This window comes from Micromonospora endolithica (assembly GCF_003626595.1).
In the GTDB taxonomy this organism is placed as follows: domain Bacteria; phylum Actinomycetota; class Actinomycetes; order Mycobacteriales; family Micromonosporaceae; genus Micromonospora; species Micromonospora endolithica.
In genome coordinates this window covers 1-57,671 of sequence record NZ_RBAK01000015.1, presented here as the reverse complement: position 1 = coordinate 57,671, position 57,671 = coordinate 1, and the positions used below count along the sequence as shown (strand labels likewise).

The window sequence follows — 57,671 nt, the reverse complement described above, 5'->3', positions numbered from 1 at the left end:
GGTCGTCGAACTCGAAGAGCTTCACCGTCCCGTCGTAGGCGTCGACGGTGGCCTTGACCGAATTGCGGATGTAGTTGACGTTCTCCCGGGCCAGCTGGAAGGTGCCCTGGTTGGTCAGCTCGTCGGTGGTCTCGGTCTGCAGGTTGATCCGCTCGGCGTACGGGTAGGTCGCGGCGGTGGTGTAGCCGTCCACGATCCACTGCACCCGGCCCCCGACGACCGCCGGATAGGGGTCGCCGTCCACGGTCAGGAACGGCGCGACCTTCTCCACCCGCTCGCGCGGATTACGCACGTACAGCAGCTTCGAGTTCTCGTTGATCGCGCCGGAGAGCAGGAAGTTCGACTCCTGCTGCTTGATCGCGTAGAGCAGCCGGCGGCCGAACGAGCCGATCTCGACGCCGCCCGAGCCGGTGTAGGTGTAGTACGACTCGGCGCCGTTCTCGCCCTCACCCACCGGGCGGTCGAACTCGGACGGGTTCTCCGCCGCGTCGGCCTTGCCGACGATCGCGTAGTCGTCGGCCTCCATCCGCTCGCCGTAGTAGATGCGCGGCTGGCTGGCCGGGATCTGCTCGGTCGGCGAGGCGCACGCCTCCTGCGACTTCTCGCCACCGAGGTACCCGGAGACGAAGAACGGCTGGCCACCGCAGACCACCTGGTTGGCCGGGGCCGCCACCAGCCCGTAGCCGTGGGTGTAGACGGTGTGCCGGTTGATCCAGTTGCTCTGCTGGGCGGTCAGCTCGCCGTAGTTGATCTCCCGGACGCCGACCACGTAGTCCTGGGTCTTGTCGGCCACGGTGTAGCGGTCGATGTCCAGTTTGGGACCGAAGTCGTAGAAGCCCCGGACCTGCTGGAGCTGGGTGTACGTCTCGGAGACCAGCTGCGGGTCGAGCAGCCGGGCGTTCGGCACCACGCTGGTGTCGGTGGCCAGGGTCGCCGGTGGGGTGAGGTTGCTCGCCGCGTACGGCGCCGTGTCGGCGATGGTCAGCCCGAAGGCGGACCGGGTCGCGTCGATGCTGCGCTGGATGTAGGGCGCCTCCTTGTCCCGGGCGCTGGGCTTGACCTCGAAGTTCTGCACCGCCCACGGGTAGATGCCGCCGATGGCGACCGCGGACACGCCGAGCAGGGCCAGCGAGATGCCCGGCCAGACCAGGTTCCGCATCCACGCGTTGGAGAACACGATGATCGCGATGGCCACCACGATCGAGATGTACGCCAGGATCTCCTTGGCCGGCAGCAGCGCGTTGACCTGCGAGTAGCCGGCGCCGTAGGTGTTCGCGGTGTCGTTGAACTCCAGCAGCATCGCGCGCCGGTCCAGCACGTACGCGACGGCCTTGAGCAGGACGAAGACGGCGACCAGCGAGCTGAGGTGGGCGCGGGCGGCGTTGGTCATCCGGTCCCCGACGCCCTGGAGCCGGACACCGCCGAAGAGGTAGTGCACGGCGAGCGAGCCGATCACGGCCAGCACGATGGCGGTGAAGCCGACGCCCAGCAGATAGCGCAGGAACGGCAGCTGGAAGACGTAGAAGCCGACGTCGATCCCGAACTCCGGGTCGTCGACACCGAAGTCGCCACCGTTGCGGAACAGCAGCCACTGGCTCCACCGGCCCTGTGCGGAGAGCCCGGCGAAGAGACCGACCACGGTGGCGACCAGCGCGATCCAGGCGCCCAGCCGGGGGCCCAGGAGCATCCGGTACCGCTCCAGGGTGGCCTGCTCCGGCGAGTGCGGGCGCATCCGGGGCCGCAGCCGGTGGGCCAACCAGAGGTTGCCGCCGACGATCACCGCCATGCCCAGGCCGATCGCGAGGAACAGCAGCAGTCGGGTGACGAGCACGCCGGTGAACACCTCGGTGTAACGGACCTCGTCGAACCACAGCCAGTCCGTCCAGGCCTGCACACCCCATCCGAGCAGGGTGAGGAGGACGAACACCCCGACCAGGACAGCGATCGTGACGCGTCCGCGCCGGCTCATCCTGGGCAGGGGGCTGCTGCTACGCATGACCACTGTTGGCTCCGCACGCTCGATATGATCGGCTCCGACCAGGCACCCAGAGTACGGGGTGTTCCTGAGTGCCTCGGTGCACGGTCACCCCGCGGTCAGCAGCGGGGGGCCTGGCGACCGTCGCGCAGCGCCTCCAGCGCGCTCAGCGCGTCGTCCAGGGTGGCCACCCGGAGCAACGGCAGGCCGGACTGCGGGTTCCGGACGGCCTCGGCGCAGTTGTCCGCCGGCACCAGGAAGGCGGTCGCCCCGGCGCGCTTCGCACCGACCAGCTTCTGGGCGATGCCGCCGATCGGGCCGACCTGGCCGGTGTCGTCGATGGTCCCGGTGCCGGCGATGACCTTCCCGCCGGTCAGGTCGGCCGGCGTGAGCTTGTCGACGATGCCGAGCGCGAACATCAGCCCGGCGCTGGGCCCGCCGATGTCCTCCAGGTCGATGCTCAGGGTGAACGGGTGCGGCTGCTGCTGGTCGATCTCGACCCCGATCCGGGGCCGGCCGTCCTGCTCGCGGCTGGTGATCCGGGCGGTGGACGCCGTGCCCGACCGGGTGTAGCCGACGGTGAAGGTGGTGCCGGCGGGCTTCTCCCGGATCAGCTCGGTGAGGCGGGCGGCCGCCGGCAGCGGTTGCCCGTCCACCGCGGTGATCACGTCACCGGGCCGCAGCACGCCGGACGCCGGCCCGTCGGCGACCACCGTCTTGACCACCACCTGCACCGGGAAGCCCAGCGCGGCGAGGGCGGCGGTCTCCGCGCTGGTCTGGGACACCTTGAAGTCCTCGGCGTTGCGCTCCTCGATCTGCTCCTGGCTCTCCCCCGGCGGATACACCAGCTCCCGGGGCACGACGGCCTCGTCGTCGGCGAACCAGGCCTGGATCGCCGCCCGCAGCTTCACCTCAGGCTGCACCCCCACCGTGGTCAGCCGCAGCTGCCCGGCCGAGGTGGAGGTCTCCCGGCCGGACACCTGGATGACCTCCTTGCCGGCATCGGTGCCCAGGGTGTTGACGGTCGGGCCGGGGCCGAGCACCACGTAGGGGATGGGTGCGGCGAGCACGCCGATGCTGAGCAGGGCGGTGAGCAGAGCACCGAGCAGGACGGTCAGGCCGCGACGTCTCATGCGGCAGAGCGTACCGACCGGGGTGGGGGCCTCCGGCGGACGAACCGGCGACTTCGCCGTGAGCGGAACGCCGGCGGCGGCTACCTGGGGCGCGGCGCGCGTACCGTAGACGTCGTGCCTGATATTCCGTTCGGTTTCGCGCTTCCGGGTGGGCAACCACCAGATCCCAACGATCCCGCGCAGATGCAGCAGTTCATGTCGCAGTTGCAGCATCTGCTCTCCGCGCCGGGCAGCGGGCCGGTCAACTGGGACCTGGCCCGCCAGGTGGCCGCCAGCCAGCTCGCCGCCTCGGGCGACCCGGCGGTCTCACCGTTCGAGCGCAACGCGGTGGCGGAGGCGTTGCGGCTCGCCGACCTGTGGCTGGAGCCGGCCTCGGCCCTGCCCTCGGGCATCCAGACCTCGGTGGCCTGGAACCGCAACGAGTGGATCTATCGGACCCTGGACGTGTGGCGCAAGCTGTGCGACCCGGTGGCCAGCCGGATGGTCGGCGCGATGGGTGACCTGGTGCCGCCGGAGGCGCGCGCCCAGCTCGGCCCGATGCAGTCGATGGTCGCCACGCTGGGCGGCGCCCTCTTCGGCGGTCAGCTCGGCCAGGCGCTCGGCTCGCTCGCCGCGGAGGTGCTCTCGGCCGGTGACATCGGGCTGCCGCTCGGCCCGGCCGGCACGGCCGCGCTGATCCCGGCCAACATCCGGGAGTACGGCAACGGCCTGGAGCTGCCGGAGGACGAGGTCCGCCTCTACGTTGCCCTGCGCGAGGCCGCCCACCAGCGGCTCTTCCAGCACGTGCCGTGGCTGCGCGGGCACGTGCTCAGCGCGGTCGAGATGTACGCCTCCGGCATCCGGGTCAACCGGGAGGCGATCGAGGAGGCGATGGGCCGGGTCGACCCGACCGACCCGGAGTCGATGCAGGCCATCGCCCTGGAGGGGATCTTCACTCCGGAGGACACGCCGGCCCAGAAGGCGTCGCTGGCCCGGCTGGAGACGGCGCTGGCGCTGGTCGAGGGGTGGGTCTGCCACGTGGTGGACAGCGCCGCCGGTGGCCGGCTGCCCAACGTCGTACGCCTCGGCGAGGCGTTCCGCCGTCGCCGCGCGGCCGGCGGCCCCGCCGAGCAGACCTTCGCGGCCCTGGTCGGCCTGGAGCTGCGACCTCGCCGGCTGCGTGAGGCCGCCGCCCTCTGGGCGGCGCTGACCGAGCACCGGGGCATCGCCGGGCGGGACGACCTGTGGGGTCACCCGGACCTGCTCCCCTCGGACGACGACTTCGCCGACCCGGTGGCGTTCGCCCGGTCCGAGGTCGATCTCGGCGAGCTGGAGACCTTCGACTTCACCGCGCCCGGTGGGCCCGAGGAGAAGGCCCCGGGCACGCCGGACGACGAGGGCGACGAGAAGCGCTCCTGACCGTCTCCCGGTGCGGCGGGCCGGCATCCGGTCCGCCGCACCGGACGGTCACCGGCCGGCCGCCGGCCGGGTCCGGTCCGCATGGTCGACACGACGTCGGCGAAGTCGCGGTGTCCCCACGACTCTTCCGCCCGACGTCGGCGAAGTCGAGTGGATCATGACTGCGCCCGGTGAGCCGAACCGGAGAGCAGGGCCCGGGTCGCCTCCCACCCCTGAACCGCCGGGTCCAGCCAGGCCAGGTCGGCCGGTCCGCGCAGCCGACGCCACGCCGGGGTGACCGCCAGGTCGCCGGGGCTCGGCGCGGCGGCGCGGAGGGCGGCGGGCCGCGCGGTGCCCAGATCGACCGGCGGCAGCCACGCCGGTACCGGCAGCCGCACCGCGATCCCCAGCAACCCTGACCCGTCCCCCTCGACCGGTGCGACCGCCACCGGCCGGGTGGTGAGCGGGCGGAGCAGCTTGCCGATGGTCAGGCCCGGCACGTCCGGGGCGTCACCGGCGATGACGGCGACCTGGTCGTACACCTGCCGGGCGCCCGCCGTAGGTTCGGCGGCGGCCCCGGTTCCGGCGTCCGCCGCCCGGACCGTCGGGCGGTCGGGCGCGTGCGGCGCGTCGAAGAGAGCCAGGACGGCACTGGGGGTCGCCTCGGCGACCTCGTACACGGTCGTTCCCGGCCAGACCACCGCGTCGGCCAGCCACCGGTCGCCCGGGAGGACCGCCACCGCGGTCTCCACCTGCTGGAGGGTGGCGAGCAGGTCGACGACGTCCTCGGCGAGCGCGGTCCGCCAGGCCCGCAGGTCGACACCGGGCGGCGACCACGCCACCGGAGCGAGCAACGCCACCACCACACGTCCGCCCATCCCCCGACCCTAGCCGGTAAGGAAGGGCCCCCTATTAACGCCTGGCGTGGTAAAAGGGCCCCTTCTTAACGCCTGCCCTGCCCCGCAGCGGGAGGGGCAGGCGGCGGCCGACGGCGTGGGCGGGAGGGCGGCGTGGGCGGGAGGGCGGCGTGGGCGGCCGGAGGGCGGCGTGGGCGGCCGGAGGGCGGCGTGGGCGGCCGGAGGGCGGCGTGGGCGGGCGTGGTCAGTCGGTGAGCGAGGTGCCGGAGACGGCGGCCACGCCCTCCAGATAGCCGCGGGCGCGCTCGGACCGGGGGTAACGGGCGACCAGGGCCCAGAAGCGGGTGTTGTGGCTCGGCACGATCAGGTGCGCCAGCTCGTGCAGCAGGACATAGTCGATCACCCAGTCCGGCATGTCCTGCACCCGGTGCGAGATGCGGATCGTCCGGTCCGCCGGGGTGCACGATCCCCACCGACCGTTCTGGTTGCCGACCCACCGGACGCTCGCCGGGACGGCCTCGGTGCCGTAGTCGGACAGGTAGAGCTTGATCAGCCGGCCGGCGCGGTCGAGCAGTTCGGCGTCGGACCGGGCGAGACGGCCCTCCCGGGCGGCGAGCCGGGCGAGCATCCGGTCGACCCACTCGCTCTCCTCGGTCTGGGAGAACTGGTCCGGGATGAGGACGACGACGCGCTCACCGTCACGGTAGGCGGACACCGTCCGTCGCCGGCGCTGGCTGCGCCGTACCTCGACGACCGGCTTGCGCGCCGCTGCCATCAGCGGACCGCGCAGCCTCGGGAAGCTGTCACGAGGGAAAGCTAATGCGTACTGACCAGGGGTCCGCAAGAGTCAACACGATGACACGCGCCCGGAAAATACTGATTGGTCGCCAGGAGTCCCGAAAATTTCTTGACTGATCATGGCGCAACGTGCTCGTCACAGCGAGTGCCGGCGGCCGCGGGCCGGGACCGACGTCGGTGACCACGGTAGGTGATCACCCCGGCTTCCGTCATTCGGGGCCCCGATCGGCCCCTCGACCGGCATTTGGTCGGCGTGTCCCCGCCAAACTGACTTATTCGGCCTAATTCGGCGTGCACACTCTCGACGTCGACTTGCTCACAGTGGCGATGCACAGCTGACATGGAACCGCCCGCACCTGGGTAGGGTCCGCGGACCAGCGGTCATGAAGGTGACCGCGACGAAAGACCGAGCGCCGGCGCCCTCCGTGGCCCGCCGCCGGGAGCACCGCCGGTACGCGTTCGCCGGCGGACGAGACGAGGAGGGCACCGTGGCCGACCAGGCCCAGACCTACAACGGTTACTGCGTGAAGTGCAAGGAGAAGCGGGACTTCGAGGGGCACGTCGAGGTCTCGAAGACCGGCATGAACATGGCGAAGGGCAAGTGTCCGGTGTGCGGCACAACAGTGAACCGCATCCTGGGCAAGGCGAAGGTCTGACCCGGACGGGTCATGCGGAAGGGGCGGCCGGTCGGCCGCCCCTTCCGCCGTCTTCAGCGCGTGACCGGTGAACTGTCCGTTGCGCGACAGGGTTACCGAGGGGTTGTGGATAACCCGGAAAGTCCTGTGGACAACCCTGGGTAGAGACCAGGCCACCTGTGGACAACGATCGACGGACAGCAGGGATTCGGTCACTGTTCGTTGTCATGACCCCGTCGTCACTCCCCCGCCCCGCCCTGCTGCCCGGCCTCAGCCGGCTGTGGCGCGACCGCCACACGCTCCAGCTCGGTGTCGAGCCCGGCCGGGCCGTCCTGCTGGAGATCGCCAACCCCCGCGCGGCACGGCTGCTCGACCTGCTGGACGGCACCCGCAGTGAACGTCGCGTCATCGAGCACGCCGTCCAGGCCGACGTTCGGCCGGACGAGGCCCGGGAGCTGCTGGCGGCGCTCCGCGCCGCCGGCCTGGTCGTACCGGCGCACACCCTGCTGCCACGCGACCTGACCGAGCCGACCCGGGCCCGGCTCACCGCGGAGGCCGGGGCCCTGGCGCTGGCGGCCGCGCGACTGCCCGGCACGCCCGCGCAGGTGCTGCGCCGTCGGCGCGCCGCCCGGGTCGTGGTCGGCGGCTCCGGGCAGCTCGGCGCGGTGGTCGCCCTGGCACTGGCCCAGGCGGGCGTCGGGCAGGTGCACCCCGACCTGACCGGCCCGGTCCGGCCGGCGGACCTGGTGGGCACCGGCATCCCCGCCGCCGACCTCGGACGCCCGGTCGGGCCCGCGGTACGGGACGCGATCGGGCGGGCCGCCCCCGGCACCGGTACCGGCCCGCCGCGCCGGGGCCGGGTCGACCTGGTGGTGCAACTCGGTACGGCCCGACCGGCCGCCCTGGTCGCGGCGGGTCACGCCCAGCGTCGCCAACCGCACCTGCTGATCACCCTGCGCGGCGGGGTCCCGGTGATCGGCCCGTTGGTCCGCCCGCCCGTCGGTCCGTGCCTGCACTGCCTCGACCTGCACCGCACCGACCGCGACCCGGACTGGCCGGCCCTCGCCGCCCAGCTCGCCACCGACGCGCCCAACCAGGCGTGTGCCACCGCCACGCTCCTGGCCGCCGGGGCGTACGCGACCGGCGAGGCGCTGACCCAGCTGGACGGGGGCAACCCGGAGACCCTCGGCTGCACCGTCGAGGTCGGCGGCGTGGGCCGGCTGGGTCGCCGGCTCTGGTCGCCGCACCCCTCCTGCGCCTGCTCACGCACCCGACGCCGGCAACCGGACGGGGCGCGCGGTACGGGACGGTGACCCCCAGCACGGCCGCACGGCAGCAGCGGACCCGTCGCGTCGGTAACAATGGCCGAGTGACCGACATCCCGCGCCGGGCCGTGTCCCGGACCGCCAAGCTCGCCGCACTGCCGCTCGGCTTCGCCGGTCGGACCGTCCTCGGCATGGGTAAGCGCGTCACCGGGCTCGCCTCCGACGTGATCTCCGCGGAGATCCAACAGCGCACCGCCGAGCAGCTCTTCAGCGTGTTGGGCCAGCTCAAGGGCGGCGCCATGAAGTTCGGGCAGGCGCTGTCGGTCTTCGAGGCGGCGCTGCCGGAGGAGATCGCCGCGCCCTACCGGCAGGCCCTGACCAAGCTCCAGGAGGCGGCGCCGCCGCTGCCGGCGGCCACCGTGCACAAGGTGCTCGCCGAGCAGCTCGGCCCGGACTGGCGGGACCGGTTCGTCGAGTTCGACGACACCCCGGCCGCCGCGGCCAGCATCGGCCAGGTGCACCGGGCCCGCTGGCGGGACGAGGGTTACGGGCCGTCGGGCGCGCCGAACAGCCGGGACGTGGCGGTGAAGATCCAGTACCCGGGTGCCGGGGACGCCCTGCTCGCCGATCTCAAGCAGCTCTCCCGGCTGGGCGGGATGTTCCGGGCGATCCAGCCCGGGCTGGACGTCAAGCCGCTGCTGGCCGAGTTGCGCGAGCGGATCACCGAGGAACTGGACTACGAGCTGGAGGCGGAGTCGCAGCGGGCCTTCGCCACCGCGTACGCCGACGACCCGGAGATCTTCATCCCCGCGGTGGTCTCCGGGTCACCCCGGGTCCTGGTCACCGAGTGGGTCGAGGGAACGCCCCTGGCGGACATCATCCGGGCCGGCACCGAGGAGCAGCGCGACGAGGCGGGGCGGTTGATGGCGACGCTGCACCTGTCCGCGCCTCCGCGCGCCGGCCTGCTGCACGCCGACCCGCACCCGGGCAACTTCCGGCTGCTCCCGGACGGGCGGCTCGGCGTGATCGACTTCGGCGCGGTGGCCCGGATGCCGGAGGGCACGCCGGAGCCGATCGGCCGGCTCGCCGGTCTCGCCCTGCGGGGGGAGGCCGACGCGGTGGTGGCCGGCCTGCGGGAGGAGGGCTTCGTCAGCCCGACCGAGCCGATCGACGCCGAGGCGCTGCTGGAGTACCTCCAGCCGATGCTGGCCCCGGTCGCCGAGGAGGAGTTCCGGTTCAGCCGGGCCTGGCTGCGGGCCGAGGCGACCCGGCTGGCCAGCCCGAAGTCACCGGCCTTCCAGTTGAGCCGGCAGCTCAATCTGCCCCCGTCGTACCTGCTCGTGCACCGGGTGACGCTCGGTTCCATCGGGGTGCTGTGCCAGTTGGAGGCGAAGGCTCCGTACCGGGGCATCCTGGAGCGCTGGCTGCCCGGGTTCGCGCCGGTGGCCTGAGGCGCCGGCACCCTGGGCGTTAAGCGGGGACCCCTCCTCTACACCAGGCGTTAACCGGGGGCCCTTCCTTACCCACCAAGGGGCGGGTGACCATCTGGTCACCCGCCCCTTGTTCTCGGAGTGGTACTACAGCGCCCCCAGCTCGCGTGCGGACCGGTTGCGGCCGGCCATGGCGACGGAACGGGCGGAACGGGTTGCCTCAGTGCTCGTGGTGGTGCGACCGGCCTGAGGCCGGAGCATTCGGGCCCGGGACAACGCTTCGTGGAGTAGTTGCAGGTCGGTGCCGTTGGGCAGGTGCAGCATGGTGGTCAACTTTCGTTCTCGGCCGGCGTTGACCGGCGGGGGGTTGGAACGGATCGGGTAGGTCAGGCCGCCAGCCGGACCGTGTCGCGCGTGGACAGCCCACTGGCCGCCAGGCGCGCCTCGGCCTCGACCCGGAGTGCGGCGTCCCGGGCGAGGTCCTCCTTGCGCGGACGGCCACGGGGCCGCTTGCGCGGGACGACCGCGCCACGCTCGAAGATCTCGCCACCCCAGACGCCCCAGGGCTCGGCCCGCTCTACCGCACCGGCCAGGCACTCGACGCGCAGCGGGCAGTCCCCGCAGAGCGACTTGGCCAGTTCCAGCTCGGTGGGCGAGTCGGAGAACCACAGGTCGGGGTCGAACTTCCGGCAGGGCAGGTTCGCCTCCACCTCGACGCTCACGTCGAGTGGGGCCAACGCCAGACTCATCGCCCGGTCACCTCTCTCTCACTTCGATCTCGTGGATCGCTTTCCGACGTACTCGGGGCAAAAAACTGAGGCCGCGGATCCCGGTATGCGGGTTCCGCGGCCTCGAGGTGAGCCGGTGGTCTGTGGTTCAGACCGGTCTACCTCGAGGTGGAACTCCGCGGACGTCCATCCGCCGCTTGCCGGCGACATCGACGCCCTTGCCCGTGAAGCCACTGGTCCCCTGGGTCCACTGGGGTGCCGGCGCGAGAATCAGCTCGGCCTGAGTCTCGACCTGGTGCACCTGCGGAACCGACGGTCGCGCAGCGGCAAGAGCCACCGGGACAGCCGACAGCGGAGCGCAGGCAGCGTTCAGCGGCGCCGCCAGACGCTCATAGCTGTTGAAGATCTCCACCGGGGCCACCTCACTTTCCTGCACTCGACGACGACTATGGTCCCCACCCTTGTGAGCAGCCGGAATGGCGCCGCTCCCAAGGTGTGTCCTGAGGCTATTCCTCGCCGTAGGGCGAGGGCAAACGAATTTACGACGAGATTTCGAAAGTTTTCTCCGAGCAGACAGCATCGACGGTCGCACCCGCCACCAGCGCCAGCACCGCCTCCCCGTAGAGCCCCAGTTTCCGGGGCCCGATGCCGGCTATCGCGATCAGGTCCTCGGACCGCCCGGGGCGGCGTTCGGCCAGCGCGACCAGCGTCGCGTCGGTGAAGACGACGTACGCCGGAACCCGCTGCGCCCCGGCCACCCGGGCCCGCCAGTCACGCAACCGCTCGTGCAGCTCCTCGTCGATGTCCGAGGGACAGGTGGGGCACCGACCGAGCTTGCGGTCCGGCCCGGCGAGCAGGGTCGCGCCGCAGATCCGGCAGGACACGATCTGGGTCCGCCGCCGCTCGGGTCGCCGGCCCGGTGCGGCGGCCCCGGCCCGTTCGGTGCCGCCCGACCGGTCCAACTGCGGCAGGAACCGCGAGGGCCGCCGGGCCCGTCCGCCCGGCGAGCGGGCCACCGAGTACGACAGCCAGAGCCACTCCCGGGCCCGGGTGATGCCGACGTAGAGCAGCCGGCGCTCCTCCTCGACCTGCTCGACGGTCTTCGCGTACGTGGTGGGCAGGGTTCCCTCGGAGAGACCGACCAGGAAGACCGCGTCCCACTCCAGGCCCTTCGCCGAGTGCAGCGAGGCCAGGGTCACCCCGTCCACGGTCGGCACGTGCTGGGCGGTGGCCCGCCGGGCCAGCTCGTCGTTGAAGTCGGCCAGGGTCACCGGGCGCTCCACCGACGCGGCCGGCCCGATCGGCAGCACCTCCGGGGTGGCCGCGTACTCCTCGGCGAGCTGGACCAGCGCGGACAGCGCCTCCCACCGCTCGCGTGCCGCCCCGCCGGCCGGGGCCGCGTCCGGTGCCCAGCCGACCGCGGTCAGCGCCTCGGCCACCGCGGTCGGCAGCGGGGTCTCCCCGGGGATCGAGCGGGTGGCGGCACGCAGCGCCACCATCGCCTGCCGTACCTCGGCGCGTTCGAAGAACCGCTCCGCGCCCTGCACCACGTACGGCACCCGCGCCTCGGTGAGCGCCTTCTCGTACGCCTCGGACTGGGCGTTGGTCCGGAACAGCACCGCGATCTCCCGGGCCGGGGTACCGGCGTCGACCAGGGCGCGGCAGCGCGCGGCGACGGCGGCGGCCTCGGCCGGCTCGTCGGTGAAGATCCGCAGGTCGGGCTCGGGGCCGGCCGGGCGCTGGCCGACCAGTTCCAGGCGCAGCCGGGCCTCGGCGCCCCGGGCCTGCGAGATCACCGCGTTGGCCAGTCCGACCACCTGCGGGGTGGAGCGGTAGTCACGGACCAGCCGGACCACCGTCGCGCCCCGGTACCGGCGGGGGAAGTCGACCAGGTAGGACGAGGTGGCGCCGGTGAACGAGTAGATCGTCTGGCTGGCGTCGCCGACCACGGTCACGTCGTCCCGGCCGCCCAGCCACGCCTCCAGCAGCCGCTGCTGGAGCGGGTTGACGTCCTGGTACTCGTCGACGACGAAGTGCCGGTACTGGGCACGGACCTGTTCGGCGACGTCCCGGTGCTCCTCGATGCCCCAGACGGCGGCGCGCAGCATGTCCTCGAAGTCGATCACGCCACCGGAGCGCTTGAGCCGCTCGTACGCGGCGAACACCTCGGCGACCCGGGTCGGATCGTGCGGGGTGTCACGCAGCGCCTTGGTCGCCTCGATCACGTATTCCGCGGGCTCGACCAGGGACGACTTGGCCCATTCGATCTCACCGGCCAGGTCGCGGGCGGCCGCCCGGTCGGTACGCAGGCCGACCTTCGCGGCGGCCAGGGTGACCAGCCGGACCTTGCTGTCCAGCAGTTCCGGCATGGCCCGGCCGTCGAGCAACCGGGGCGCGAAGTAGCGGACCTGGCGCAGCGCCGCCGCGTGGAACGTCCGCGCCTGCACGCCCTGCGCCCCGAGCAGGGTGAGCCGGTGTCGCATCTCGGCGGCGGCGCGGGCGGTGAACGTGACGGCGAGCACGTGCCGGGGGGAGATCTCCCCGCTCAGCGTGCGGTGGGCGATCCGGGAGGTGACCGCCCGGGTCTTGCCGGTGCCGGCGCCGGCGAGGATGCAGACCGGGCCGGCCGGCGCGGTCACCGCCGCCCGCTGCTCCGGGTCGAGGCCGGCGAGCACGCGTTCGGAGGTCACAGCGAGGAATTGTCTCAGCTCCCCCCGGCGTTGCACCTGGGGCATGCTCCCCGAGTGTCGGCGAACATGTCGAATGGCCCGGGCTTGATCGGCAAGCCACGACCGGACCCCGTTGGAGGATCTGACCATGTTGACGATGTATTCCACCCCCTGGTGCGGCTACTGCCACCGGCTGAAGTCGCAGCTCGACCGGGAGGGCATCGGGTACGAGGTGGTCGACATCGAGCAGGACCCGAAGGCCGCGGAGTTCGTGATGAGCGTCAACGGCGGCAACCAGACGGTCCCGACGCTGCGGTTCACCGACGGCAGCGCCCTGACGAACCCCTCCATCACGCAGGTCAAGCAGCACCTGGCCACCCTGAACGCCTGACCACCCCGCACCACCTTCGACGAGCGGCCGCCCCACCCGGGACCGGCCGCTCGTCCGCGTCCGGGTACCGCCGGAGTCGATCATGGGTTATCGCCCACGTCGCCGGCGTGTCGCGACGACAACTTCATGATCGACGCGGGCCGGGGCGGGGCGGCGCGGGAGGGGGATGCGCGGGGTGGGAGGTGCGGGGGGTGGGGGGAGCTGGCGGCCGCGCCAGAGGTACCCGCCGGCCAGCAGCGTCGCCAGGCCCACCGCGACGAAGAGCAGGCGGTAGTCGAGCACACCGACCAGCAGCGCGCCGGCACCGATGGACACGGCCTGCGGGCCGCGCACCACGGCCTCGCTGGCGGCGGCCACCCGGCCGATCAGCCCCGGCGGCGTACGGCGCTGGATCAGCGTGTGCAACCCGACCATGGTCAGCGGCAGCGACACCCCGGCCAGCAGGACACCGGTGAAGCCGAGCCACAGGTGCGGGTAGGTGAGCGCGAAGGCGGCCGGCCCGAAGCAGGCCACGCCGGCGGCGAGCGTGCCCACCTCGCCGACCCGCCGCACCAGCCTCGCCGACAGGAGCCCGCCGACCAGGCCGCCGACCCCCTGCACGGCCACCAGCACCCCGACGAACGCGGCGTCCCGGCGTAGCCCCTGGTCCACGTACGCGAAGATGAGCGACTCGCTGAAGCCCATCACCAGCGAGGAGAGGCCGTACCCGATCAGCGCCCGCCGCAGCGCCGGCTCCCGGGACAGGTGCCGCACCCCGGCGCCCAGTTCGGCGGGCCACCGCGACCCCCGACCGGGCGGCGGCGCCTCGGCGACCCGGAGCACGCCGACCACCAGCGCGGCGGAGAGGAAGCCGGCCATGCCCACCGCGGCGAGCATCCCGCCGCCGACCGCGGCGTACAGCGCGGCACCGGCCAGCGGGCCGGCCAGCCGCAGTCCCTGCCGGACGGTCTGCAGGGCCCCGTTCGCCTCGGCCAGCAGGTCGACCGGGACCACCTGGCGGATCAGGCCGCTGAGCGCGGCGCTGAGCGTGATGTACGACAACCCGTACAGGGCGGCCACCACGTAGATGATCCAGACGTCGGCTCGTTCGGAGACCGCGAACAGCGGCGTGAGCAGGACGGCGGTCACCACGTTGGCCGCGACGAAGAACGGACGCCGGGGACAGCGGTCGACGAACCAGCCGACCAGCGGGGCCAGGGTCATCGGCGCGACGATCGCGAAGAGGGTGGCGCCGGCCAGGCCGTCCGATCCGGTCAGCTCCTTGACCCAGATGGCGAGGGCGAGCAGCAGGATCGACTCGGCGGTCATGCTGGCCACCAGTCCGCCGAAGAGCAGACGGAAGTCGGGTCGGCGCAGGACGATGCGCATGGGTTCCCTCCGCGGGGGGTGGTCCGCGCCCGCACCGGCGCGGTCGTATGGAGGCGGTTCAGACCGATTTCCGACCCTGTCCGCCGCCGCTTTCTGCGAGACACGCCCCGCTCGGGAACCTCCCGCACCGGTCGCGCCGTCCATACTGACGGTGGGGGCTGAATTTCATACAGTTACCGTCGCGTCTGCGGCGGTCGACGGGAAAGAGGACATCGTGCCTCCTGCCTCACCGAGCCCGATCCTGCGACGCCGCAGACTAGGCGTCGTGTTGCGCCGGTTGCGCGAGACGGCCGGCTTCACCGGGGACCAGGTCATCGAGCGGATCGGCTGGGCCTCCGCGTCCAAACTGTCCCGGCTGGAGAACGGCCGCAGCCGCCCGGACCCGGAGGACGTGCGGGTCCTGCTGGACCTCTACCAGGCCGACGGCGCGCTGCGCGAGGAACTGCTGGGCATCACCCAGGAGGCCGGCGACGTACGCGGCTGGCTGCGGAACTTCCCGGTGATGACCGAGCAGCAGCGTGGTTTCGCCGAGTTGGAGGCGGGCTGCGCGGTGATCTCCGAGTACAACCCGGTCCTGGTGCCGGGCCTGCTCCAGACGGCCGCGTACGCCCGGATCCGGATCGCCTCGGCGCAGGAGGTGGACGAGGGTGCCGGCGACCCGGGCTCCACCGAGGACGTCGAGACGCAGGTGCAGGCCCGGCTGGCCCGCCAGACGCTGCTGAGCCGCGGGCCGGACGCGCCGCAGTACACCGCCGTGCTGGAGGAGGCGGCGCTCTGCGGCCGGACCGCACCGCCGGAGGTGCTCCGCGAACAGCTGGCGCAGCTCTGCGAGCTGGCGATTCTGCCGAACGTCACCCTGCACGTGCTCCCCCAGGACACCCGGATCGGGTCCTGGTACCTGCCGCCGACGGCGTTCTCGCTGTACCGGTTCGCCGATCCGCAGGATCCGGAGACGGTGGCGATCGAAGGTGGGTTCACCGACGTCATGTCGACCGAGGCAAAAGCCCTAAATCGCTATAAAGTGGTGTTCGAGTGGTTGAGCACGGCGGCACTCTCCGCGTCGGACACCCTCTCCTGGCTGATCGAGGCCACGGGGCGGCTGCCCGGCTCGGCGGCTCCGTCCACAGTGGCGTACGGGACGGCAACGGCGCCGCCCCAGCGCCGCCGGCACTCCGGACGGCTGACGGAACGGTGACACTCCGGGAACGCCGTCGGGTCGTGCCGTGCCACTCGATCCATCGGCCCGTTCAGCACAGGAGTGACACGATGAACATCAACCACACGCCGTCCGTCCTCGCGCAACTGGCGGACGCCCCGTGGCGTACCAGCACGCGCAGCCAGACCTCCAACTGCGTCGAGGTCGCCCCGCTCCGGGACAGCCCGGTGGCGGTGGCCCTGCGGGACAGCAAGGACCGCGGCGGCCCGGTCCTGCTCTTCGACCGCGCCGGGTGGCTCGGCTTCCTCGCCGGCACCAAGGGCGGGCAGTTCGACATCGACTGAACGTCGCCCACGCGGGGCCGCCGGCGGATGCCGGCGGCCCCGTCGCATGTCCGACACCGGTGTCCGGATCGGACGCCGTCGACCCGCCCACCGCCCGCTCCACCCCGGTGACCTGGCCTCACCTGATCGGTCGGGGCTCCGAACCGATAGTCGTGTTTCACTTGCTGGGATCGTTACCGGGCGTAACATGACGACAGAGTGACGTGGAACTTCCACCCGTTCCCGACCGTCGCGACACATCCGGAGACCCCCATGCGGTTCCTGATCGTTCGCACCGACGTCCGTGCCGCAGCCGACGTGGACATCGCCGCCGCCTGGTCCGGCGGCGGCCGGCTCCGGGACGAGACCACCGCGCCCGAGCCACGCCGTCAGGTCGTCCACGCCGAGGACCGGGACGCCGCGCTGCACCTCGCGCGGGCCATCGCCTCGGTGGGCGCGGTCCGCGCCGGGCGGCAACGGGTGAAGGTCCTCCCGCTCGACGAACCCCAGCACGGCTGGCACGGCCCGACGGACGGCCGCGGCAGCTGACCCGGGATGTCCGTCGTGGTCGGACCGGCTCCCCCGCCGTGTTCCTTGCCCCATCCGACCACGACGGCCGGTGTTCCCGGTCCGTGACCGTCGCGGCAACGGCGGTCACGGGCCGGGGACCACACCCGCTCTCAGCAGTGACCGTCCAGCCAGCGGTGCACCAGGAAGAGGGCGATCGACGACGGCGGGGGCAGGATCAGCCGGTCGCCACCGCCCACCGGCACCGTCCGCCCGGCCAGCGCCGCGCCGATCTCGCTTCGGGAGAACCAACGGGCGTACGCGATCTCGGCCGGATCGACGTGCACCGGATGCTCCGGGTCGGCGGTGGCGAGGAAACCCAGCATCAGCGAGCCGGGAAACGGCCAGGCCTGGCTGCCGGCGTACGCGATGTCGGCGACCGGGACCCCGACCTCCTCGCGGACCTCGCGCAGGACGGCGGCCTCGGCGGACTCCCCCGGCTCGACGTAGCCGGCGAGGCAGGAGTAGCGCCGCTCCCCCGCCGTGCGCGGCCACGCGGCGTTGTTGCCCAGCAGGCACCGCCCGGCCGGCCCCGGCACGCCGTCGTGCACGAGCACGATCATGGCCGGATCGGTACGCGGCCACATCCGCTCGCCGTCCGCGTCGACCCGGGACCAGCCGGCCTCGTCGACCTCGGTGCGGTGCCCGGTGACCGGCGAGTAGCCGTGCCTGCGGTGCCAGTTCAGCAGCGCCAGCGCGGTGGTGAACAGGCCCGCGTCCCGGTCGCCCAGCAGGTGCCCGACCTCGCGCAGGTGCGCCGCCCGGGTGTCCGGCAGCGCCGGCAGCGGGGCGTCCACCAGGAAGACCGGTACGCCGTCCGGCTCGACGCCCAGGAACATCGCCCCGACGGCGGCCGGCGCGGGCACGTCCTCCGGGTCCACCAGCACCAGCGTCGGAGGCACGACGTCGGCGCGGACCAGCGCCCGCCCGTCGTTGCCGGTGTCGACGACCAGCACCCGGGCCCGCCGCCACGCCCGCGCCAGCCACCCGGGATCGGTGCGCCGGTGGGCCGCCCGGTCCAGGGTGGTGCGGGCCAGCGGCGGCGCGACCTCCCCACCGGTCACGCCGGTCACCCCGCCCGCCGGGTGCGCGCGGTCCCGGGGCGACGGTTCACGCCGACACCGGCTCGGTGACGACCGGAGTCAGGGCGGCGAGCTGCGGGCCCACCCGTTCGGCGTCGCCCAGCACGACGGTGACCGCCCGCGCCGGGGCCAGGTATTTCCGCCCCGCCTCGGCGACGTCCGCCGGCGTGGCCTTCGCCAGCCGCGCCGCGTGCTCGGCGAGGAAGTCCAGTCGCAGGCCGTTGCCGGCGTACGCGCTGGTCAGCGAGGCCAGACCGGCCTGGGTGGAGATGCCGAGCTGGAGCGTGCCGAGGGCGTACTGGCGGGCCTGTTCCAGCTCCTCCTCCCGGGGCGGCAGCGACGCCAGCCGACCCAGCTCGTACGTCGTCTCCAGCAGCGCCGGCCCGGTGACCTCGGTGGCCACGTCGGCGGCGGCGACCAGCACCGAACCGGCCACCGAGTGCTCGACCAGCGAGTGCGGGCCGTAGGTGTAGCCCTTGTCCTCGCGGATGTTCTCCACCCAGCGGGACGAGAAGTAGCCACCGAAGATCAGGTTGGCCAGTTGCAGGGCGGCGTGGTCCGGGTGGGTACGCGGCACCGCGGGCAGCGCCACCCGCAGCGACGACTGCACCGAGCCGGGCCGGTCCACCAGCAGCAGCGGCCCCGGCTCCAACGGCGGCGCGGACGGCAGGTCGGCGCTGTGCCCGGCGCCGTTCCACCCGGACAGTGCCTTCTCCGCCGCGTCCAGCGCCCGATCCGGCTGCACGTCGCCGACCAGCACCAGCACCGCGTGGGCGGGGTGCACCCGCTGGGCGTGCAGGCTGCGCAGCACTCCCGGCCGGACCGCCCGGACCTGGTCCGGCTCGGGCGTCTGCACCGCGTACGGATGCCGGCCGTAGACCCGCTTCAACAGGGCGGTGCGCGCCAGGTGCGCCGGCTGGCTCTGCGCCACCTGGATGCGGTCGACCAGCCGGTCCCGTTCGGTCGCCACGTCGTCCGCCGGGTACGTCGCCCCGGTCAGCACGTCGGCCAGGATCTCCAGCATCCGGTCCAGCCCGGTGACCAGGCCGGCGCCGGAGAGCATCAGCCGGTCCGGGTCGATGCCGGCGTTCAGGCCGCCGCCGACCCGCTGCAACTCGGCCGCGATCTGCACCGACGTCATCGATTCGGTGCCGGAGAGCAGCGTCTGCGCGAGCATCGCCCCCCGGGCCAGCGGGGCCCGACCGAACGGCATCCACAGTCGCAACTCGACCAGGGGCACCGCCGGCCGGCGTACGACGATGACGGTGAGCCCGTTGCCGAGCCGCCGCTCGACCTGCTTCGGCAGCTTGAGCTTGCGGGTGGGGCCGAGCGGCGGCAGCGTACGCACCCCGGCGGCGACGACACTCATTTGGCCCCTCCGGGGATGACCTCGATCGACGCGCGGCGCTCCGGCCGCAGGGTGGCGGCGGCGGCGCGGACCTGTTCGTCGGTGACCTCGCCGACCAACCGGGGCAGGTCGTTGAGCAGGCCCGGTTCGCCGCGCTGTTGTTCCAGCACGGCCATCCGCAGGGCCCGGCCGAGCACCGCGTCGGTGTCCCGCAGCAGGTGGGTCGCCATCCGGGCCTGGGTGCGGGCGAGTTCGCCCTCGACCAGGCCGTCGGTGGCCAGCCGGTCCAACTCCTCGTCCACCGTGCGCAGCACCTTGTCCACGTCCCCACCCGGCGGCAGGTGCGCCTGGAGCAGCAGGGCGGTGGGATCCCGTACGTCGAACGGGTCACCCATGAAGCCCAGGTAACCACCGAGGCTGGTCACCGACCGGTCCCGCTGCACCAGCCGCTCGACCAGACGGGACGCGTCGCCGTCGGTCAGCACCTCGGCGAGCACCACGTAGGGCAGGTAGCCGGCGAAGTCGGTGACCGGGTCCGGCACCCGCCAGGCCGAGGCGATCGCCGGCAGCGGGGCCAGCCGGTCGGTGTACGAGGTGCGCCGCTCGGTGGTCAGGTCCGGCTCGGCGAAGCTCGGCCGCTCCGGCGCCGGCCGGGCCGGCACGTCGGAGAAGTGCCGCTCGACCAGGGCGGTCGCCTCGGCGACGTCGAGGTCCCCGCTGACCGCGAGGACGGCGTTGCCGCTGGCGTAGTAGCGCCGGAAGAAGTCGGCGGCGTCGGCGACGGTGGCCGACTCCAGGTCGTCGAAGGAACCGTAGCCGTCGTGCGCGTTGGCGAACGTGTCGAACATGACCGGCGGGAGGGTCAGCCAGGGGAACCCGCCGTACGGCCGGTTCAGCACGTTGACCCGGATCTCCTCCTTGACCACGTCGACCTGGTTGCGCAGGTTCTCCTCGGTCAGCCGCGGCCCGCGCATCCGGTCCGCCTCCAGGAACAGCGCGCGTTCCAGGGCGTTGGCCGGCAGGGTCTCGAAGTAGTCGGTGTAGTCCAGGTGGGTGGACCCGTTGAAGGTGCCCCCGGCGCCCTGCACGTGCCGGAAGTGGGCCAGCTTCTCCAGGTTCTCCGAACCCTGGAACATCAGGTGTTCGAAGAGGTGGGCGAAGCCGGTGCGGCCCTCCGGCTCGCTGCGGATGCCGACGTCGTAGACGACCGCCACCCCGATCACCGGGGCGCTGCGGTCGGATGTGAGGACCACTCGCAGACCGTTGTCGAGGGTGAACCGCTCGACCGGATATTTCGTCGCTGGAATCTTCGCTCTCCGCGTCGGCACGTGATCGACCCTAGCGCGTCGGCACCGGCCGTACCGGCGACCTCCCACCGCGGATCGCCGGGCCCTCGGCCGGAACCGGTGGGAGGTCCCCGCGGTCGTCCCCCCGGTCACGCCAGGGAACTGACAGACCCTATCAAGTTGGTAGGAATAGCAGCCAAGAGCGAGATGGGCCGTCCCGTCATGTGGATGGGTCTTGACGGTGACCGACAACTAGCCCACTCTTCCTACCAACTTAATAGGAATACTGCGGATTGGATGGATGATGAGACGCTCTCCCCTGCGTCGGCTGGTCGCCCTGGCCACCCTCACCGTCGTCGGCGCGGCGACCCTGGGCACCGCCGCCTGCGGCGACGACAGCGAGAGCGCGGGCGGCGGGTCCGGCCCGGTCACCCTGCGCCTCGGCTACTTCCCCAACATCACCCACGCCCCGGCCGTGGTCGGCGTCGAGAAGGGCATCTTCGCCGAGAAGCTCGGCACCGGTGTCAAGCTGGAGACCAGCACCTTCAACGCCGGCCCCTCGGCGATCGAGGCGATCTTCTCCGGCGCGCTCGACGCCACGTACATCGGTCCGAACCCGACCGTGAACGCCCACTCCAAGTCCAGGGGCGAGGCCGTCCGGGTCGTCTCCGGCGCCGCGTCCGGCGGCGTCGCGTTGGTGGTCAAGCCCGAGATCACGTCCTGGGAACAGTTGCGCGGCAGGAAGATCGCCACCCCGCAGCTCGGCAACACCCAGGACGTGGCGATCCGCTACTGGCTCAAAGAGAAGGGCCTCAAGACCACCAAGGAGGGCGGCGGCGACGTCCAGGTCGTCCCGCAGGAGAACTCCCAGACGGTGGAGACCTTCAGCAGCGGCGCGATCGACGGCGCCTGGGTGCCGGAGCCCTTCGTCTCCCGGCTGGTCAACGCGGGTGGCAAGGTCCTGGTCGACGAGCGGGAGCTGTGGCCGGACAAGAAGTTCGTCATCACGAACCTGATCGTGAGCACCAAGTTCCTCAAGGAGCACCCGGACGTGGTGCAGAAGCTGGTCGACGGTCAGGTCGCCGCCAACGAGTTCGTGAACACCAGGCCGGACGAGGCGCACCAGGCCGTCTCCGACCACATCGGCAAGATCACCGGCAAGCCGCTGGACCTCAAGTTGATCAAGCAGGCGTGGCAGACGCTGGAGTTCACCAACGACCCGATCGCCTCGTCGCTCAAGGCCGGTCTCGACCATGCCGTCGCCGTCGAGCTGACCCAGCCGGTCGACCTGAACGGCCTCTACGACCTGAGCTACCTCAACAAGTCGCTCAAGGACCAGGGCAAGCCCGAGGTCGTCCAACCATGACGTCGACCACGACGACGCCGCGCAGCGCGACCGCCCCGGTCGCGCTGCACGGCGTGACCAAGGTGTACGGGCGCGGGGCGAACGCCGTCCTCGCCCAGGACGGAGTCTCCCTCGACGTCGCGCCGGGCGAGTTCGTCTGCCTCGTCGGCGCGTCCGGCTGCGGCAAGAGCACCCTGCTGAACCTGGTCGCCGGGTTGGACCGGCCGAGCAGCGGACGGATCGACCTGCCCGAGGGTGTGAACCCGGGGCTGATGTTCCAGGAACCGGCCCTCTTTCCGTGGTCGACCGTGGAGGGCAACGTCGAGGTGCCCCTGAAGCTGCGCAAGCTGCCCCGGGCCGAGCGCCGGGAGCGGGTCGCCGAGCTGCTGCGGACGGTGCACCTCGCCGAATTCGCCCGCAAGCGTCCGCACGAGCTGTCCGGCGGTATGCGGCAGCGCGTCGCGCTTGCCCGGACCCTCGCGCTGGACACCCCGGTGCTGCTCATGGACGAGCCGTTCGGTGCCCTCGACGCGATGACCCGCGACATCCTGCACGACGAGCTGGAACGGATCTGGACCGAGCGGAAGCTCACCGTCCTCTTCGTGACGCACAACGTCCGCGAGGCGGCCCGGCTGGCCGACCGCATCATCCTGCTGTCCAGCCGCCCCGGCCGGATCATCTACTCCACCCGGGTCGACGTGCCCCGGCCCCGACGCATCGACTCGCCGGAGATCGCCGCGATCGCCGCCGACGTCACCGACCGGCTCCGTTCGGAGGTGGGCCGCCATGGCCAGTGACACCCTCACCACCGCCCAGCGCAGCGACGCGGAGATCTCCGGCCTGGACGCGCTGGAGATCGCCGGTCGGGAGAAGGAGACCTCCCGAGCGGCCCGGGTCTGGGCCGCGACCTGGCCGAAGCTCGCCGCCCTCGCGCTGACGATCACGGTGTGGCAGGCGACGGTCTGGACCGGGTGGAAGGAGCAGTGGGCGCTCGCACCACCCGGGCAAGTCTTCGCCGACCTGGCCGACTACGTGTTCAGCGCGGCGCTGTGGGACGGCCTCGCCACCACCGGCCGCCGGGCCGCCCTCGGTTTCGCCGCCGCCCTGGTGATCGGTCTGGCCCTCGGCCTCGCGGTGGCCCGGGTCAAGGTGCTCCGGGCGGCCCTCGGCTCCATGATCACCGCGTTGCAGACCATGCCGTCGATCGCGTGGTTCCCGCTGGCCATCCTGCTCTTCGGCCTCACCGAACAGGCGATCTTCTTCGTGGTGGTGCTGGGGGCCGCACCGTCGATCGCCAACGGCGTCATCTACGGCGTGGACTACGTGCCGCCGCTGCTGCTGCGGGCCGGCCGCAACCTGGGCGCGCGCCGGCTGAACCTCTACCGGTACGTCATCGCGCCGGCCGCGCTGCCGGCGATCGTCGCCGGGCTCAAGCAGGGCTGGGCGTTCGCCTGGCGCAGCCTGATGGCCGGTGAACTGCTGGTCGTCATCGCCACCCGCACCTCGATCGGCGCCCAGCTCACGTATGCACGCGAGCTCAACGAAGCACCTCGGCTGATGGCGATCATGATCGTTATCTTGGTACTCGGTCTCGTGGTGGATTCGCTCTTCGGCGCGGCGGACAAGGCGATCCGGCGGCGCTGGGGCGTGCTGGACCCGGCCGGTCAGTGACGTGTACGTCTCCGCGCGCAGCGACTACGCGCTCCGGGCCATGCTCGCCGTCGCCGCCGGCGGCGGCGAGCTGGTCAAGGCCGCGACCCTGGCCAACAATCAGGCGATCCCGCTGAGCTTCCTCCAGGGCATCCTGGTCGACCTGCGGCGGGCCGGCCTGCTGCTCAGCCACCGGGGCACCGAGGGCGGGTACGCGCTGGCCCGCCCGGCCGACGAGATCACCGTCGGGGACGTGCTCCGCGCCGTCGGTGGGTCCCTGACCACGGTCCGCGGACTGCCCGCCGAACGGGCCGGCTACCAGGGCGTCGCGAGCGGGTTGCGGGACGTCTGGCTCGCCGTGCACGGGGCGATCGCCCTGGTGGTGGACCGGACGACGCTCGCCGACCTGCTGTGCGTGCCACGTCGGCCGCCCGTCGACGACCCGCTGCCGAGCTGACACGGCCCGGCCGCGCTCCCGGCCCGGCCCGACGGCCCTTCGCGAGCGACCGCGACCTGACCGTGAGCGGCACGCCGCCTGCGGCCACCCGTCGCCTACCTTGGCGTGCGGCAAGCAACAGATGGACAAGCCCTATTTCGCTAAGAATTCACCCAGAAACAGTGCGATCGCGTCCTGCATGACTCGGGCGGGCTCGGACCCACGAGGCGGCGCCGAACCCACGAGGACCGGTGGCGGGTGGCCGGAGGTCAGCGGGCCGGGGAACGCCGGGGCCGACGCGAACGCCCGGACGACGGGCGTCCCGACGCGCGGTGGGTGACCCGGGGGGCGGCCGCCGGGGCGGGCGCGACGATCGTCACCGGCAGGCCGGACGGCTCCCGCGCGCCGGTCACCAGGGTCAGCGCCTCGTCACCGGGGCGTACCTGGGTGGACCGGGGCCGGATGCCGGCCTGCGCCATCAGCCGGATGACGTCCCGGCGCTGCTCGGGCAGGACCAGGGTGACCACGGTGCCGGACTCGCCGGCCCGCGCGGTACGCCCGCCCCGGTGCAGGTAGTCCTTGGCCTCGGTCGGCGGGTCCACGTTGACCACCATGTCCAGGCCGTCGACGTGGATGCCCCGGGCCGCCACGTCGGTGGCGACCAGCGCGGTCACCTGCCCGTTGCGGAACTGCTCCAGGATCCGGGTGCGCTGCGGCTGCGACTTGCCACCGTGCAGCGCGGCGGCGCGTACGCCCTTGGCCAGCAACTGGCGGGCGAGCCGGTCGGCGCGGTGCTTGGTGCCCATGAACAGGATGGTGCGGCCCTCGCGGGCGGCGATCCAGGTCAGCGCGGTGGGCTTGTCCGCCGCCTCGACGTGCAGCACGTGGTGCGTCATCGCGGTGACGGTGGCGGTGCCCGGGTCCACCGAGTGCGTCACCGGGTCGGTGAGGAAGCGACGGACCAGCTTGTCCACGCCGCCGTCCAGAGTGGCCGAGAAGAGCATCCGCTGGCCGTTCGGGGCGACCTGCTCCAGCAGCTTGGTGACCTGCGGGAGGAAGCCCATGTCGGCCATCTGGTCGGCCTCGTCGAGCACGGTGATCGCCACCTGGTCGAGACGGGCGTCACCGCGGTTGATCAGGTCGTGCAGCCGACCCGGGGTGGCCACGACCACCTCGGCGCCGGCCCGCAGCTCGTCGGCCTGCCGGTTCAGCGAGAGACCGCCGACCACGGTGGCGCAGCGCAGCCCGACCGCCCGGGCGTACGGGGTCAGGGCCGTGGTGACCTGCTGGGCCAGCTCCCGGGTGGGTACCAGGACGAGGGCCAGCGGTCGACCGGGCCGGGCCCGCCGGCCGGCGGTACGGGAGAGCAGGGGCAGCCCGAACGCGAGGGTCTTGCCGGAGCCGGTACGACCCCGGCCGAGCACGTCCCGGCCGGCGAGCGAATCGGGCAGCGTCGCCGACTGGATCGGGAACGGCTCGGTGATGCCCTGTGTGACCAGCTCGGCGAGCAGCGCCGGAGCCAGGCCGGTATGGGCGAAGGACGGAGTGACGGTGGTCATGCGGAAGCCTTCCTCGACGGCGGCACGTGTCGAGGGAGGGCGCCGGGAATCGGCGCTGTCGACCGGCGGACTCGTCCGCCGGGACTCACAAGCACGAACCGAATGGGTACGGGGCCCCGGCCCGCCACCGCGTCGCCGCCTGAGATCAGGTCGACTGCGGGGCGGGCCGGTCCCGTCACCGCGCCCGGAAGGGCGCAATGGGTGTTACGTGACGATCCGAAGATCAGAGCGGGCGGATGTTCTCCGCCTGCGGGCCCTTCTGGCCCTGGGTGATCTCGAACTCGACCCGCTGGTTCTCGTCCAGGCTCCGGTAGCCGGAGGACTGGATCGCCGAGAAGTGGGCGAAGACGTCGGCGCCGCCGCCGTCCGGGGTGATGAAGCCGAAGCCCTTGTCAGCGTTGAACCACTTGACGGTGCCAATAGCCATGTGTTTCGTCTCCTTGACGGAACGTCGAACCCGCACGTGTTGCGGGCTCGAAGAGGAGCGACCCGCACGGAACTGCGCGGCTCGCTTGTCGCTTCTGGTTCGCCCCGCCCGGAGAACTCCGGACACAACAAAGAGCGCCTGGGGCCATAATCCACCAGGCGCACACAGAGTCTCTGGGAACCATAACTGCAACTCGTCAAGGTTAGCACGGATCTCGGCGTCACGGGGCAACTTCCGGAACCGAATTGATCAGCGCGGTCAGCCCGGCGTCGTCCAGCAGGTCCGCCGGCCGGACGCTCACCCCGTCCCGGACGTAGTGGAACGCGGCGCCCACCAGCTCGACCGGCACCCCGGCCAGCTCCGCCCAGGCCAGCCGGTAGACCGCCAGCTGCACGGCCGCCGCCTCGGCGGCGGCGCCGGCCGGCTGCCGCCCGGTCTTCCAGTCCACCACGTCGAACCGGCCGCCGGGCCGGGCGAAGACGGCGTCCATCCGGCCCCGGACCACCACGCCGCCGAGCACGGTCGCGAACGGCACCTCCACCTCCACCGGCACCCGGTCGGCCCACTCGCTGGCCAGGAAACGCTCCTGCAACTCGACCAGCGCCTCGTCCGGTGCCGCGTCCGCGTCCGCCGCGCCGGGCAGCTCGTCCAGGTCGAGCAGCCGGTCCACGCCGAACCGCTGCTCCAGCCAGGCGTGGAAGGCGGTGCCCCGGCGGGCGTACGGGTTGGGCTCGGTGGGCAGCGGGCGGCGCAGGGTACGGGCCAGGGCGGCGGGATCCCGGCGCAACGCGACCAGCTGGGTGACCGACAGCTGGCCGGGCAGGACCACCTCCACCCCACCGGCCTGCCGGGTCGCCTCGGCCCGCTCGGCGAGCAGCAGGTCCGCCTCCCGCCGCCACCGCGCCACGTCCGGGTCACCGTCGGCCGGGCCGGCCTCGTCGACGGTCGGCCCGTCGCCCAGCTGACGCCGGACCAGGGCGGCGGCCTCGGCCAGGGCCGGGCGGCGCGCGCCCAGCGGATCGGCCGGCCACTCGGCCCGCAGCACCACCTCGGTGGTCGGGTTTACCGCGTCCGGGGTGGGCTCGGGCGCCCAGTCGTCGACCAGGTGCCCCGCGCCGCCGTCCAGGCAGGCGTCGTGCACCTCGCGCAGCAGCGACGACGGGCCGCGCGGTCGCTTGGTGCCCTCCCCCCACCAGTACCCGGAGCACAGCAGCAGGCGGCGTGGCCGGGTCACCGCGACGTAGGCCAGCCGCCGCTCCTCCCGCTCGTCGTGCGCCCGCCAGGCGTCGGTGAAGTCCTCCAGCGCCCGAGCCACCCCGCGCTGGTCCTCGACCTCGGCCAACGTCAGCTCGGGCAGCCCGTCGGCGTCGCCGCGCAGCGGGAACGGCAGCACGCCGAGACCGCCGAGCCAGTGGTCGGAGTTGCGTACCGGCCCCGGCCAGACGCCGCGACTCAGCCCGGCCACCGCGACCACGTCCCACTCCAGTCCCTTGGCGGCGTGCGCGGTGAGGATCTGCACCGCGCCCTCGACCACGTCGACCTCGCCCGGGGTGAGACCGCGCTCCTCGTCCTCGGCCGCGGCGAGGTAGGCCAGGAAACCGGACAGGGTCGCTCCCGGGGTCTCCCCGTTGAACCGGGCGGCGACGTCGCCGAGCGCGTCCAGGTGCCCACGGGCCAGGCCGGCGTCGCCGGCACCGTCCCGGCCGGCCCGCACGGCGACCTCGACGTCCAGGCCGATGGTCCGCTCGATGTCCGCGATCAGCTCCGGCAGCGGCTGGTCCAGCCGGTAGCGCAACAATCCCAACTCCCGGGCGTACGCGAGCAGCCGGGTGTAGCCCTCGGCCGAGTACGCCTGCGCGGGCCCGAGGTCGGCCAGGGCCTCCACCAGCGTCGCCTCGTCCAGCAGGTCCGGGGTGATCTCCGGCTCGTCGTCGGCGAGCTGCCGGCGGGCGGCCGCGATGGCCCTGGCCCGCCGGTGCAGGGCCACCAGGTCGCGGGGCCCGATCCGCCAGCGTGCCCCGGTGAGCAGCCGCAGCAGCGCGGCGCCGTCGGTCGGGTCCGCCAGCACCCGCAGCGTGCACACCACGTCCCGCACCTCGGGGGTGTCCAGCAGACCACCCAGCCCGACGACCTCGACCGGCAGCCCGCGGTCACGCAGCGCCGACTCGATCGCCGGGATCTGACTGCGTAGCCGGACCAGCACCGCCGTGGTGGGTCGGGCCGCCACCGGGATGTGCTCCGGCAACGCCCGGGGTGCGCCGGCCGCCCCGCGCCAGGCGTGCAGGACGCTGTCGGCGATCCAGTCGGCCTCGTCGGCGTACGTCGGAAGGAGCGCGCAGTGCACGGTCCCGGCGGCCGCGCCGCGCGGGCTGCGGTGCGGGATGGGTTCGCGCACGCTCAGCGCGGCGCGCAGCTCCGGCACCCGGGCGCCGGCCGCGCGCAGCGGGGTGGCCAGGGCGTTCGCGACGCCGAGGATCTCCGGGCGGTTGCGCCAGCTGGTGGTGAGGCCGAGCACCGCCGCGGGCGTGCCGTCCGGGCGTGCGAACTCCGCCGGGAAGCGGTCCAGCGTGCCGGCGCTGGCACCGCGCCAGCCGTAGATCGACTGGCAGGGGTCACCGACGGCGGTCACCGGGTGCCCGCCGCCGAACAGCGCGTTGAGCAGCACCACCTGGGCGTGGCTGGTGTCCTGGTACTCGTCCAGCAGCACCACCCGGAAGCGGTCCCGCTCGATCTCGCCGACCGCCGGATGGTCCCGGGCCACCCGGGCCGCCCGGGCGAGCTGGTCGGCGAAGTCCATCGCCTCGAAGTCCTCCTTGCGCCGGGCGTAGGCGCGCACCAGCGGCAACAGCTTCAGTCGGGTCCGCTGGAGGGCCAGCGACTTGCGCACGTCGGCGTACACCCGTCCGGGGCGGGACTGCACGTCGGCGAAGAAGCGGCCGGTCCACCCGGCGAGGGCATCCGGGTCGACCAGGTGCTCGTCCAGCTCACCGGCGAGCGCCAGCACCGCGTCGGTGATGGTGCTGGGCATCCGGTCCACCTCGGACATGTCCCCGTCGTAGTTGCGGACCAGCAGGTCCACGAGCTGCCAGCGGGACGCCTCGGTGAGCAGCCGGGTGGACGGCTCGTAGCCGGCGCGCAGCCCGTGCTCGGTGACGATCCGGCCGGCGTACGAGTGGTAGGTCGAGACGGTGGGCTCGCCCGCCAGGGGGTCGTCCAGCGGGTCACGGCCGCGCCCGCCGAGTCGCCGGATGAGCTGGTCCAACCGGGTACGTACGCGGTGCGCCAGCTCACCGGCGGCCTTGCGGGTGAAGGTGAGGCCGAGCACCTGCTCGGGCCGGACGTACGAGTTGGCCACCAGCCAGACCACCCGGGCGGCCATCGTCTCGGTCTTGCCGGACCCGGCCCCGGCGACCACCAGCAGCGGCTCCACCGGCGCGGCGATGATCGCGGCCTGCTCCCGGGTGGGCGCGGGGAGCCGTAGCAGCCGGGCCAGCTCCAGCGGGGCGTAACGGGGGCCGGCGTCGGCCACCCGGGGCGCCGGGGGCGCCGAACCGAAGAGCGTCGGCTGGGTCACTGTTCCCTCACGCTCATGGATTCTCCGGCGGACGGACGGTCGGCGGCTCGACGACCTGCCGTCCCTGCCCGGAGACCGGGCAGCTGGTCCGCACCGGGCAGACCCGGCACTTCGAATTGGCGACGGCGGCGAACGTGGCGGCGGCCATCGTATCGGCGGTACGCCGGACCAGGGCGGTCGCCCAGCCGGCCTCGGGCCCCTCCCCGGCCGGCGGTTGGCTCTGTTCCCGGGCGTCCTTCGCGCCGGTGCCCAGCTGCACCAGCGCGGCCCCGCCGGACTCCTCCCCGAAGTCCGGGAACGCGCCCGCCTCCACCGCCGCCTGGTACGCACCCAGCTGCGGATGCTCGGCCAGGTCCGCACCGGTCACCGCGGTGGACTTACCGGTCTTCAGGTCGACCACCACCAGCCGGCCGTCCGCGTCGACCTCCAGCCGGTCCACCCGCCCGACCAGCTCGACCGGCCGGCGCGGGTCGTCCAGCCGGACCGCGAACTCGTGCTCGATGGCCAGCAGCCGCCGGGGATTCGCGGCGAGCCACCGGAGCAGCTTGTCCACCATCGCCTCGGCCCGGTCCCGTTCCGGCCCGACCATCCACCGCGCGGCCAGTTCGATAGCGTCGAACCGGGCCGCCACGTAGTCCAGCAGCGCGCCCCGGTCGGCGCTGGCGTCCTCGGCCAGCATCGCGGCGGCGTGCACCAGGTTGCCCACACCCTGGGCGGTGCTCGCCGGCGCGCTGCCGCCATGCCGTTCCAGCAGCCAGCGCAGGCTGCACCGCAACGCGCTCTCCATCGCCGACGGGGTGACCCGCACCGGCTCACCCTCGTCGACCAGCGGCCGGTCGTCGGAGAGCTGCCGCAGGCCCCACCACTCGTCCGGGTGCGCCCCGGCCACCCCGGCGGCGGCGAGGCGGGCCAGTTCGGCCGCCGCCGCCCGCCGCCGGGCGGGTGGGGCGTCCGGGTCGGTGACGGCGGTACGCAGTTCCGCCACCAGCGCCGCCAGGGTCAACGCCCGGGGCGGCCGGCTCACCGGCAGCGTCCGTATCCGGTCGGGCTCCCCGGCCGGGCCGCTCCCGTCGCCCGCACCGCTGTCCGCCGGCCCGGCGACCGCACTGCCCGCACCGTCCCCGTCCGGGCCCGCCGGGCCGGCATGCGGGCTGGCCGGGCCGGCATGGCCGTCGGGACCGCCGTCGGTGCCGGCCGGGCCATCGGCGCCGACCGAGCCGTCAGTGCCGACCGGGCCGTCTGGACCGGCCGGGCCGTCGGGACCGGCGGGTGCCGGGGGTTCGGTGGGGCCCAGCTCGTAGAGGAAACGGCTGGGCTGCTCCTCGTGGTCGTCGCCGCCGACGGCCGCCGAGGCTACCGCGCTGACCAGCAACCGGTGCCGGGCCCGGGTCACCGCGACGTGGAACAGTCGCCGTTCCTCGTCCAGCAGCGCGGAGGTCTGGCCGACCACGGTGGCCACCCGCCCGGCGCCGGCGGCCCGGCCGGCGAGCACGTCGACCAGGCGCTCGGAGCCGAGCAGGCTGCCGCGCAGCCGCAGGTCGGGCCAGACGCCCTCCTGCACACCGGCGACCGCGACCAGGTCCCACTCCAGGCCCTTGGCGGCGTGCGCGGTGAGCAGCCGTACCGCCTCACCCCGGTCGGCGGTCGGTGCGAGCGTGTCGGCCGGTAGGTCCTGCCCGAGCACGTGGTCGAGGAAGACCTCGGTGCGCGCACCGGGCAACCGGTCGGTGAACCGGGCCGCCGCGTCGAACAGCACCATCACCGCGTCCAGATCCCGGTCGGCCGCCTCGGCACGCCGACGGCGGGCGATGTCCCCCTCCCCCGCCACGGCCGGGCCCCGGGTGAGGGCCGAGGACCACAGCTCGGCCAACCCGCTGGCCCGCCACACCGCCCACAGCACGTCCTCGGCGGTGGCGCCGGGCCGGGCGGCCGTCTCCCGGGCGACGGCGAGCAGACCGGCGACGGTCTGCGCCGGTTCGGCCCAGCGTCGCTCGATGCCGGCCAGCTCGGCCGGGTCGCGCAGCGCCTGGACGATCAGCTCCCCGGAGGGCCGGCGGTCACCGCCGGCCAGGGCGAGAGCGCGCAGCCCCTGCCGCAGCCGCCGCTCGGCCAGCGGGTCGGCGCCACCGAGCGGGGAGTGCAGCAGCGCGACCGCGGCCTCCTCGTCCAGCCGGTCCGGCTCGAGCGCGCAGCGCAGCAGGAGCAGCAGGGGCGCGACCGCCGGTTGCAGGTGCAGGGGCAGGTCCTCGCCGTGCACCACGGTCGGCACCCCGGCCGCGTGCAGCGCGCGTTGCAGGGACGGCAACTGCCGGGCGGTCGAGCGCACCAGCACCGCCATCCTCGACCAGGGCACCCCGCCGAGCAGGTGCGCCTCGCGCAGAGCGTGGGCCAGCCAGGCCGACTCGCTGGTCGCCGACCGGAACGTCCGCACCTCCACCGCGCCCGGCGGGGCGTCCGGCAGCGGACGCATCCGCCGGTGCGCCGCCGGACCGCGCAGCCGCCGGGCCAGTCGGCCGCTCGCGGCGAGCAGCCGGGTCCCGGCCCGGTAGGAGGTGGTCAGCACCACCTGGGCGGCCGGCGCCCCGGAGGCGGTGCGGTAGCGGTGCGGAAAGCCGGTCACCACCGTCGGGTCGGCACCCCGGAAGGCGTACGTGGACGAGTCCGGATCACCGAACGCGACCAGGGCCTTGCCCCCGCCGGCCACGGTGGCGAGCAGGTCCTGCTGGGCCGGGTCGGTGTCGGCCAGCTCGTCGACGTAGACGTACGCCAGCCGGCGCCGCTCGGCCGCGAGCAGGTCCGGCTCGTCGAGCAGCATCCCGGTGGCGGAACGGACCAGCTCCGCCGGGTCGTACGCGATCGAGCCCCGGTTGGCGACGTCGCGCAGCGCGAGGACCGCCACGTACTCCCGGAGGAAACGCGCGGCGGCCGGCCAGTCCGCGCGGCCCAGCTTCTCGCCCAGCCGGGCCAGCTCGACCGGGCCGACGCCGCGCTCGGCGGCGCGCATCAGCAGGTCGCGCAGCTGCCCGGCGAACGCCCGGGTACGCAGGGCGGGGCGCAGGTCCTCCGGCCAGCCGACCGGATCGTCGCCGGGCTCCTCCCCGACCACGTCCAGCAGCTCCCGGATGATCAGGTCCTGTTCGGGGCCGGTGAGCAGTCGGGGCGAGGGCTCGCCGCGTTCGGCGGCGGCCCGGCGGAGCAGGCCGAAGGCGTACGCCGGAAACGTCCGCACCAGCGGTTCCCGCAGCACCCGGTGCCCGTCCGCGGCGATCCGCGCCTCGATGCGCTGGCGCAGCGCGGTGGCCTGCCGGCGGCCGAAGGTGAGCACCAGGATCCGCTCCGGATCGATCCCCTCGGCCACCCGGGCGGCGACCGCCTCGACGAGGGTGCCGGTCTTGCCGGTGCCCGGCCCACCGAGCACCAGCATCGGCCCGTCGGTGTGCGCGACCACCTCCGCCTGGAGCGGATCCACCCGCCACAATCCCCGGTGCGGGTCCGGGCCGTGCCCCGCCTGCGCGCCATCGCCCGCCGTCGGTGCGGACCGTCCCTCCTGCTCGGACACCCCGCCGGACGGCCGGTCCCCCAGCGTCGACCCGTCGCCCGGACGGTCCCCCCGAACCGTCCCGCCGGGCCGACGCACCAGCCGGTACGCCTGCATCCCCCCATCCCACCAGACCCCTACGACAAGCCCCCCACCCGACCCGCCGCAGCCCCGCCCCGCCCCGCCGCAGCCCCGCCGGGGTGATCATGGGGTTGACGGTCGAGATGATCTCCGAACCACCCGCCAATCCCATGATCACCGGCCAGGGGCGGGGAGGCCGGCGAGGGAGGGGGTTGGGGGGGTCAGGTGAGGCGGGACTCCAGGGCGGTCAGGGCCTCTTCGACGGTGTGGGCCACCGTCAGGAGGTCCAGGCCGGCGGGCTTGAGGAACCGCTGGTCGGTCAGGGCCCGCAGCCAGTCGAGCAGGGGGCGGTAGAAGCCGTCGGCGTCCAGGACGACCATCGGCTTCGCGTGCAGGGCGAGGGTGGCGGTGGTCCACACCTCGAACAGCTCGTCGAGCGTGCCGAGGCCGCCAGGCAGGGTGAGGAACGCGTCCGACTTGTCGATCATGACGGTCTTCCGGCTGGCCATCGAGTCGGTCACCAGCAGCTCGTCGGAGGCGAGGTCGGCGACCTCCAGGTCCACCAGCGCCTGCGGGATCACGCCGAGGGTCGGACCGCCGGCGGACCGCGCGCCGTCGGCCACCGCGCCCATCATGCCGACGCAGCCACCGCCGCTGACCAGGGTGTGTCCGCGCCGCGCGAGTTCCGCGCCGACCTCGGCGGCCAGGTCGAGGAAGCGCTGGTCGAGGGTACGGGAGGAGGCGCAGAACACGCAGATGGCGGCCACGGTCAGTCCCGGCCCTTTCCGCCCTCGTCGGCGGCGGCCCGCTGGTCGGCCGCGGTCACCGCGACCGCCTCCTGGCGCACCGCCTCCTGCTCGGCGGAGAGGGCCGCCTCCGCCTCGACGATGTGCCGGACCGCGGCGTCGACGTCGTCGGTGAGGCAGATCAACTCCAGGTCCACCGGACCGATCTTGCCGTCGGCCGCCATGGTGTCGCGGAGCCAGTCCAGCAGGCCCCGCCAGTAGTCGGTGCCCATCAGCACCACCGGGAAGCGGGTGACCTTGCCGGTCTGCACGAGGGTGAGTGCCTCGAACAGCTCGTCCATGGTGCCGAAGCCACCCGGTAACACGACGAACGCCTGGGCGTACTTGACGAACATCGTCTTGCGGGCGAAGAAGTACCGGAAGTCGATGGCGAGGTCGACCCAGTCATTGAGGCCCTGCTCGAAGGGGAGTTCGATGCCGAGGCCGACGGACAGACCGCCGGCCTCGCTGGCACCCCGGTTGGCCGCCTCCATCACGCCCGGGCCACCACCGGTGATCACCGCGTAACCGGCCCGGGCCAGGGCGGCCCCGAGCGCCTCGGCCAGCTGACACTCCGGGCTGTCCGGCTTGCTGCGGGCGGAGCCGAACACGCTGACCGCCGAGGGCAGGTCGGCCAGGGTGTCGAAGCCCTCGACGAACTCGGACAGGATGCGCAACGCCCGCCAGGCGTCCTTGGTCTTCCAGTCGGCCCGCTGGCGCGAGTCCAGCAGGCGCTGGTCGGCGGTGCTGTCGTTGACCGCCTGCCGCCGCAGGGTGACCGCACCCCGGTGTCGTTCCGCCCCCGGCGCGCGCCTGGTCTCCCGCCCGTTGCTCTGGCTCATGGGAGCAACCGTAGTGGAGCGGCACCGGCCGGGTGCGCAGGGCGACGAGGCCGAAATCGTCCGCGATCACGGGCAACCATTTCGGTTGCTGGTACGTCTTACTATTCACATACCCGGTATGGTTCGGGCACGCGCCTTCGGGGGAGGGAGCCAGCGTGATCAGCAACAGCGAGATGATCCGGATCCGGCGGCAGATGCAGCGGCGGATCCAGGACGTGGTGGCCGAGCGCCGCCGGGCCCGCCTGATGGAGCCGTCCGCCAGTCCGTCCGACGACCACACCGACGCGCTGGCCACCGCCACCGCGTCCCACCCCACCGCCTCCTGACCGACCCGTCGAGGGCCCACCCGGACGCCCCCGCCGCGGGGCCGGCCGGGGCGGGCCCTCGACGGTTACCGGGCCACGGCGCTGCCGAGCCAGCGGTGCAGCGTGGCCGCGCCGTCGCGGATCTTGCCGATCTCCACGTGCTCGTCCTTGTGGTGCGCCAGGTTGGGATCGCCCGGGCCGAAGTTCAGCGCCGGCACGCCCATCGCGGCGAAGCGGGCCACGTCCGTCCAGCCCAGCTTGCCGACCGGCGCCGCGCCGACGGCGGCGAGGAACTCCCGCGCCGCCGGGTTGTCCAGCCCCGGCAGGGCACCCGGGGCCAGATCGGTGATCGCCAGGTCGAAGCCGGCGAAGACCTCGCGCACGTGGGCCTCGGCCGCCGCGCCGTCCCGATCCGGCGCGAACCGGAAGTTGACCTCGATCTCGCACCGGTCCGGGATCACGTTGCCGGACACCCCGCCGACGATCCGGACCGCGTTCATCCCCTCCCGGTACTCGCAGCCGTCGATGGTGACCCGCCGGGCCTGGTACGCCTGGAGTCGGCGCAGCACCTCGCCCGCGCCGTGGATCGCGTTCACCCCGCGCCAGGACCGGGCCGAGTGGGCGCGCTCGCCGTGTGTGGTGACGATCGCCCGCAGGGTGCCCTGGCAGCCCGCCTCGACCACGCCGTACGTCGGCTCCAGCAGCACCGCGAAGTCCGCCCGCAGCCACTGCGGGTGCGCCTCGGAGACCAGGAAGAGCCCGTTGTACTGCGACTCGATCTCCTCGGCCTCGTAGAAGAAGTAGGTGACGTCGTACTTCGGTTCGGGCAGGCTCACCGCCAGGTGCAGGGCGTACGCGACGCCCGACTTCATGTCCGAGGTGCCGCAGCCGTAGAGCAGGTCGCCGCGCAGCGTGGAGGGGAAGTTGTCGTTGTGCGGGACGGTGTCCAGGTGCCCGGCCAGCACCACCCGCTGCGCCCGGCCCAGGTCGGTACGCGCCATCACGGTGTTGCCGTGCCGGAAGGTGCTCAGGTGCGGGACCGCGCGCAGCACCTCCTCGACACAGTCGGCGATCGCCTTCTCGTTGAGGGAGACGGACTCCATGTCGACCAGTGCGCGGGTCAGCGCCACCGGATCGGCGAGGACCTCGGGGGTCAGCGGGTTCTCCATGGCTGGCACGGTACCGTCAGGGAGATGCGGGCGAGGAGTGAGCCGTACCGCCCCCCGCAGTGCCGAACGAAAGGTGATTCCGTGACGTCCGCAGTTGCCGCCTGGGGCATCGGCCTGGCCACCGTTACCGCCGACGACCAGGTGCTCGACACCTGGTACCCGACCGGCAAGCTGGGCCTCGGCGACCTGCCGCTGGTCCCGGGCGAGGACCAGGCGGACGTCCTGGACCTGCCGCCGGGAGCGATCGGCGACCGGGCGCTGCCTGGCCTGCGTACGGTGCAGGTGGTGACCGTCATCGGCGGGCTGGACGACCCGATCAAGGACGCGCCGGACGCGTACCTCCGGTTGCACCTGCTCTCCCACCGCCTGGTGCGACCCAACGAGCTCAACCTCGACGGCGTCTTCGGCAAGCTGGCCAACGTGGCCTGGACCTCGGCCGGGCCGTGCCCGCCGGAGCGGGTCGACGAGCTGCGGGTGATCGAGCGGGCCGCCGGCCGGCACCTGAGCGTGTACGGGGTGGACAAGTTCCCCCGGATGACCGACTACGTGGTGCCGTCCGGGGTACGGGTCGCCGACGCGGACCGGGTCCGCCTGGGCGCGCACCTGGCCGCCGGCACCACGGTGATGCACGAGGGCTTCGTGAACTTCAACGCCGGCACGCTGGGCACCTCGATGGTCGAGGGCCGGATCGTGCAGGGCGTGGTGGTCGGCGACGGCTCCGACATCGGTGGCGGCGCGTCGATCATGGGCACGCTCTCCGGTGGTGGCACCGACCGGATCCGCATCGGGCAGCGCAGCCTGGTCGGCGCGAACGCCGGGGTGGGCATCTCCCTCGGCGACGACTGTGTGGTCGAGGCCGGTTGCTACATCACCGCCGCGTCGAAGATCGCCCTGCCGGACGGGCGGGTGGTCAAGGCCCGGGAGCTGTCCGGCATGGACGGGCTGCTGTTCTGGCGCAACTCGGTCACCGGCGCGCTGGAGGCGAAGCCGCGGACCGGCCGGGGCATCGAGCTGAACGCCGCACTGCACGCCAACGACTGACACCCCGCCCCCGCGGGCCCGCGGAAATCCGCGGACCCGCAGGGGTGCGGCTCACCGCAGCCGGTACGCCTGGATGATCCGCTGGGTGACCGTGGCCCCGTCGGTGTCCCGGGCGGTGGCCCGCAGGGAGACGTGGCCCGGCCCGGCGGGATGCCGGACGGTGGCCGTCCACCCGTCGCGACCGTGCCGGACCTGCGCCCACCGCCAGGTCTTCCCGCCGTCGTAGGAGACCTCGACGGTCAGCGCGACGGTCCGGGCCGCCGGCGCACCGGGTTGCCGCTGCACCCGCACCGGGATCGTGAACGACCGGCCGGACGCCGCGGCGTTGTCCCGGTCCAGCCGGGGCGCGAACCGGATCGCCGAGGCCGGCAGCGCGGCGAACCCGTCACCGGTGACGTGCCGCGAGCGGAACCGCCACTCGGCGTGGACCTCGGTGCTCAGGTCGGTGAAGCTCCGCCGGCTGAGCACCTCCAGCCGGTAGTCGGCCGCACCGGCGGGCACCTCGAACCCGCCGTACCCCGGATCGGGGCTCTCCCCCACCAGCGTGCCGTCGCGGTAGAGCCTGGTGTGGGCGGTGTCGGCCAGCGAGCCGCCGGGATGGCCGTCGGCGTCGCTGTGCAGCGGCAGGTCGACCAGGATCTGGTCCCCCTGGCGGGTGATTCCCGACCCGGGCCAGAGTGGCGGCGGGAACGACGGGCCCAGCGGCGCCCGGTTCCAGGTCTGCGCGTACCGCTTTCCGGGCCGGTAGGCGCGCGCCGGACCGATGAGGACGGCCTTGATGTCGGTCCAGCCGTCATCTGTCGGCTCACCGATGCCCAACTCCGAGGACCAACGCAGCCCGGGGGCGGCGTTGTGGTACTCGACCCGTCGGCCGGGCAGCGCGGTGGGCAGGACCGCCGCCCAGCCGCCGACGTTCTCCAGCTCGGGATAGACGGTCCGCTCGACGACCAGGCCGGCGTACCCGCCCTGGAACCGGTGGGTGACGGTGGCCAGGTCGCGGGCCCGGTAGTGGCGGTCGAACCCGGTCGGCAGCCGACCGGGGAACGGCTCGGTGAGCGCGTAGAGGTAGGGGCTGCTCTCCGCCTCCCGGTCGGCCCACTGGCTGCCGATCGTGCCGACGAAACGCGACGCCGGGACCACCGGACCGGAGTGGTGGTTGGCGAGACCGGTGAAGTCGTCGCCGAGCATGGTGAAGCTGTAGCCGCCGTCGTCGACGAGGAAGTCCGCGACGACGGTGGCCAGCAACGGCGTGGCGGAGCGTCGCGGCACGCTCATCCGCACCGGCTTCGCCCTGCGGGCGTCGGCCACCACCGTGCGGTCCCGGTCGACCAGCAGCTCCGACCTCGTGATCATGCTGAGCCCGACGACCTCCTCGCCGTCGATCTCGTAGAGGTAGTCGGCCAGCCCGTACCGGCCCTTCGGCAGCCGGACCGTCGCCGTGCCGTCCGGGTCGTACAGGTCGAAGTGCGCGTAGGAGTCGAGGCCGACGAGGGTGCCGGAGTGGTCACCGGTGAGCCGGCCGGCCCGGTCCAGGTGCCGGACCGTCACGTCGTAGCTCTCCACCTCCCGGTGCACGGCGACCGGGGTGACCACCACGGTCGCGCTGGAACGGGCCACCACCCGTCCGGTGAAGAACCCGTCCGCCGTGCCCACCCTGGTGTCGGCGGTGACGGTGGTCCGGGCGGTGCCGCCGGCCGGAACCGTCACCCGCCGGGCGCCGAGCACGAACATCCCGGCGGGAGCCGGCGCCCCGTCCGGCCCGGTCACCTCCAGGGCCAGGTCCAGGCTGACCGGCTCGGTGCCGCCGTTCCGCCAGGTCACCGTGCGGGTGACCGGGGTGTCGTCGCCGTGCGGCCAGCGCGCCCGGCCGAAGGAGACACTGACCGGGTCGCTGGACACGGTCTGGGTGACGGCGCGCGCCACGTCGACCCGGCCGGCGCCCTGCTCGTACGCGGTCAGCTCGGGGTGCGGCCGGGCGGAGGCCATCAGGGTGGCCTTGAGTTGACCGGCCGCCCAGCCGGCGTGCTGCTGGGCGAGCAGTGCCGCGGCGCCGGCCACGTGCGGTGCCGCCATGGACGTGCCGGACAGTGCGACGTAGCGGTCGCCGACCGGGGTGCCGATGCTGCCCTCGGCGGCACGGGCGGCGACGATCTCCACACCCGGCGCGGTGAGGTCGGGCTTCAGTCCCTCGTCGCCGGTCCGGGGACCCCGGCTGGAGAAGTCCGCCAGTTGGTCGTCCCGGTCGACCGCGCCGACGGCGAGTGCCGCGTCGGCGGTGCTCGGCGAGCTGACCGGGGCGAAGGTGCCGTCGTTGCCGGCGGAGACGACGAAGAGGGCGCCGGTCTCGGCGGTCAGGGTGGCGATCGCCTCCTCCAGCGGGTCGGTCTCGGGGGTGTCGAAGCCGCCGAGGCTCAGGTTGATCACGTCGGCGCGCTGCTCGACCGCGGCCCACTGCATGCCGGCCAGGATGGCCGAGTCGGAGCAGCCGAGCCCCTCGCAGACCTTGCCGGAGAGCACCGTGGCGTCCGGGGCGACACCCCGGTAGCGGCCGCCGGAGGCGGCCCCGCTACCGGCGATGATGGAGGCGACGTGGGTGCCGTGGCCGATCAGGTCGCCCGGGGCGGTCTCCTCGGTGAAGTTGCGCGACTCCGTGACCCGACCGGCCAGGTCGGGGTGGGCGCTGTCCACCCCGGTGTCGAGCACCGCGACCCGCACGCCCCGGCCGGTGAAACCCGCCCGGTGGGCGGCCGGCGCGCCGATCTGCGCCACGCTGTGGTCGAGGGTGGTCCGTCGCCGGCTGTCCAGCCAGATCCGGTCGGCGTCCCCCGCCGCGCCGATCCGCGCGCTCCCGGCGCGGGTGATCGCCGTCCAGACGTCGCGGGTGTCGCGCTTGGGTGCCGTCGCGACGGTGATCCCCAGTGCGGGCAGTTCCCGGGTGACGGTGAGGCCGGCGGGCGGCGCCGCCCGCCGGGCCGCGCCGGATCCGCCGTCGACCAGCAGCGGCAGGTCGTCGCGGTGGGCGTCGTCGTAGCCGGCGGCGATCAGCCCGGTCACGTCGAACAGCCGCCGGTCGACGCGTCCGGACTGGATCAGCGGCAGGGCGTCCAGCGGTACGACGCTCAGGCGCCCCTGGTCACGGCGGTTGACGAACCGCATGTCCTCCCGACCGGGGGCGGGACGCACGCTCGCCCCCTGCGGGGTCACCGTGACCCGGTCGCCGGTGAGCAGGGTGACGGTGCGGGACTGGTCGGCGTCGACGGCGGGCCGGTTGGCCGGAACGGCCGTGGTGCGGTCCACCGGGGACGGTGCCCCGGGCGTCCGGGCGACGGCAGCCGCCGGATGCCCCAGGATCAGGCCGACCACCAGGCCGTACGCGGCGAATCTTCTTCTCTGCAACGGATCCCCCTTGCCAGGAGTGAGTTACATAGACGGACGTCATTCTTGCATACGGGGTATGCACGGTGGGGACGGAAAGATGACGAAGTCGCCAACGAATCGGCGGCGCGGTCGGGCAGGATCGGCTGATGGCCTCGATGAAGCAACGGATGCTGGCCGGCGAGCCGTACCTCGCCGACGACCCGGAACTCGTCGCCGACCACCAACGGGCACTGGCGTTGATGCACCGCGTCAACACCAGCGGGCCGGGCGACCCGGCCGACGGACTGGCGGCGCTGCGGGAACTGCTGGGCGAACTGGGCGAGGACACCGCGATCCGGCCGCCGTTCTACTGCGACTACGGCCACCACATCCGGATCGGCCCCCGCAGCTTCGTCAACTTCCACGCCGTCTTCCTCGACGTCGCCCCGATCACCATCGGCGCGGACACCCAGATCGGCCCGAACGTGCAACTGCTCACCCCCACCCACCCGGTCGAGGCGGAGCCGCGCCGGGCCAAGTGGGAGGCGGCCCGGCCGATCACCATCGGCGACAACGTCTGGCTCGGCGGCGGCGCGATCGTGCTGGCGGGCGTCACGATCGGCGACAACACCGTGGTGGGCGCCGGCGCCGTGGTGACCCGGGACCTGCCTCCGAACGTCGTCGCGGTGGGTAACCCGGCCCGACCGGTCCGCCAGCTCGACTGATCTCGACCAAGCCCTCCACTTGCACAAACACCCTTCCGGGGGCTGTTGCGGCGCCGGACATGAGATTACTCTGAGTAGCGATCGGGTTACCGGAGGCGATCATGGCTGGTCGGGTGTTGGAACTACGGGTACACGGGGTGTCCAACACACCTCCCGGCCAGATCCTCGGTCTGGATCCCGCGCCCGGGCCGGACCAGCCCCAACCGCGGCTGGTGGCCGGCGACGCGACCACCGGCTTCTACCGCTCCACCAAGGCGGCGCCGGAGGACCCGGTGGTCGTCGAGGCGTACAGCTGGGGGCAGTTGACCTCGGGCGCGCGGACCGCGCGCGACGTCGAGCGGGCCCTGTGGACGGTGCTGCTGCCGTTCACCCTGGCCAACGTCGCGCTGCACGCCCGGCCGGGCATCCCGGCCGACCCGGACACCGAACGCTGGCACAGCCGCTCGGGCATCGCGGCGTGGCTGATCCGGCTGTTCTGCCTGAGCCTGACCGGCACGCTGACGCTGACGTTCGCCGGCCTCGGGGTCGACCTGATCGGATGGCAGTGCGTCGACGTCGCCTGTCTCGGGCGGATTCCCGGCCCCTGGGAGTTCCTCGCGGCGGGCTGGTGGAGCCACGGCGCCCGCGCCCTCGCGGTCGGCCTGCTCGTGCCCTGGCCCTGGTGTGCGTTCTCGGCCTGGCCACCTGGCGCACCTACCAGTACGAGGCCGAGATGCCCGCCGACCCGGACGTGCCGGACGCGGCCGGGTCCCGGTCCGCGCCGACGGAGCCGGTCGGGTACGGAGCCGTCCCCTCCCCGCGAGCGGCAGCCGAGCCGGGGCCGGCGGAACCACCCCCGTCCCGCCTCGCCAACCCGTTGCAGGACCCGACGTTCTGGAGCGGCGAGGGGCAGCTCCGGCGCGCCGCGGTGCTGCACCTGAGCACCGCCGTGGTGATCGCCGCCGCGGTCGCCCTGGGACCGGTCCTGGCGACGGACCCACCGAGCGGAATGCGGGCGGTCCTGGCGGCGACGACGGCCGCCGCGATGACCGCCGTGGTGGTGATCGCGGTGGTGGCGCTCGCCCGTCCGTGGCTCACCCGGCGCGCGGGGGCCACCCCGCTGGGCCGGTGGAGCGTGGCGGTCGCCGTGCTCGCGTCGGTGGGGCTGCTCGGCACGGTGGTGCTCCTGCTGCTGCCCGACGGGCCCGCCGGGACCCCACTGGTCGACCTGCGGCCCCCGCCGGGCTGCGTGCGGAACCCGGAGGGGGCGGGCTGCCTCACCGACCGTTCGCTGCCCGGCTTCGACTGGATCATCTCCTGGTTCGGTACCGGGCAACTGCTGCTGCTGCTCGCCATCGGGACGGTCTCCCGATCCGGCCGCCGTGCCCTGCTCGCACCCGCCGTCGCCGTGGTACTCCTCGTCCTGGGGGTGCTCTGGATCGTCGGTTGGCTGCCCGGCATACCGGCCGCGCCGGCGGCGCTGGACATCTGGATGGTGGGCCTCGGTGCGGTCACCCTCGCCGGGGGCGGCCTGCTGCTGCCCCGCGTCCGGTCCCCGCGACCGCACGACGACCCGGCCTGGGCCGGTCGCGGTCCGGCGGTCCTGGCCGGCTACGGCTGGGTGCTCTGCGTCAGCAACAGCGCCGGCCTCTTCTACTGGGTGGCGGACCGGCTCAACAACGACGCCACCCCCAGCGGTCGCTCGCCAATCACCCCGCCGGTACCCGTGCTGTGGGCGGGCCTGGCCTTCAGCATCGCGCTGTTCCTGCTCCTCGTGGTCGCCCTACGCTCGGCGGTGCTCTTCTCCCGGCTCCGCCGGCAGGAGTACGCCGCGCTGACCGCCGGCCGGCACTCCCTCTCCGCCCACCAGCTGCGCCGCTGCCGGGACGTGAGCACATACCACGCCATGCACCGCCTGGTCGGCGAACACGCGCTGCGCCTGGCCGGCTGGTACGCCGCCGCGGCGACCGTCCTGGTCACCCTCGGCTGCGCCGCCGTGCTGTCGCCCGCCCGCCCCCACCCGTCACCGACCCACGGCGAGGCGGCGGTGCTCAAGGCGGTCGCCGACATCGGCGACTCCCTGCTGAGCTGGCTGCCGGTGCTGGTCGCCACCATCGGGTTGCTGGTCTACCGCAACGAGGGGGTCCGCCGCTCGGTCGGCGTGCTGTGGGACGTGGGGACGTTCTGGCCCCGGGCCGCGCACCCGCTGGCCCCACCCAGCTATGCCGAGCGCGCCGTGCCCGAGTTGCAGACCCGCACCGCCGGGCTCCTCGCCCTCGCCGAGCGGGATCCCCGGAGCCTCGACGGGATCATCCTCTCCGGGCACAGCCAGGGTGCGGTGATCTGCGCGGCGGTGCTCCTGCAACTGCCCGCCCGGTGGCGACGGCGGATCTGGTTCTTCTCCTACGGCTGTCAGCTGACCCGCCTGTACGGCCGGGTGTTCCCGGCGTACTTCGGGCCGGACCGGCTGCCGGTGCTGGCCGAGGCGCTGCACCGGCCGAGCGGTTCGCCGGGCTGGTCCAACTTCTGGCGGCACACCGACCCGCTCGGCTGGCCGGTGCACGCCGGGGAGCGGGACGTGCCGGTCCGGGACCCCGAGGCGCTGCACCCGAGCGACGGGGAGATCGCCGACCCCCCCATCCGCAACCACAGCGGCTACCCCGACGCGCCCGAGTACCAGCGGGAACGCTCGCGCGTCGCCCCGCTCCTGCGGCGGGCCGTACCGGCGCCCCGGGGCGGATCAGACTGACCGGGCGGAGCCACGGCACGCCCGGCCGTCGGGGTCAGGCCGGCGGCTCCGCCAGGCGTACGACCAGGTCGGCACGCGCCGCGGTGTCGATGACCAGGGTCGCGTTGGTCTCGTCACTGCCCCGCGCCCACTCCTGCGCCTCCCGCGGCGAGCGGCCGTACGCCTGGTGCCGGGCGGTCAGCCGGCGCAGCCGCAGCTCGGCGTCCAGGTCCAGGAACCACACCTCGTGCAGCAGCGGGCGGATCTCGTCCCAGGGGAACGTGGACAGCAGCAGGTAGTTGCCCTCGGTCACCACCAGCCGGACCTCCGGCGGCACCTCGATCGCCCCGGCCACCGGCTCCTCCAGGTCCCGGCGGAACGTCGGCGCCCAGACCGAGGTCGGCTCCAGCCGGCGCAGCCGGCGCAGCAGCGAGACGAAACCGTTGGCGTCGAACGTGTCCACCGCGCCCTTGCGACCGGCCCGGCCCAACCGTGCCAGTTCCGCCTGGGCGAGGTGGAAGCCGTCCATCGGCACCAGCCGCGCGGTCGCGCCGACGGCGGCGACGACCCGCTCGGCCAGGGTCGACTTGCCGGCGCCGGGCGGGCCGGCGATGCCGAGCAGCTGGCGCGGGCCGGCATCGGCGAGCGCGCGGGCCCGGGCGACCAGCTCGTCGACGGCGAGGACGCGCGCGGTGGGCATCAGCCGAGGGTCGGCTCGCTGATCGCGAACCGGGCGTGCACCGCCGCCTGGACCGTCTGCGGCCGGGGGTCGAGTTCGAGTTCGGGTGCCCCACCGGCCGCCGCGGGACCGACCTCGTAAGCCGCCCGGGCGAACATCGGCCGCTCGACATCGCCGGTGTCGGCCAGCTCGATCAGGGCGGTGACCCGGGCACCGAGCGCCTCGGCGTATTCCCGGGCGCGGGACAGCGCGTCGTCGATCGCGGCCCGCCGGGCCTCCCGGTGGACCGGGCTGTCCGGGCGCAGCGACCACCAGGGCCCGGCCACCGCGACCTGGTCCTGGTCTGCCAGGCGCAGCATCAGCTCACCGAGCGCGGTGAAGTCACTGACCGTCACGGTGGTGGACACACTGCCGCGGTATGCCACCACGCGCTCGCCGGAGCGCCGGGTCTCCGGCCGCACCCACAGGTCGCCGGTCTCCCGCCGGTCGACCCCCGGGGTGTGCCCGTCGAGGAGCACCCGGACCGCGGCGGCCCGCTCGGCGAGCCGGGTCAGGACGGTCTCCCGGTCCTTGTCGCGGGCCAGGGCGGTCACCGTGAACTGCGCGATCTCGGGATCGACCTCCCGGTACGCCTCACCCCGCACCGACACCACCGGTCCGTCCACCATGCCCTCACCCTAGCGGCGTGCCCTCCGGACCGCCCGCCCTCCGGCCGCCCGGCGGGCAGTCGCGGCGCCCGGTCGCTCAGGCGGTGTCCGGCCGGACCGGCCGGTGGGCGGTGTACGCGACCGTCCCGGGCCGGACCGCGCAGTCGCTCAGGTGGCCCCCCGCCGCGCCCACCTCCCGCAGCCAGGCCACCTCGTCGGCGTGTCCGCCGTCGGCCGGGAAGTCGCGCGTCTCGACCCCGTACGCCCGGCCGCGCAGTGCCGCCCGGACGGCCCCGGCCTCGGCGTGCAGCGCGGTGAGCGCGTCGCCGTCACCGGCGCGCAGGGCCTCGGCCAGGTCCGTCAGGTAACCGGTCACCCCGGCCAGCTCGGCCAGCACCCGCTCCCGGTTGCCGAGCAGCATGCTGGCGGTGCGCCGGGCCGGGGTGCCGGCGACCCGGGTGCCGTCGGAGAAGCTGCCGGCGGCCAGGGCGAGCACCGCGTCCCGCAGCGGCGTCCGGGACACCGCCCCGGCCAGCGCACCGGCGAGCAGGTGCGGCACGTGCGAGGCGAGGGCCGCGGCGGCGTCGTGGTCGGCGGCGTCCATCGGCACCACCCGGGCCCCGAACACGTCCACGACCAGCGCGGCGAGCCACCGGAAGGCGAGCGTCCCGGGCCCCGGCGCCGGGCAGAGCACCCAGGCGGCGGAGTCGAGGAGCGTCGGCGAGGCGGCGGTCAGCCCGGCCGACTCGGCGCCGGCCATCGGGTGCCCCGGCACGAACCGGTCGAGCAGCCGGTGCCGGGCGGCGAACCCGGCCAGCTCCGCCTTGGTGCTGCCCACGTCGGTGAGCACGCAGTCGGGCGGGGTCACGGCGGCGACCCGCAGCAGGGTCTCCGGCAGGCTGGGCAGCGGGCCGCAGAGGAAGACCACGTCCCGCCCGCGTACCGCCTCGTCCAGTGTCTCCGGCGCGGCCAGCCCCCGGGCGCGCGCGTGCCCCCGGGTCGCCGGGTCGGGGTCCCAGCCGGTCACGTCCAGCCCGGCGGTGTGCAGCCGGAGCAGGACCGATCCGCCGATCAGGCCGGTGCCCAGCACGGCGGCCCGCAGGTCCGCGTACCGTCCCGGGGTTTCGGGGGTGGACGGGCCCGGCAGCCGACCGGCGGGCGCCGCGTCGCCGCGCGGGGAGGTCCCGTCGTCGGTCATGGCCGCGCCCGCGCGTTCAGCCGGCCAGTCGGCCGGCGACCGCCGCGACGTTCCCGTCGGACTCGGTCAGCGCCACCCGCACGTGCTGCCCGCCGCCGGGACCGTAGAACACGCCGGCGGCCACCAGGATGCCGCGGCGGGCCAGCCAGTCCACGGTCCGCCAGCAGTCCTCGCCCCGGGTCATCCACAGGTAGAGGCCGGCCTCGGAGTGCTCGACGGTGAAGCCGGCCGCGGTGAACGCGGCGTACAGCGCCTCCCGCCGGGCCAGGTAGCGCTCCCGCTGCTCGTCGGCGTGCCGCTCGTCGGACAGCGCGGCCACCATGGCGGCCTGCACCGGGGCCGGCACGATCATCCCAGCGTGCTTGCGCACCTTGAGCAGCTCGGCCACCAGGGCCGGGTCACCGGCGACGAACCCGGCCCGGTAACCCGCCAGGTTGGAGCGCTTGGACAGCGAGTGCACCGCCAGCACGCCCTCGTAGGACCCGCCGCAGACCTCGGGCGACAGCACCGACACCGGCTCGGCCGACCAGCCCAACGGCAGGTAGCACTCGTCGCTGGCGACCACCGCGCCCCGCTCGCGGGCCCAGTCGACGACCTTGCGCAGGTGGGCGGCGGGCAGCACCCGGCCGGTCGGGTTGCCCGGCGAGTTGATCCAGACCAGCCGGACCCGGGACGTGGGACCGACCGCGGTCAGCGAGTCGGCCCGCACCACGGTCGCGCCGGCGAGCAGCGCGCCGTCGGCGTACGTCGGGTAGGCGACCGACGGCACCACCACCACGTCGTCGGGGCCCACCCCGAGCAGGGTGGGCAGCCACGCGACCAGTTCCTTCGAGCCGATGGTGGGCAGCACGCCGAGCCCGTCGACCCCGGCGCCGCAGGCCCGGGAGACCCACCCGGCGATCGCGTTCCGCAGGGCGGGCGTGCCGGCGGTCAACGGATATCCCGGTGCGTCCGACGCGTCGGCCAGCGCCGCCCGGATCACCGGCGGAACCGGATCGACCGGCGTGCCCATGGAGAGGTTGATCAGCCCGTCCGGGTGCGCCGCGGCCAGCGCGGCCGCGGCGTCCAGGGAGTCCCAGGTGAACTCGGGCAGCCGGGTCGAGACCGGCGCGGGCCGGTTCAGTGACCCTCTCCGCGCGGCGGCTGGGCGGCGACGAAGGTCGCGTCCTTCTCCACCTTGCCGATCTTCGAGGCGCCACCGGGCGAACCCAGGTCCTCGAAGAACTCGTAGTTGGCGCCGGTGTAGTCCTTCCACTGCTCCGGGACGTCGTCCTCGTAGAAGATCGCCTCGACCGGGCAGACCGGCTCACAGGCACCACAGTCGACGCACTCGTCGGGGTGGATGTAGAGCATCCGGTTGCCCTCGTAAATGCAGTCGACCGGGCACTCCTCGATGCATGCCTTGTCGAGCACATCCACGCACGGCTCGGCGATGATGTAGGTCACCGGTCTTCTCCTCCGCAAGACGCGTCGCGATCACCCGCGACGGTTAGAGCCTAGTATCTCGCCGGGGAGGGGGTCGATCGTGCTCCGACAGCAGGATGTGGGACACCGGATCGTGGTCCGCCGGATTGTGGGGATTCGCGAAGGCCGCCCCCAATTCTCCGATGCCCTCGGCGAACTGGTGGAGCTGAGCGAGACCCATCTCACGCTGGCCACCGCACAGGGCCGGCTGCGGGTTCCCCGGGACGAGGTGCACCGCGCCAAGCGCGTCCCACCGACCCGCCGACCGACCGCCGCCGCGGTGGTCGCGCTGGAGCTGGCCGCCGACGAGGCCTGGCCCGCGCCGGTACGCGGACGGTTGGGCGACTGGCGGCTGCGCAGCGCCGAGGGCTGGACCGGTCGGGCCAACTCGGCACTGCCGGTCGGCGACCCGGACCGGCCGCTGCCGGACGCCGTGGACGCGCTTGAGGCGTGGTACGCCGACCTGGGCCGGCCCGCCATGGTGAACACCCCGCTGCCCCTCGCCGCGCCGGTCGGCGCCGAACTGGACCGCCGCGGCTGGGCCGCCGGCCCGCCGGTGCTGGTGCAGACCGTCGCCCTGTCCGCGCTGACCGCTGCCACCCCGCCCGGTCCACCGACCGCCGCCGGCTCGGCGGGTCCGGCCGCCGGGTCGGCGGGTCCGGCCGCCGGGTCACCGCCGGTGCGGCTGGCGACGACGCCGTCGGACGACTGGCTCGCGCTCGCCGCCGGCCGCAAGGGCGGCCTGCCGGACGCCGCGTGGCACGTGCTCACCGCGGTGGACCGGGTCCGCTTCGCCCACGTGTACGCCGACGGCGCGCTGGTCGCGATCGGTCGGGGCACCGTCACCGGCGGCGGACGCTGGCTCGGGCTCAGCCTGCTCGACGTGGTGCCGGAGGCCCGCCGGCGGGGACTGGCCGGACAGGTCGTCCACGCCCTGGCCGACTGGGCCACGACCACCGGGGCCACCGACGCCTTCCTCCAGGTCGAACAACGCAACACCCCGGCGGTCAACCTCTACCGCACCCTGGGCTTCACCACCCACCACACCTACCTGACCCGCCACCCCCACCCCTCCCCCACCCCCCACACCTCCCCCGCCTCGCCCGCCTCCCCCGCCTCGCCCGCCTCGCCCGCCTCGCCCTGTTGATCATGGGGTTAGCGGGTGCGATGGAGATCGACGCGCCAGGCAACCCCATGATCAACGAGGTCCGGGGTGGGGTGAGGGGGTGGGGTGGGTTAGCGGCGGACGGGGCGGCGGGGTTTGGCGGCCCGGGTCTCGGCGTACCGCTTGAGGGTCTGTGAACGGTGGTCCCGGCCGAGGGCGGTGAGCAGCAGGTAACCCAGCAGGACGCCCGCGGCGGCGGCAGCCAGGTAGAGCCAGATCTGGGCGAAGAAGGTGCCCGCGCCGCCGGCGAACGGGGAGGCGCCCGTCAGCAGCGGGCCGACGAGCACCGTCAACAGCAGCGCGGCGCCCACCCCGACGACCAGGTCACCGCTCCAGTCGGCCACCGGCCGCCGCCCTCCCCACCGGAACGCGACGGTGGCCAGGATCAGACCGATCACCACGAACATGCCCAGCGACACCCGGTCAGCGGCACGATCGTCACCGTCGAAGCCCAGCCGGATGATCAACCGGGCAACCACGTTGACCGCGAACAGCGCGACCGCGAGTACCCCGATCGCGCGCCACCGATCCCTCATCGCACGCCTCCCGCCGTATCGCCCGCCCCGCTGGCGGGCCTCCTGGCAGGAATATCTACCACCGCGACCGGTGCCGCGTCAGCACCCGTCACCGGGTCGACGGAGGCACCGGCAGACGGGGCGGGGGTGGTGGCGCGGCCAGGATCTGCCGGAAGCCCACCACCGCGAAGGTCATCGCGCCGGCCACGATCATCGCCAGGTCCACCCAGGTGCCGGCGAGCAGCAGGTCGCCCTCGTCGGTGCGCAGGCCGGCGATCGCGACGAGGAGGAACCACGGCACCGCGGGCAACGCCACCGCCCAGCGCCGGGCCACCACCCGGTGCGCGAACCAGCCCAGCAGGACGTTGACGACGACCGCCACCAGCACCGCCACGCCGATCAACTGCCCGTTCACCCGCAGCGGCGCCAGCAGCAACTCCAACGCCGCGCTCAACGCTCCGCCCAGCACGGCGAGCACTCCGCCGGCCACCCGCAGGACGAGGTCGAGCACCGCCCGCGACCGGCCGGGCTCGGGCGGTGCGCTCTCCACTTCGCGGACCGACATCGGCGCGGCGGGCAGGGTCACCGGACGCCGGCCGCGCCGACCGGCGACCGGTCCGGGTCCTCCCCGGCGGGCAGCCCGGCGAAGAGGTCGTCCTCCCAGCCGTACCGGCCGGTGCCGGGGCCCTTCTCCCCCACCGCGAGGGTGAAGTACTCCACGCCCATGAACTCGGCGCCGAAGTTGCCGGCTATCGAGTAGAGCCACGACGACGCGGGGATCTGGGTGGCGTGGGCCCGCATCGCCGCCTCCTTGGCGGCGTGCTGCTCGGTCGCGTCGATCCGGGCGGCGATGTGCTCGTCCGGCGTGCCGAACGGCAGCTCGTCGACACTGCCGATCTCGGCGAACGGGTTGTCCGACGACTCGGTGAAGTGGCTCATGCCGGCCTCCAGGACGCTGCGTGGCATCGCGGTGAAATAGACCTTCGCGGGTGCGCAGCCCTGGACCCGGGCCAGTTCGACGGCACGCATCGCCACCCGGTGCGCCTGGATGTGGTCGGGGTGGCCGTAGAAGCCGTTGTCGTCGTACGTGATCATGACCTGCGGGCGGACCTCGCGCATGATCTCCACCAGGTGCCCGGCGGCCTCGTCGAGGTCGGCCTGCCAGAAGGCCCGGGGGTGCTCGTTGGTGGCCAGGCCCATCATGCCGGAGTCGCGGTAGCGGCCGGCGTCACCGAGGAAACGGTGATCGGTCACGCCGAGGGCGCGGCACGCCTGCGCCAGCTCGGCGATCCGGTACCCGCCGAGCTGGTCCGCCTCGCCGGCCGCGAGCCGCGCCAGCTCCGGCACGTGGATCTCGCCCTCCTCGCCGAGGGTGCAGGTCACCAGCGTGACGTGCGCGCCGGTGGCGGCGTAGTGCGCCATCGTCGAGCCGGTGCCGATGGACTCGTCATCGGGGTGCGCGTGGACCAGCAGGAGCCGGCGGTCGGGCAGCGTCGTCACGACCGTCACTCTAACCGGCGGATATCAGCCCATCCGCTCCGACGCGTCCACCCAGGTCGCCCACATCGCCCCGGCGACCGCCCTACGATCTACAGGTGTGGACTTTCCGGAGCTGGCCGCGCGTACCCGTCGGTTCAGCCACGGGGCGCCGCGCGCCGTCACCGTGGCCGACGACGGCTCCCGGGTGGTCTTCCTGCGGTCGGCCGGAGCGGAAGACCCGGCCGACGGGCTCTGGCTCCTCGACGTCGCGAGCGGCGAGGAACGGCTGGTCGCCGACCCGGCGGTGCTGCTCGGCGCCGGCGGTGACCCGACCGCGCTGAGCCCGGGCGAACGGGCGCTGCGGGAACGGCGTCGGCTGAGCACGTCGGGCGTCGGCTCGTACGCCCTCGACGACGCCGGCCGGGTGGCGGTCTTCGCGATCGCCGGCCGGCTGTTCCGGGCCGACCTGGTGCACGGCGACGTGGTCGAGGTGACCGCCGTCGGCCCGGTGCTCGATCCCCGACCCGACCCGACCGGGCAGCGGCTGGCGTACGTGACCGACGAGGCCGAGGGGATCCGCCGGGGACAGCTGCGGGTGGTCGAGGCCGACGGCTCCGACACCCTGCTGGCCGGCGAGGACTCCGGCGTGACCTGGGGTCTGGCCGAGCACGTCGCGGCCGAGGAGTTCCACCGGTTCCGGGGCTACTGGTGGGCGCCGGACGGGCGGTCGGTGCTGGCCGCCCGGGTGGACGAGTCCCGGTTGGGGCGCTGGCACCTGCACGACCCGGCCGACCCGGCGAGTGCGCCGGTCAGCGTCGCGTACCCGGTCGCCGGGGGGCCGAACGCCGAGGTCAGCCTGCACCTGCTCGACCTCGACGGGGGCTGGGTCGACGTGCACTGGGACCGGGAGACCTACCCGTACCTGACGGCCGTGCACTGGGCCGACGGCGGGCCGCTGATCACCGTGCTGCGCCGGTCCCAGCAGCACGGGCTGGTGCTGGCGGTGGATCCGCGTACCGGGGAGACCCAGGTGCACGCCGAGCTGGCCGACCCGCGCTGGGTGGAGCCGATCCCGGGCACCCCGGCGCACCTGCCCGACGGCCGGGTGCTGGTCGGCGGGGAGCTGGCCCACGACGGGTACGACGCGCGGTGCCTCTTCGCCGACGGCACCCTGCTCACCCCGCCGTCGCTGTACGTACGGCGGGTGGTGGGGCGGCTGCCGAACGGCAGCGGGCCGGCGGACCTCCTGGTGGAGGCGAGCGACGGCGAGCCGAGCGAGCAGCACCTGTTCCGGGTGCGGACCAGCATCGGCGGCGGCGTGGACGCCCGCCGGATCACCACCGACGCCGCCTGGCACTCCGCCGCCGTCGGCGGGGACGTGCTGGTGGTGGGCACCGCCTCGCTGGACCACGCCGGCACCCGCTGGACGGTGTCGCGGGGCGGGCAGGAGATCGGGACCCTGCGGTCGCTCGCCGCGACCCCGCCGTACGCCCCGCTGCCGCTGCTGGAGCGGGTGACCGACCGGCGGCTGCCGGCCGCGGTGCTCTACCCGGACAACCACGTCACCGGCCGGCGGTTGCCGGTGCTGCTCGACGTCTACGGCGGCCCCGGGCACCAGGAGGTGCTCGCCGCCCGGTCGGTGTGGCTGGAGCGGCAGTGGTGGGCCGACCACGGATACGCGGTCGTGGTCATCGACAACCGGGGCACCCCGGGCGTGGCGCCGTCATTCGAGAAGGCGATCCACCGTCGGGTGGCGGACGTGGTGCTGACCGACCAGGTGGAGGCGCTGAGCGCGCTGGCCGACAAGCAGCCGGACCTGGACCTGGACCGGGTGGCGGTACGCGGCTGGTCGTTCGGCGGCTGGCTGGCGGGACTGGCCGTGCTGCGGCACCCGGAGCTGTTCCGGTGCGGGATCGTCGGCGCCCCGGTGACCGACTGGGCGTTGTACGACACCGCGTACACCGAGCGGTACCTGGGGATGCCCGAGGACGGCATGGACGTGTACGCGCACCACTCGCTGGTGGAGATGGCCGCCGAGCCGGTGACCGGCCCGGACCAGACCCGTCCGCTGCTGCTGGTGCACGGGCTGGTCGACGACAACGTGGTGGCCGCGCACACGCTGCGGCTGTCGGCGGCGCTGCTGTCCACCGGCCGCCCGCACTCGGTGCTCCCGCTGACCGGGGCCACCCACATGGCGGCGGGTGGCGTCCGCGAGCGCCTGCTCAAGCTGGAGCTGGACTTCCTCCGCACCCACCTGGGGTGAAAGGAAGGGCCCCTTGTTAACGCCTCCGGTAGAGGAAGGGCCCCCTCTTAACAACAGCCCGCCGCAGCGTGCCGACGCGTGTTAAAAGGGGGCCCTTCCTATGCACCAGGCGTTAAGCGGGGGCCCTTCCTTACACCATCACGGCTTTACGTGGGCGTTGACGAACGAGGGGTAGCCGAAGACGCTGGAAATGAAGATCCCGCCCACCTTGGAGCCGTGCACGTTGTACGCCACGTCGGCGTAGAGCGGCACGACCGGGGCGTGCTCCTTCATGATCCGCTCGTCGAGCTTGCCCCACTCGGGCCCCTGCTCGGCCGGCGCCAGGGCCAGGATCCGGTCCATCTCGGCGTTGATCGCCGCGTCGTTGAAGTACGACTGGTTGCTGTTGCCCTCGGCCTTGATCGTGCGGCCGTCGTAGAGCACCGGCAGGATGGACGCGCCGCTCGGCCAGTCCGCCGCCCAGTTACCGATGTACAGGTCCCACGGGTTGTCCTTCTTCTTGACCTCGTCGAGCTTCGCGTCGTCCGGGATGTTCCGCAGCGTGATCTTGAAGCCGGCCCGCTCCAGGTTGGTCTTGAGCTGGGTCCCGATGGTCTGCTCGTTGGTGTTGTCGGCGACGCCGAGGACCAGCTCCGGCGTCTGCCCACCGAGCAGTTCCTTGACCTTGGCGGCGTCACCGGTGGCACCCGCCGGGTACGCGTCGTACGCCTTGAAGCCGATGGTGGACGGGGGCATCAGCGTGGTCATCGGCGACGCGACGGTCTGCCCACCGAGCGCCTTGACCAGGCCCTCCCGGTCGATGGCGTAGTTCAGTGCCTGACGCACCTTGAGGTCGGTGACCCGCTGGGTGTTGATGACCAGTTGGTTGGCGCTGGGCGTCGGCGACAGGATGGTGCGGGGCTTGAGCGCCGCGTCGCCGGCGACCCGGGCGACCAGCGACGGCGGCACGAAGTTGAACGCCAGCGCGCTCTGGTCCGGGCCGTTGTCGGCGATCACCCGGTTGTTGGCGGCGTCGGCGGTCGGGCCGAAGGACCACACGAACGTGTCCGGGTACGCGTGGCGCACCGGGTCGGTGGCCGGGTCCCAGTTCGGGTTGCGGTCCAGGGTGAGCTGGACCCCGACCTGGTTCGCGGCGACCTTGTACGGGCCGGACGAGAACGGCCGGTTGTCCAGGTTGACGCCGGTGTCTTTGTCCGCCGGCAGCGGCGCGGTGGTCGGCAGCGAGACCGCGAACGGCAGGTCGCAGCGGGGCTTGGTGAACTCGAACCGCAGCGTCTTGGCGTCCGGGGTGGTGAGGCCCGGCGGCAGCGCGGTCTTGTTCGCCTTGAAGTCCCACTTGGTGTCGAACTGCGGGGTGTCGGCCAGCCACTCCTGGAGGTAGGTGGGGCCGCTGGTCAGGTCGGGATCGAAGGACCGGGCGATGCCGTACGCGATCTCCTTGCTGGTGATCGGCCGGCCGTCCTCGAACTTCACCCCGTCCTTGACGGTGAACTCCCAGACCTTGCAGTCGTTGTTGACGTTCTTGCCCGGGGTCTCGGCCAGGTCGCCGACCAGGACCAGGCCACCCTTGCCGTCGTCCTTCCAGGTGGTCAGGTAACGGGCGAAGAGCGGGTTGGCCATCAGACCCGCGAAGGAGTACGTCCGCTGGGGGTCCAGGTGGGAGATCGCGGTCTCCCGGATGATGGTCAGGGTGCCGCCCTTCTGGGCACCGGGCACCTCGGCCGCCGGGCCCGCCGACTCCTTCGGATCGGTGGCGATGACGCCGGTCTGCTGCCGGTTCGTGTCCACGGTGGTGCCCTCACCGGTGTTCTTCGAGCACGCACCCAATGTCACTACCAGTGCGATCGCGCCGCTCGCGGCGGCCGCCACCCGTGGTCGCATGTCCTACCTCCTCCACCCGGTGCCCGGCGTTCCCGCCGACATCCCGAGGATCGTAAAGAAGAAAACCTTCGAAGTGTGTAACAGTTGTCGATAAATTCCACCACGCTGCGGCGGCGGTGGGAACGCCTCAGCCCAGCCGGACGCGCGGGTCGATGGCGGCGTAGAGCAGGTCCACCACCACGTTGGCGAGCACCACGAAGACCGCCGAGATCAGCACGGTGGCCATGATGGTGGGCAGGTCGCCGGCGCGTACCGCCTCCACCGCCGTGCGGCCCAGCCCGCGCAGGCCGAAGGTGGTCTCGGTGATCACCGTGCCGCCCAGCGCCGCGCCCACGTCCAGGCCGGCGATGGTGACCACCGGGGTGATCGCCGCGCGCAGCGCGTGCCGCCCGTACACCGTCCGTTTCGGCAGGCCCTTGGCCCGCGCGGTCCGGACGAAGTCCTCGGACAGCGTCTCCAGCATCTGCGCCCGGGACAGCCGGGCGTAGATCGCCGAGAAGAGGAAGGCCAGCGACAGCCAGGCGAGTACCAGGCCGCCGGCCCACTTCAGCGGATCGTCGAACACCGACGTGTAGCTGGGCACCGGCAGCCAGCCCAGGTTGTAGACGAAGACCAGCAGCAGCACCGCGCCGACGAAGTAGAGCTGGAGCGACGCGCCGGCCAGCGAGAACCCGATCGCCGCCCGGTCCAGCCAGGTGCCCCGGCGCAGCGCGGAGACCATGCCCAGGCCGACGCCGAGCAGCAGCCACAGGATCGCGGCCGGGATGACGATGCTCAGCGTCACCGGCAACACCCGGGTGACGGTGTCCAGCACCGCCTCGTTGTTGACGTACGACCAGCCCAGGCAGGGCGCGTCACACCGGCCGCCCTGGGCGCTGCCCAGGTCCCGACCGGTGACGATGCCCTTCATGTACCCGGCGTACTGGCTGATCAGTGGGTCACGCAGCCCCAGTTCCTCCCGCACCCGCTCCAGCCGCTCCGGGTTGCAGTTCTTCGGGCACATGCCACTCACCGGGTCACGGGGCAGCGCGAAGAACATCAGGAAGGTCAGCACACTGACCACGAACAGCGTGAGCACCGCGGAGAGCATCCGCCGGATCAGGAAACGCGCCATGGGGACCCCTACCGGGAGGACTTCGGGTCGAGCGCGTCACGCAACGCGTCGCCGAAGAGGTTGAACGCGAACACGAGCGCGAAGATCGTGATACCGGGGAAGAAGACGTACGCCGGGTCGGTCTGGAGGTAGTCGAGACTCCGGTAGATCATCTTGCCGAAGCTCGGCGTCTCCTCGCTCAGCCCCACCCCGATGAAGGACAGCGCCGCCTCGCTGGTGATGAACTGCGGCACCGCCAGGGAGAACGACACCAGGATCGGCGCCCAGATGTTCGGCAGCAACTGCCGGAAGAGCATGTGCCCGAGTCCGGCGCCGCTGGCCCGCGCCGCCTCCACGAACTCCCGTTCACGCAGCGCGATGACCTGGCCGCGGACCAGCCGGGCGGTGCTGGTCCAACCGAAGGTGGCGAAGATCCCGATCAGCACCACCACCCCGAACCACGGCGGTACGGCCTCCCGCTCGCCGTAGAAGCGCAGCACCAGCGTCGGGGTCAGGGCCAGGGCGATGATCAGGAACGGCATCGCCAGAGTCAGGTCGGTGACCCAGCTGATCCCCGCGTCGAGTGCGCCGCCGAGGTAACCGGCGAGGGTGCCGAGCACGATGCCGAGCACGGCGGTGAGCACCGCCGCGGAGAACGCGATGAGCAGTGACGTCCGCAGGCCGTGCACCAGCCGGATGAGGATGTCCCGGCCGATGCCCGGCTCCAGCCCGAACCAGTGCTCGCCGGAGACGCCGCCGACGTACCCGAGCGGCATGCCGAACCCGTCCAGCTTCTCCTGGAACTGCTCGCCCGGCCCGATGCCGTAGAGCGCCTCGATCAACGGGGCGCCGAGTGCCAGGGCAACGAACAGGACCAGCATCGCGCCGCTGACCATCGCCGTACGGTCCCGGCGCAGCCGTATCCAGGCGAGCCGGCCGGGCGAGCGGCCGACGAAGCCCTTCCGGCCGGTCGCCGAGGGGTCGTCAGCCGACTCGATCTCGGCCAGCGCCACGTCCTCCGCCGGTGACATGCTCATGTCGGCACTCCGCTGCGCTCCGTGCCGCCCCGAGGCACCACCGCCCTGACCCGATGATTCGCTCGCTGCCGCTCGCTCATGTCGGCACTCCGCTGCGCTCCGTGCCGCCCCGAGGCACCACCGCCCTGACCCGATGATTCGCTCGCTGCCGCTCGCTCATGTCGGCACCTCCTCGACGGCTTCCGGACCGGGCACGGCGAGTGGTCCGCTCTCCGGGAAGTGGCAGGCGGTCGACTGTGTTCCGCCGTCCCGGGTCGTCAGGGCGGGTTCCTCGGTGGCGCAGATGTCGCGGGCTTTCCAGCAGCGGGTACGGAATCGGCA

Annotated in this window: 48 protein-coding genes and 2 pseudogenes (1 of these 50 running past the window's edge); 19 read left to right on the top strand and 31 right to left on the bottom strand. The window is 73.4% G+C overall.

Features of this window, described 5'->3' with window-relative positions; genetic code table 11:
- On the bottom strand, nt 1-1,996 hold the 5' portion of the coding sequence (locus tag D7223_RS27605) for a UPF0182 family membrane protein (RefSeq protein WP_186832342.1). 1,013 nt of this gene lie to the left of the window's left edge; 1,996 of the gene's 3,009 nt are visible here — the first part of the coding sequence; it begins with the start codon at nt 1,994-1,996; its stop codon lies off the left edge, out of view.
- A 98-nt stretch (nt 1,997-2,094) separates the two neighbouring features.
- Entirely contained in the window at nt 2,095-3,108 is a 1,014-nt protein-coding gene (locus tag D7223_RS27600; protein ID WP_120731663.1) for a YlbL family protein, read from the bottom strand.
- Nucleotides 3,109-3,291: 183 nt separating this feature from the next.
- Here D7223_RS27600 and D7223_RS27595 point away from each other — a divergent pair, with 183 nt between their 5' ends.
- Nucleotides 3,292-4,506 carry a zinc-dependent metalloprotease gene (locus tag D7223_RS27595; protein ID WP_120731661.1) on the top strand — a complete coding sequence of 405 codons (1,215 nt, stop codon included), beginning with the start codon at nt 3,292-3,294 and terminating at the stop codon, nt 4,504-4,506.
- A gap of 155 nt (nt 4,507-4,661) precedes the next feature.
- Here D7223_RS27595 and D7223_RS27590 read toward each other — a convergent pair whose 3' ends face one another.
- Together D7223_RS27590 and D7223_RS27585 are read right to left on the bottom strand one after the other, a co-directional pair.
- A complete protein-coding gene (locus D7223_RS27590) occupies nt 4,662-5,363 on the bottom strand; it encodes a hypothetical protein (RefSeq protein WP_120731659.1) in 702 nt (233 codons plus the stop codon).
- A gap of 223 nt (nt 5,364-5,586) precedes the next feature.
- Nucleotides 5,587-6,117, bottom strand: a complete 531-nt coding sequence (locus D7223_RS27585; RefSeq protein WP_120731657.1) for a M48 metallopeptidase family protein — start codon at nt 6,115-6,117, stop codon at nt 5,587-5,589.
- A gap of 511 nt (nt 6,118-6,628) precedes the next feature.
- Here D7223_RS27585 and D7223_RS33790 point away from each other — a divergent pair.
- The 3 genes from D7223_RS33790 (at nt 6,629) to D7223_RS27570 (ending at nt 9,491) form a co-directional block, all read left to right on the top strand.
- Nucleotides 6,629-6,796: a DUF5679 domain-containing protein gene (locus D7223_RS33790; protein ID WP_007464795.1), complete on the top strand. Its 168-nt coding sequence runs from the start codon at nt 6,629-6,631 to the stop codon at nt 6,794-6,796.
- 206 nt (nt 6,797-7,002) lie between these two features.
- On the top strand, nt 7,003-8,088 hold the full coding sequence (locus D7223_RS27575; protein WP_120731653.1) for a hypothetical protein: 1,086 nt from the start codon (nt 7,003-7,005) through the stop codon (nt 8,086-8,088).
- A 56-nt stretch (nt 8,089-8,144) separates the two neighbouring features.
- Complete coding sequence (locus D7223_RS27570; RefSeq protein WP_120731651.1) at nt 8,145-9,491, top strand: ABC1 kinase family protein; 1,347 nt, start codon at nt 8,145-8,147, stop codon at nt 9,489-9,491.
- A gap of 365 nt (nt 9,492-9,856) precedes the next feature.
- On the opposite strand, the gene D7223_RS27565 is transcribed toward D7223_RS27570, so the two are convergent.
- The 3 genes from D7223_RS27565 to D7223_RS27555 form a co-directional block, all read right to left on the bottom strand.
- Nucleotides 9,857-10,219, bottom strand: coding sequence for a WhiB family transcriptional regulator (locus D7223_RS27565; protein ID WP_120731649.1), 363 nt, complete (start codon nt 10,217-10,219; stop codon nt 9,857-9,859).
- A gap of 127 nt (nt 10,220-10,346) precedes the next feature.
- Nucleotides 10,347-10,604: a hypothetical protein gene (locus D7223_RS27560; protein WP_420330351.1), complete on the bottom strand. Its 258-nt coding sequence runs from the start codon at nt 10,602-10,604 to the stop codon at nt 10,347-10,349.
- Between the two features lie 133 nt (nt 10,605-10,737).
- On the bottom strand, nt 10,738-12,888 hold the full coding sequence (locus D7223_RS27555) for an ATP-dependent DNA helicase UvrD2 (RefSeq protein WP_272948770.1): 2,151 nt from the start codon (nt 12,886-12,888) through the stop codon (nt 10,738-10,740).
- Between the two features lie 127 nt (nt 12,889-13,015).
- Here D7223_RS27555 and D7223_RS27550 point away from each other — a divergent pair, with 127 nt between their 5' ends.
- Complete coding sequence (locus tag D7223_RS27550; protein ID WP_120731645.1) at nt 13,016-13,258, top strand: mycoredoxin; 243 nt, start codon at nt 13,016-13,018, stop codon at nt 13,256-13,258.
- A gap of 87 nt (nt 13,259-13,345) precedes the next feature.
- Here the strand turns inward: D7223_RS27550 and D7223_RS27545 are convergent, their stop codons facing one another.
- Nucleotides 13,346-14,770: an MFS transporter gene (locus D7223_RS27545; protein ID WP_120731643.1), complete on the bottom strand. Its 1,425-nt coding sequence runs from the start codon at nt 14,768-14,770 to the stop codon at nt 13,346-13,348.
- A 70-nt stretch (nt 14,771-14,840) separates the two neighbouring features.
- On the opposite strand from D7223_RS27545, the gene D7223_RS27540 reads away from it, so the two are divergent.
- From D7223_RS27540 to D7223_RS27530, 3 genes are all read left to right on the top strand, one after another.
- Nucleotides 14,841-15,821, top strand: coding sequence for a helix-turn-helix domain-containing protein (locus D7223_RS27540; protein ID WP_120731641.1), 981 nt, complete (start codon nt 14,841-14,843; stop codon nt 15,819-15,821).
- A 71-nt stretch (nt 15,822-15,892) separates the two neighbouring features.
- Nucleotides 15,893-16,126 (top strand): DUF397 domain-containing protein, encoded by a 234-nt coding sequence (locus tag D7223_RS27535; RefSeq protein ID WP_120731639.1) that lies wholly within the window; start codon nt 15,893-15,895, stop codon nt 16,124-16,126.
- A 252-nt stretch (nt 16,127-16,378) separates the two neighbouring features.
- Nucleotides 16,379-16,654 carry a hypothetical protein gene (locus D7223_RS27530; RefSeq protein WP_120731841.1) on the top strand — a complete coding sequence of 92 codons (276 nt, stop codon included), beginning with the start codon at nt 16,379-16,381 and terminating at the stop codon, nt 16,652-16,654.
- 131 nt (nt 16,655-16,785) lie between these two features.
- On the opposite strand, the gene nudC is transcribed toward D7223_RS27530, so the two are convergent.
- Genes nudC through D7223_RS27515 form a run of 3 tightly spaced genes read right to left on the bottom strand, consistent with a single transcriptional unit; the run spans nt 16,786 to nt 20,430 of the window.
- Nucleotides 16,786-17,736, bottom strand: a complete 951-nt coding sequence (gene nudC / locus D7223_RS27525; RefSeq protein ID WP_120731839.1) for an NAD(+) diphosphatase — start codon at nt 17,734-17,736, stop codon at nt 16,786-16,788.
- 46 nt (nt 17,737-17,782) lie between these two features.
- Nucleotides 17,783-19,123, bottom strand: coding sequence for a M16 family metallopeptidase (locus D7223_RS27520; protein WP_120731637.1), 1,341 nt, complete (start codon nt 19,121-19,123; stop codon nt 17,783-17,785).
- The gene (locus D7223_RS27515; RefSeq protein ID WP_120731634.1) at nt 19,120-20,430 is read right to left on the bottom strand and encodes a M16 family metallopeptidase; all 1,311 of its coding nucleotides are present in this window, start codon (nt 20,428-20,430) and stop codon (nt 19,120-19,122) included. Before D7223_RS27515 ends, D7223_RS27520 begins: the two co-directional genes overlap by 4 nt.
- 262 nt (nt 20,431-20,692) lie before the next feature.
- Between D7223_RS27515 and D7223_RS27510 the strand changes: the two genes are divergently transcribed.
- The 4 genes from D7223_RS27510 to D7223_RS27495 are packed head-to-tail and all read left to right on the top strand — an operon-like array spanning nt 20,693 to nt 23,840.
- Nucleotides 20,693-21,754, top strand: a complete 1,062-nt coding sequence (locus D7223_RS27510; protein WP_120731837.1) for an ABC transporter substrate-binding protein — start codon at nt 20,693-20,695, stop codon at nt 21,752-21,754.
- Nucleotides 21,751-22,530 (top strand): ABC transporter ATP-binding protein, encoded by a 780-nt coding sequence (locus D7223_RS27505; protein WP_120731632.1) that lies wholly within the window; start codon nt 21,751-21,753, stop codon nt 22,528-22,530. The genes D7223_RS27510 and D7223_RS27505 overlap by 4 nt, the downstream gene beginning before the upstream one ends.
- Complete coding sequence (locus D7223_RS27500) at nt 22,520-23,404, top strand: ABC transporter permease (RefSeq protein ID WP_120731630.1); 885 nt, start codon at nt 22,520-22,522, stop codon at nt 23,402-23,404. The genes D7223_RS27505 and D7223_RS27500 overlap by 11 nt, the downstream gene beginning before the upstream one ends.
- Nucleotide 23,405: 1 nt before the next feature.
- A complete protein-coding gene (locus D7223_RS27495; protein WP_120731628.1) occupies nt 23,406-23,840 on the top strand; it encodes an RrF2 family transcriptional regulator in 435 nt (144 codons plus the stop codon).
- A 248-nt stretch (nt 23,841-24,088) separates the two neighbouring features.
- Here the strand turns inward: D7223_RS27495 and D7223_RS27490 are convergent, their stop codons facing one another.
- The 6 genes from D7223_RS27490 to D7223_RS27465 all read right to left on the bottom strand — a co-directional run bounded on the left by D7223_RS27490 (nt 24,089) and on the right by D7223_RS27465 (nt 34,625).
- Nucleotides 24,089-25,378: a DEAD/DEAH box helicase gene (locus tag D7223_RS27490; protein ID WP_120731626.1), complete on the bottom strand. Its 1,290-nt coding sequence runs from the start codon at nt 25,376-25,378 to the stop codon at nt 24,089-24,091.
- A gap of 223 nt (nt 25,379-25,601) precedes the next feature.
- Nucleotides 25,602-25,805, bottom strand: coding sequence for a cold-shock protein (locus D7223_RS27485; RefSeq protein WP_007072850.1), 204 nt, complete (start codon nt 25,803-25,805; stop codon nt 25,602-25,604).
- A gap of 220 nt (nt 25,806-26,025) precedes the next feature.
- Complete coding sequence (locus D7223_RS27480) at nt 26,026-29,379, bottom strand: ATP-dependent helicase (RefSeq protein WP_120731624.1); 3,354 nt, start codon at nt 29,377-29,379, stop codon at nt 26,026-26,028.
- 13 nt (nt 29,380-29,392) lie between these two features.
- On the bottom strand, nt 29,393-33,034 hold the full coding sequence (locus D7223_RS27475) for an ATP-dependent helicase (protein WP_120731622.1): 3,642 nt from the start codon (nt 33,032-33,034) through the stop codon (nt 29,393-29,395).
- Between the two features lie 185 nt (nt 33,035-33,219).
- The gene (locus tag D7223_RS27470; RefSeq protein ID WP_120731620.1) at nt 33,220-33,765 is read right to left on the bottom strand and encodes an LOG family protein; all 546 of its coding nucleotides are present in this window, start codon (nt 33,763-33,765) and stop codon (nt 33,220-33,222) included.
- Between the two features lie 2 nt (nt 33,766-33,767).
- Entirely contained in the window at nt 33,768-34,625 is an 858-nt protein-coding gene (locus D7223_RS27465) for an LOG family protein (protein ID WP_120731618.1), read from the bottom strand.
- A gap of 155 nt (nt 34,626-34,780) precedes the next feature.
- On the opposite strand from D7223_RS27465, the gene D7223_RS32885 reads away from it, so the two are divergent.
- Nucleotides 34,781-34,951: a hypothetical protein gene (locus D7223_RS32885; protein ID WP_158610940.1), complete on the top strand. Its 171-nt coding sequence runs from the start codon at nt 34,781-34,783 to the stop codon at nt 34,949-34,951.
- Between the two features lie 65 nt (nt 34,952-35,016).
- Here D7223_RS32885 and dapE read toward each other — a convergent pair whose 3' ends face one another.
- Nucleotides 35,017-36,099, bottom strand: a complete 1,083-nt coding sequence (dapE, locus tag D7223_RS27460) for a succinyl-diaminopimelate desuccinylase (protein ID WP_120731616.1) — start codon at nt 36,097-36,099, stop codon at nt 35,017-35,019.
- Nucleotides 36,100-36,180: 81 nt separating this feature from the next.
- Here dapE and dapD point away from each other — a divergent pair, with 81 nt between their 5' ends.
- A complete protein-coding gene (dapD, locus tag D7223_RS27455) occupies nt 36,181-37,140 on the top strand; it encodes a 2,3,4,5-tetrahydropyridine-2,6-dicarboxylate N-succinyltransferase (protein WP_120731614.1) in 960 nt (319 codons plus the stop codon).
- A 51-nt stretch (nt 37,141-37,191) separates the two neighbouring features.
- Here dapD and D7223_RS27450 read toward each other — a convergent pair whose 3' ends face one another.
- Complete coding sequence (locus tag D7223_RS27450; protein WP_238162256.1) at nt 37,192-40,536, bottom strand: S8 family serine peptidase; 3,345 nt, start codon at nt 40,534-40,536, stop codon at nt 37,192-37,194.
- Nucleotides 40,537-40,664: 128 nt separating this feature from the next.
- Here D7223_RS27450 and D7223_RS27445 point away from each other — a divergent pair, with 128 nt between their 5' ends.
- The 3 genes from D7223_RS27445 (at nt 40,665) to D7223_RS27440 (ending at nt 43,950) form a co-directional block, all read left to right on the top strand.
- On the top strand, nt 40,665-41,222 hold the full coding sequence (locus tag D7223_RS27445) for a sugar O-acetyltransferase (protein ID WP_120731609.1): 558 nt from the start codon (nt 40,665-40,667) through the stop codon (nt 41,220-41,222).
- 101 nt (nt 41,223-41,323) lie between these two features.
- Complete coding sequence (locus D7223_RS33785; RefSeq protein ID WP_238162255.1) at nt 41,324-42,142, top strand: hypothetical protein; 819 nt, start codon at nt 41,324-41,326, stop codon at nt 42,140-42,142.
- Complete coding sequence (locus D7223_RS27440) at nt 42,079-43,950, top strand: hypothetical protein (RefSeq protein WP_238162254.1); 1,872 nt, start codon at nt 42,079-42,081, stop codon at nt 43,948-43,950. The genes D7223_RS33785 and D7223_RS27440 overlap by 64 nt, the downstream gene beginning before the upstream one ends.
- A 34-nt stretch (nt 43,951-43,984) precedes the next feature.
- Here D7223_RS27440 and D7223_RS27435 read toward each other — a convergent pair whose 3' ends face one another.
- The 5 genes from D7223_RS27435 to fdxA all read right to left on the bottom strand — a co-directional run bounded on the left by D7223_RS27435 (nt 43,985) and on the right by fdxA (nt 47,899).
- Nucleotides 43,985-44,629, bottom strand: a complete 645-nt coding sequence (locus tag D7223_RS27435) for a nucleoside/nucleotide kinase family protein (RefSeq protein WP_120731607.1) — start codon at nt 44,627-44,629, stop codon at nt 43,985-43,987.
- Nucleotides 44,629-45,276, bottom strand: a complete 648-nt coding sequence (locus tag D7223_RS27430) for an SIMPL domain-containing protein (RefSeq protein ID WP_120731605.1) — start codon at nt 45,274-45,276, stop codon at nt 44,629-44,631. Before D7223_RS27430 ends, D7223_RS27435 begins: the two co-directional genes overlap by 1 nt.
- A 76-nt stretch (nt 45,277-45,352) precedes the next feature.
- The gene (locus tag D7223_RS27425; RefSeq protein WP_120731603.1) at nt 45,353-46,453 is read right to left on the bottom strand and encodes a prephenate dehydrogenase; all 1,101 of its coding nucleotides are present in this window, start codon (nt 46,451-46,453) and stop codon (nt 45,353-45,355) included.
- A gap of 16 nt (nt 46,454-46,469) precedes the next feature.
- Entirely contained in the window at nt 46,470-47,576 is a 1,107-nt protein-coding gene (gene dapC, locus D7223_RS27420; RefSeq protein WP_272948771.1) for a succinyldiaminopimelate transaminase, read from the bottom strand.
- Nucleotides 47,573-47,899: a ferredoxin gene (fdxA, locus tag D7223_RS33780; protein WP_007464872.1), complete on the bottom strand. Its 327-nt coding sequence runs from the start codon at nt 47,897-47,899 to the stop codon at nt 47,573-47,575. The genes dapC and fdxA overlap by 4 nt, the downstream gene beginning before the upstream one ends.
- A 79-nt stretch (nt 47,900-47,978) precedes the next feature.
- Between fdxA and D7223_RS27410 the strand changes: the two are divergent.
- Nucleotides 47,979-48,989: pseudogene (locus D7223_RS27410) on the top strand (GNAT family N-acetyltransferase); the annotation flags it as partial.
- 164 nt (nt 48,990-49,153) lie between these two features.
- On the opposite strand, the gene D7223_RS27405 reads toward D7223_RS27410, so the two are convergent.
- The 3 genes from D7223_RS27405 to mshB all read right to left on the bottom strand — a co-directional run bounded on the left by D7223_RS27405 (nt 49,154) and on the right by mshB (nt 51,106).
- The gene (locus D7223_RS27405) at nt 49,154-49,618 is read right to left on the bottom strand and encodes a hypothetical protein (RefSeq protein ID WP_120731597.1); all 465 of its coding nucleotides are present in this window, start codon (nt 49,616-49,618) and stop codon (nt 49,154-49,156) included.
- Between the two features lie 88 nt (nt 49,619-49,706).
- Nucleotides 49,707-50,162, bottom strand: a complete 456-nt coding sequence (locus D7223_RS27400) for a hypothetical protein (protein WP_120731835.1) — start codon at nt 50,160-50,162, stop codon at nt 49,707-49,709.
- A 17-nt stretch (nt 50,163-50,179) separates the two neighbouring features.
- On the bottom strand, nt 50,180-51,106 hold the full coding sequence (mshB, locus tag D7223_RS27395; RefSeq protein WP_120731595.1) for an N-acetyl-1-D-myo-inositol-2-amino-2-deoxy-alpha-D-glucopyranoside deacetylase: 927 nt from the start codon (nt 51,104-51,106) through the stop codon (nt 50,180-50,182).
- Nucleotides 51,107-51,194: 88 nt separating this feature from the next.
- On the opposite strand from mshB, the gene D7223_RS27390 reads away from it, so the two are divergent.
- Nucleotides 51,195-53,339: a S9 family peptidase gene (locus D7223_RS27390; protein ID WP_120731593.1), complete on the top strand. Its 2,145-nt coding sequence runs from the start codon at nt 51,195-51,197 to the stop codon at nt 53,337-53,339.
- A 138-nt stretch (nt 53,340-53,477) separates the two neighbouring features.
- On the opposite strand, the gene D7223_RS27385 is transcribed toward D7223_RS27390, so the two are convergent.
- The 4 genes and pseudogenes from D7223_RS27385 to D7223_RS33775 all read right to left on the bottom strand — a co-directional run.
- On the bottom strand, nt 53,478-55,220 hold the full coding sequence (locus D7223_RS27385) for an ABC transporter substrate-binding protein (protein ID WP_120731591.1): 1,743 nt from the start codon (nt 55,218-55,220) through the stop codon (nt 53,478-53,480).
- 127 nt (nt 55,221-55,347) lie between these two features.
- On the bottom strand, nt 55,348-56,334 hold the full coding sequence (locus D7223_RS27380) for an ABC transporter permease (protein ID WP_120731589.1): 987 nt from the start codon (nt 56,332-56,334) through the stop codon (nt 55,348-55,350).
- An 8-nt stretch (nt 56,335-56,342) separates the two neighbouring features.
- On the bottom strand, nt 56,343-57,350 hold the full coding sequence (locus tag D7223_RS27375; protein ID WP_120731587.1) for an ABC transporter permease: 1,008 nt from the start codon (nt 57,348-57,350) through the stop codon (nt 56,343-56,345).
- A 156-nt stretch (nt 57,351-57,506) separates the two neighbouring features.
- Nucleotides 57,507-57,671: pseudogene (locus tag D7223_RS33775) on the bottom strand (dipeptide/oligopeptide/nickel ABC transporter ATP-binding protein); the annotation flags it as partial.

Coding starts and splice junctions, on each gene's coding strand:
- D7223_RS27520 (WP_120731637.1), bottom strand. CDS start 19,123: ATGAGTGTCGTCGCCGCCGGGGTGCGTACGCTGCCGCCGCTCGGCCCC.
- D7223_RS27400 (WP_120731835.1), bottom strand. CDS start 50,162: ATGTCGGTCCGCGAAGTGGAGAGCGCACCGCCCGAGCCCGGCCGGTCG.
- D7223_RS27465 (WP_120731618.1), bottom strand. CDS start 34,625: ATGAGCCAGAGCAACGGGCGGGAGACCAGGCGCGCGCCGGGGGCGGAA.
- D7223_RS27375 (WP_120731587.1), bottom strand. CDS start 57,350: ATGAGCATGTCACCGGCGGAGGACGTGGCGCTGGCCGAGATCGAGTCG.
- D7223_RS27535 (WP_120731639.1), top strand. CDS start 15,893: ATGAACATCAACCACACGCCGTCCGTCCTCGCGCAACTGGCGGACGCC.
- D7223_RS27530 (WP_120731841.1), top strand. CDS start 16,379: ATGCGGTTCCTGATCGTTCGCACCGACGTCCGTGCCGCAGCCGACGTG.
- D7223_RS27590 (WP_120731659.1), bottom strand. CDS start 5,363: ATGGGCGGACGTGTGGTGGTGGCGTTGCTCGCTCCGGTGGCGTGGTCG.
- D7223_RS27565 (WP_120731649.1), bottom strand. CDS start 10,219: ATGAGTCTGGCGTTGGCCCCACTCGACGTGAGCGTCGAGGTGGAGGCG.
- D7223_RS27510 (WP_120731837.1), top strand. CDS start 20,693: ATGAGACGCTCTCCCCTGCGTCGGCTGGTCGCCCTGGCCACCCTCACC.
- D7223_RS27385 (WP_120731591.1), bottom strand. CDS start 55,220: ATGCGACCACGGGTGGCGGCCGCCGCGAGCGGCGCGATCGCACTGGTA.
- D7223_RS27490 (WP_120731626.1), bottom strand. CDS start 25,378: ATGACCACCGTCACTCCGTCCTTCGCCCATACCGGCCTGGCTCCGGCG.
- D7223_RS27600 (WP_120731663.1), bottom strand. CDS start 3,108: ATGAGACGTCGCGGCCTGACCGTCCTGCTCGGTGCTCTGCTCACCGCC.
- D7223_RS27425 (WP_120731603.1), bottom strand. CDS start 46,453: ATGACCGACGACGGGACCTCCCCGCGCGGCGACGCGGCGCCCGCCGGT.
- D7223_RS27430 (WP_120731605.1), bottom strand. CDS start 45,276: ATGGTGGACGGACCGGTGGTGTCGGTGCGGGGTGAGGCGTACCGGGAG.
- D7223_RS27585 (WP_120731657.1), bottom strand. CDS start 6,117: ATGGCAGCGGCGCGCAAGCCGGTCGTCGAGGTACGGCGCAGCCAGCGC.
- D7223_RS27550 (WP_120731645.1), top strand. CDS start 13,016: ATGTTGACGATGTATTCCACCCCCTGGTGCGGCTACTGCCACCGGCTG.
- D7223_RS27475 (WP_120731622.1), bottom strand. CDS start 33,034: ATGCAGGCGTACCGGCTGGTGCGTCGGCCCGGCGGGACGGTTCGGGGG.
- D7223_RS27500 (WP_120731630.1), top strand. CDS start 22,520: ATGGCCAGTGACACCCTCACCACCGCCCAGCGCAGCGACGCGGAGATC.
- D7223_RS27380 (WP_120731589.1), bottom strand. CDS start 56,334: ATGGCGCGTTTCCTGATCCGGCGGATGCTCTCCGCGGTGCTCACGCTG.
- D7223_RS27485 (WP_007072850.1), bottom strand. CDS start 25,805: ATGGCTATTGGCACCGTCAAGTGGTTCAACGCTGACAAGGGCTTCGGC.
- D7223_RS27595 (WP_120731661.1), top strand. CDS start 3,292: ATGCAGCAGTTCATGTCGCAGTTGCAGCATCTGCTCTCCGCGCCGGGC.
- dapE (WP_120731616.1), bottom strand. CDS start 36,099: ATGGAGAACCCGCTGACCCCCGAGGTCCTCGCCGATCCGGTGGCGCTG.
- D7223_RS27505 (WP_120731632.1), top strand. CDS start 21,751: ATGACGTCGACCACGACGACGCCGCGCAGCGCGACCGCCCCGGTCGCG.
- D7223_RS33785 (WP_238162255.1), top strand. CDS start 41,324: ATGGCTGGTCGGGTGTTGGAACTACGGGTACACGGGGTGTCCAACACA.
- D7223_RS27545 (WP_120731643.1), bottom strand. CDS start 14,770: ATGGACGGCGCGACCGGTGCGGGAGGTTCCCGAGCGGGGCGTGTCTCG.
- D7223_RS27435 (WP_120731607.1), bottom strand. CDS start 44,629: ATGCCCACCGCGCGCGTCCTCGCCGTCGACGAGCTGGTCGCCCGGGCC.
- D7223_RS27405 (WP_120731597.1), bottom strand. CDS start 49,618: ATGAGGGATCGGTGGCGCGCGATCGGGGTACTCGCGGTCGCGCTGTTC.
- D7223_RS27575 (WP_120731653.1), top strand. CDS start 7,003: ATGACCCCGTCGTCACTCCCCCGCCCCGCCCTGCTGCCCGGCCTCAGC.
- D7223_RS27445 (WP_120731609.1), top strand. CDS start 40,665: ATGGCCTCGATGAAGCAACGGATGCTGGCCGGCGAGCCGTACCTCGCC.